Source organism: Hymenobacter bucti (genome assembly GCF_042681145.1).
In the GTDB taxonomy this organism is placed as follows: Bacteria; Bacteroidota; Bacteroidia; order Cytophagales; family Hymenobacteraceae; genus Hymenobacter; species Hymenobacter bucti.
The window spans coordinates 219859-277529 of the sequence record NZ_JBHUFD010000018.1 but is presented as its reverse complement, the minus strand read 5'-3'; the positions used below and the strand labels follow the sequence as shown (position 1 = coordinate 277529).

The 57671-nt window shown below is 64.1% G+C and carries 44 protein-coding genes and 2 tRNA genes; 19 read left to right on the top strand and 27 right to left on the bottom strand.

Annotated elements, in window-relative coordinates; genetic code table 11:
* Positions 1 to 267: 267 nt before the first annotated feature.
* The 7 genes from ACFSDX_RS20275 to ACFSDX_RS20245 form a co-directional block, all read right to left on the bottom strand.
* Entirely contained in the window at positions 268 to 1344 is a 1077-nt protein-coding gene (locus ACFSDX_RS20275) for a hypothetical protein (RefSeq protein ID WP_382316890.1), read from the bottom strand.
* Positions 1345 to 1538: 194 nt separating this feature from the next.
* On the bottom strand, positions 1539 to 4184 hold the full coding sequence (locus ACFSDX_RS20270) for a PEP/pyruvate-binding domain-containing protein (RefSeq protein ID WP_382316889.1): 2646 nt from the start codon (positions 4182 to 4184) through the stop codon (positions 1539 to 1541).
* Positions 4168 to 5076 carry a UbiA prenyltransferase family protein gene (locus ACFSDX_RS20265; RefSeq protein ID WP_382316888.1) on the bottom strand — a complete coding sequence of 303 codons (909 nt, stop codon included), beginning with the start codon at positions 5074 to 5076 and terminating at the stop codon, positions 4168 to 4170. The genes ACFSDX_RS20270 and ACFSDX_RS20265 overlap by 17 nt, the downstream gene beginning before the upstream one ends.
* Positions 5077 to 5452: 376 nt before the next feature.
* Positions 5453 to 5863, bottom strand: a complete 411-nt coding sequence (locus ACFSDX_RS20260) for a DUF6691 family protein (protein ID WP_382316886.1) — start codon at positions 5861 to 5863, stop codon at positions 5453 to 5455.
* Positions 5864 to 5872: 9 nt separating this feature from the next.
* Complete coding sequence (locus tag ACFSDX_RS20255) at positions 5873 to 6433, bottom strand: YeeE/YedE family protein (RefSeq protein WP_382316884.1); 561 nt, start codon at positions 6431 to 6433, stop codon at positions 5873 to 5875.
* A 285-nt stretch (positions 6434 to 6718) separates the two neighbouring features.
* Complete coding sequence (locus tag ACFSDX_RS20250; RefSeq protein WP_382316882.1) at positions 6719 to 6964, bottom strand: hypothetical protein; 246 nt, start codon at positions 6962 to 6964, stop codon at positions 6719 to 6721.
* A 162-nt stretch (positions 6965 to 7126) separates the two neighbouring features.
* The gene (locus ACFSDX_RS20245; RefSeq protein WP_382316880.1) at positions 7127 to 7543 is read right to left on the bottom strand and encodes a DUF6960 family protein; all 417 of its coding nucleotides are present in this window, start codon (positions 7541 to 7543) and stop codon (positions 7127 to 7129) included.
* A gap of 318 nt (positions 7544 to 7861) precedes the next feature.
* Here ACFSDX_RS20245 and ACFSDX_RS20240 point away from each other — a divergent pair, with 318 nt between their 5' ends.
* Positions 7862 to 9757 (top strand): alpha-amylase family glycosyl hydrolase, encoded by a 1896-nt coding sequence (locus ACFSDX_RS20240; protein ID WP_382316878.1) that lies wholly within the window; start codon positions 7862 to 7864, stop codon positions 9755 to 9757.
* Positions 9758 to 9847: 90 nt separating this feature from the next.
* On the opposite strand, the gene ACFSDX_RS20235 is transcribed toward ACFSDX_RS20240, so the two are convergent.
* A complete protein-coding gene (locus ACFSDX_RS20235; protein WP_382316876.1) occupies positions 9848 to 10507 on the bottom strand; it encodes a nitroreductase family protein in 660 nt (219 codons plus the stop codon).
* Between the two features lie 136 nt (positions 10508 to 10643).
* On the opposite strand from ACFSDX_RS20235, the gene ACFSDX_RS20230 reads away from it, so the two are divergent.
* The 7 genes from ACFSDX_RS20230 (at position 10644) to trpS (ending at position 17727) form a co-directional block, all read left to right on the top strand.
* Positions 10644 to 12482 (top strand): glycosyltransferase, encoded by a 1839-nt coding sequence (locus tag ACFSDX_RS20230; RefSeq protein ID WP_382316874.1) that lies wholly within the window; start codon positions 10644 to 10646, stop codon positions 12480 to 12482.
* Between the two features lie 136 nt (positions 12483 to 12618).
* Positions 12619 to 13536 (top strand): DUF4198 domain-containing protein, encoded by a 918-nt coding sequence (locus tag ACFSDX_RS20225; protein ID WP_382316872.1) that lies wholly within the window; start codon positions 12619 to 12621, stop codon positions 13534 to 13536.
* Positions 13537 to 13634: 98 nt separating this feature from the next.
* Positions 13635 to 14009: an STAS domain-containing protein gene (locus ACFSDX_RS20220; protein ID WP_144845077.1), complete on the top strand. Its 375-nt coding sequence runs from the start codon at positions 13635 to 13637 to the stop codon at positions 14007 to 14009.
* A gap of 192 nt (positions 14010 to 14201) precedes the next feature.
* On the top strand, positions 14202 to 15119 hold the full coding sequence (locus tag ACFSDX_RS20215) for a ribonuclease Z (RefSeq protein WP_382316870.1): 918 nt from the start codon (positions 14202 to 14204) through the stop codon (positions 15117 to 15119).
* A gap of 49 nt (positions 15120 to 15168) precedes the next feature.
* Positions 15169 to 15918, top strand: coding sequence for a queuosine precursor transporter (locus tag ACFSDX_RS20210; RefSeq protein ID WP_382316868.1), 750 nt, complete (start codon positions 15169 to 15171; stop codon positions 15916 to 15918).
* A 177-nt stretch (positions 15919 to 16095) separates the two neighbouring features.
* Positions 16096 to 16701 carry a hypothetical protein gene (locus ACFSDX_RS20205; RefSeq protein ID WP_382316866.1) on the top strand — a complete coding sequence of 202 codons (606 nt, stop codon included), beginning with the start codon at positions 16096 to 16098 and terminating at the stop codon, positions 16699 to 16701.
* A 45-nt stretch (positions 16702 to 16746) separates the two neighbouring features.
* Positions 16747 to 17727: a tryptophan--tRNA ligase gene (gene trpS, locus ACFSDX_RS20200; RefSeq protein ID WP_382316864.1), complete on the top strand. Its 981-nt coding sequence runs from the start codon at positions 16747 to 16749 to the stop codon at positions 17725 to 17727.
* A gap of 126 nt (positions 17728 to 17853) precedes the next feature.
* On the opposite strand, the gene ACFSDX_RS20195 is transcribed toward trpS, so the two are convergent.
* The 4 genes from ACFSDX_RS20195 to ACFSDX_RS20180 form a co-directional block, all read right to left on the bottom strand.
* A complete protein-coding gene (locus tag ACFSDX_RS20195) occupies positions 17854 to 18639 on the bottom strand; it encodes a hypothetical protein (RefSeq protein ID WP_382316862.1) in 786 nt (261 codons plus the stop codon).
* A gap of 104 nt (positions 18640 to 18743) precedes the next feature.
* The gene (locus tag ACFSDX_RS20190) at positions 18744 to 19175 is read right to left on the bottom strand and encodes a response regulator (protein ID WP_382316860.1); all 432 of its coding nucleotides are present in this window, start codon (positions 19173 to 19175) and stop codon (positions 18744 to 18746) included.
* Positions 19176 to 19225: 50 nt separating this feature from the next.
* Entirely contained in the window at positions 19226 to 21736 is a 2511-nt protein-coding gene (locus ACFSDX_RS20185) for a PAS domain-containing protein (RefSeq protein ID WP_382316858.1), read from the bottom strand.
* Between the two features lie 98 nt (positions 21737 to 21834).
* Complete coding sequence (locus tag ACFSDX_RS20180) at positions 21835 to 22275, bottom strand: hypothetical protein (protein WP_382316856.1); 441 nt, start codon at positions 22273 to 22275, stop codon at positions 21835 to 21837.
* A 580-nt stretch (positions 22276 to 22855) separates the two neighbouring features.
* On the opposite strand from ACFSDX_RS20180, the gene ACFSDX_RS20175 reads away from it, so the two are divergent.
* Positions 22856 to 24082, top strand: coding sequence for a glycosyltransferase family 4 protein (locus ACFSDX_RS20175; protein WP_382316854.1), 1227 nt, complete (start codon positions 22856 to 22858; stop codon positions 24080 to 24082).
* Positions 24079 to 25053 (top strand): glycosyltransferase family 2 protein, encoded by a 975-nt coding sequence (locus ACFSDX_RS20170; protein ID WP_382316852.1) that lies wholly within the window; start codon positions 24079 to 24081, stop codon positions 25051 to 25053. The genes ACFSDX_RS20175 and ACFSDX_RS20170 overlap by 4 nt, the downstream gene beginning before the upstream one ends.
* A 15-nt stretch (positions 25054 to 25068) precedes the next feature.
* Here the strand turns inward: ACFSDX_RS20170 and ACFSDX_RS20165 are convergent, their stop codons facing one another.
* Positions 25069 to 26115, bottom strand: a complete 1047-nt coding sequence (locus tag ACFSDX_RS20165; RefSeq protein WP_382316851.1) for a UbiA family prenyltransferase — start codon at positions 26113 to 26115, stop codon at positions 25069 to 25071.
* A gap of 56 nt (positions 26116 to 26171) precedes the next feature.
* Between ACFSDX_RS20165 and ACFSDX_RS20160 the strand changes: the two genes are divergently transcribed.
* From ACFSDX_RS20160 to ACFSDX_RS20150, 3 genes are all read left to right on the top strand, one after another.
* Entirely contained in the window at positions 26172 to 27005 is an 834-nt protein-coding gene (locus ACFSDX_RS20160) for an ABC transporter permease (RefSeq protein ID WP_382316849.1), read from the top strand.
* A 79-nt stretch (positions 27006 to 27084) separates the two neighbouring features.
* Positions 27085 to 28335, top strand: a complete 1251-nt coding sequence (locus ACFSDX_RS20155; RefSeq protein WP_382316847.1) for an ABC transporter ATP-binding protein — start codon at positions 27085 to 27087, stop codon at positions 28333 to 28335.
* Complete coding sequence (locus ACFSDX_RS20150) at positions 28323 to 29372, top strand: hypothetical protein (protein ID WP_382316844.1); 1050 nt, start codon at positions 28323 to 28325, stop codon at positions 29370 to 29372. Before ACFSDX_RS20155 ends, ACFSDX_RS20150 begins: the two co-directional genes overlap by 13 nt.
* On the opposite strand, the gene ACFSDX_RS20145 is transcribed toward ACFSDX_RS20150, so the two are convergent.
* Positions 29361 to 30362: a glycosyltransferase family 2 protein gene (locus tag ACFSDX_RS20145; RefSeq protein WP_382316842.1), complete on the bottom strand. Its 1002-nt coding sequence runs from the start codon at positions 30360 to 30362 to the stop codon at positions 29361 to 29363. The two genes, ACFSDX_RS20150 and ACFSDX_RS20145, sit on opposite strands and share 12 nt — an antisense overlap.
* Positions 30363 to 30618: 256 nt before the next feature.
* Here ACFSDX_RS20145 and ACFSDX_RS20140 point away from each other — a divergent pair, with 256 nt between their 5' ends.
* The gene (locus tag ACFSDX_RS20140; RefSeq protein WP_382316840.1) at positions 30619 to 31971 is read left to right on the top strand and encodes a family 43 glycosylhydrolase; all 1353 of its coding nucleotides are present in this window, start codon (positions 30619 to 30621) and stop codon (positions 31969 to 31971) included.
* 77 nt (positions 31972 to 32048) lie between these two features.
* Here the strand turns inward: ACFSDX_RS20140 and ACFSDX_RS20135 are convergent, their stop codons facing one another.
* On the bottom strand, positions 32049 to 35093 hold the full coding sequence (locus tag ACFSDX_RS20135; protein WP_382316838.1) for a GAF domain-containing protein: 3045 nt from the start codon (positions 35091 to 35093) through the stop codon (positions 32049 to 32051).
* Positions 35094 to 35442: 349 nt separating this feature from the next.
* Positions 35443 to 38397 (bottom strand): T9SS type B sorting domain-containing protein, encoded by a 2955-nt coding sequence (locus ACFSDX_RS20130; RefSeq protein WP_382316836.1) that lies wholly within the window; start codon positions 38395 to 38397, stop codon positions 35443 to 35445.
* A 702-nt stretch (positions 38398 to 39099) separates the two neighbouring features.
* On the opposite strand from ACFSDX_RS20130, the gene ACFSDX_RS20125 reads away from it, so the two are divergent.
* Positions 39100 to 42792 (top strand): T9SS type A sorting domain-containing protein, encoded by a 3693-nt coding sequence (locus ACFSDX_RS20125; protein WP_382316834.1) that lies wholly within the window; start codon positions 39100 to 39102, stop codon positions 42790 to 42792.
* Positions 42793 to 43041: 249 nt separating this feature from the next.
* Here the strand turns inward: ACFSDX_RS20125 and ACFSDX_RS20120 are convergent.
* From ACFSDX_RS20120 to ACFSDX_RS20080, 9 genes are all read right to left on the bottom strand, one after another.
* Positions 43042 to 43126: transfer RNA gene (locus tag ACFSDX_RS20120), tRNA-Ser, on the bottom strand.
* A 74-nt stretch (positions 43127 to 43200) separates the two neighbouring features.
* A tRNA-Ser gene (locus ACFSDX_RS20115) sits at positions 43201 to 43287 on the bottom strand.
* A gap of 116 nt (positions 43288 to 43403) precedes the next feature.
* Complete coding sequence (locus ACFSDX_RS20110) at positions 43404 to 44357, bottom strand: YihY/virulence factor BrkB family protein (RefSeq protein WP_382316832.1); 954 nt, start codon at positions 44355 to 44357, stop codon at positions 43404 to 43406.
* A gap of 92 nt (positions 44358 to 44449) precedes the next feature.
* Positions 44450 to 44938, bottom strand: coding sequence for an acyl-CoA thioesterase (locus ACFSDX_RS20105; protein WP_382316830.1), 489 nt, complete (start codon positions 44936 to 44938; stop codon positions 44450 to 44452).
* Between the two features lie 203 nt (positions 44939 to 45141).
* Positions 45142 to 47925 (bottom strand): S8 family serine peptidase, encoded by a 2784-nt coding sequence (locus ACFSDX_RS20100; RefSeq protein WP_382316828.1) that lies wholly within the window; start codon positions 47923 to 47925, stop codon positions 45142 to 45144.
* 157 nt (positions 47926 to 48082) lie between these two features.
* Entirely contained in the window at positions 48083 to 48640 is a 558-nt protein-coding gene (locus tag ACFSDX_RS20095) for a hypothetical protein (RefSeq protein WP_382316826.1), read from the bottom strand.
* Positions 48641 to 48829: 189 nt separating this feature from the next.
* Complete coding sequence (locus ACFSDX_RS20090) at positions 48830 to 51355, bottom strand: excinuclease ABC subunit UvrA (RefSeq protein ID WP_382316825.1); 2526 nt, start codon at positions 51353 to 51355, stop codon at positions 48830 to 48832.
* Between the two features lie 190 nt (positions 51356 to 51545).
* A complete protein-coding gene (locus ACFSDX_RS20085) occupies positions 51546 to 51902 on the bottom strand; it encodes a hypothetical protein (protein ID WP_382316823.1) in 357 nt (118 codons plus the stop codon).
* Positions 51903 to 51914: 12 nt separating this feature from the next.
* Positions 51915 to 52385: a hypothetical protein gene (locus tag ACFSDX_RS20080; RefSeq protein WP_382316821.1), complete on the bottom strand. Its 471-nt coding sequence runs from the start codon at positions 52383 to 52385 to the stop codon at positions 51915 to 51917.
* Between the two features lie 139 nt (positions 52386 to 52524).
* On the opposite strand from ACFSDX_RS20080, the gene ACFSDX_RS20075 reads away from it, so the two are divergent.
* A complete protein-coding gene (locus ACFSDX_RS20075) occupies positions 52525 to 52803 on the top strand; it encodes a GNAT family N-acetyltransferase (protein WP_382316819.1) in 279 nt (92 codons plus the stop codon).
* A gap of 64 nt (positions 52804 to 52867) precedes the next feature.
* On the opposite strand, the gene ACFSDX_RS20070 is transcribed toward ACFSDX_RS20075, so the two are convergent.
* Positions 52868 to 54271, bottom strand: a complete 1404-nt coding sequence (locus ACFSDX_RS20070; RefSeq protein WP_382316818.1) for a cytochrome P450 — start codon at positions 54269 to 54271, stop codon at positions 52868 to 52870.
* Positions 54272 to 54442: 171 nt separating this feature from the next.
* The gene (locus ACFSDX_RS20065; RefSeq protein WP_382316817.1) at positions 54443 to 55000 is read right to left on the bottom strand and encodes a hypothetical protein; all 558 of its coding nucleotides are present in this window, start codon (positions 54998 to 55000) and stop codon (positions 54443 to 54445) included.
* Positions 55001 to 55122: 122 nt separating this feature from the next.
* Here ACFSDX_RS20065 and ACFSDX_RS20060 point away from each other — a divergent pair, with 122 nt between their 5' ends.
* From ACFSDX_RS20060 to ACFSDX_RS20050, 3 genes are all read left to right on the top strand, one after another.
* The gene (locus ACFSDX_RS20060; protein ID WP_382316816.1) at positions 55123 to 55983 is read left to right on the top strand and encodes an aldo/keto reductase; all 861 of its coding nucleotides are present in this window, start codon (positions 55123 to 55125) and stop codon (positions 55981 to 55983) included.
* Between the two features lie 89 nt (positions 55984 to 56072).
* Positions 56073 to 57101, top strand: coding sequence for an aldo/keto reductase (locus ACFSDX_RS20055; RefSeq protein WP_382316814.1), 1029 nt, complete (start codon positions 56073 to 56075; stop codon positions 57099 to 57101).
* Between the two features lie 168 nt (positions 57102 to 57269).
* On the top strand, positions 57270 to 57560 hold the full coding sequence (locus ACFSDX_RS20050; RefSeq protein WP_382316812.1) for an ATP-dependent Clp protease adaptor ClpS: 291 nt from the start codon (positions 57270 to 57272) through the stop codon (positions 57558 to 57560).
* Positions 57561 to 57671 lie beyond the last annotated feature (111 nt).

The following is a 57671-nucleotide window of genomic DNA, read 5'->3' as shown; positions in this document are numbered from 1 at the left end:
TGCAAGTGGAGCATCAGGCGTTCTGAAGCTCGACAGTAGTGGCGGCGGCCGCTACTTCATCGGGCGTTAAATTCTGTAAGGAATTATGTAGTCGAAAGCCAGCCCGCTCGCTACGAGCACATTAAACGCCTGGGCGAGCACCCTTTTTCCAGCCCGGTGGAAGTACAGCCCAATGGGCCACGCAGCCTGCGAAAGCCGCTGAAAACGGCTTAGCACACTTTTATACCCCTGCTGCTACAAGAAAGCCGCTATGAACAGATTTAGTCACTACTCACTACTGACCTCGCGCTCGAACAGCGCGTAGTGGGCTACCTCGGTGGGCAGGTTTTTGAGGAAGCGCAGCGAGCGATTGTCGCGGCGCATGAGGCAGAAAATTACGTCGTCGTAGTGGGCGCGAAACTCCTGCATGGCGTAGGCCGCCAGCAGGGCTTGCAGGCCCTGGCCCTGAAAATCGGGGTGCACGCCCACGGTTTTGGCCAGCAAGGTGCGGGTAGTGAGGCGCGGGTAGTCGCGGGCGTACACGGGGTGCTCGCTGATGGCCCGGCCCAGCGCGTGGTAGTTGGGCTGGCACAGGCTGAGGGCCGCCAGCCGCCCGCTCGGCTGGTGCCGAAACAGCACCGAGGCGTGCGGGCACAGCCCCTCGGCGTAGGCGTGGTTGTAGAGCACCCGAAACTGCGCCTTGCTTACGGCGCGGTAGGCGGGGTTTTGGCCAAAAATCTGCTGGATGAGCTCGAAAATCTCGTCCTCTAGCTCGTCCCACACGGGCGGCGTGAGGGCGATAAACTCGAACGGCAGCTGGTGCAACTGCTCCTGCACGGTGCGCTGCTGCTCGTACACGAGCGGCACATCCTGGGCCAGCAGGTGGTGGCTTTCGAAGGTGAGGGCCGGCTGAAAGCCGAGCTCTTCGAGCATGCCGGGGTAGTAGGGCGGGTTCACGGGCTCGCGGTTGAACTGCCGCCACGAGGGCACCGCGCCCAGGCGCAGCCGGTAGCGGAAGTAGGTGCTGAAGTGCAGCGGCCCCTGCACCACCCGAAACCCCCGCGCCGCGGCATCCTGGTAGAGCTGGTCGAAGGCGACCTGATTGAGCAGTAGCGCGCCCGAGGTTTCCCAAAACCCAAAGTACGCGACCTCGCCCCCGGCCTTGGGAAACAAGCCCGCGAGCCGCATATTCCAGTGGTCGGTGTAAAAAACGATGTCGTGGGTGGCCGCCAGCTGGGCGCAGAGCTCGGCGGCGGACTCATCGTCGGGGGCGTAGCCCAGGCCGGCATAGGGCTGCCGGCCCACAGTATCGAAGCTCGCGGGCAGCTCGCCGGTGTAGGGCAAGCGGTCTAAAAAAACGGACATGAGGGGGCTAGGAGAAGTAGTTTTCAAAAGCGAAAGGCAGGCAATAGAAGAGCGGCCGTAGCAGCCGGCTGGGGTTGCCAGCCGGCCGCTACACGGTAAGGATAAGTACTAAATAATCAGGGCAAACCTAGCGCCAGCCAACGGCGCCGCGGCCCCTAATGTAGTAGCGCTATACGCATATTCCTAGGCGGAGATTATTCGGCGGTTACTTCCACCTCGCCGGTGCGCCCGTCGAGACGCACGCGCTGCCCGCTGCGCAGGTGCTGGGTGAGGCCGGGCACGTTGATGATGGTGGGAATGCCGAGCTCGCGCAGCAAAATGACGGAGTGTGACAGCGCCGAGCCACGCTCGATGAGCACCGCCCGGCACCCCGGGAACAGCGCCGCCCAGCCGGGGTCGGTGCGCAGGGCCGCCACGATGCGCCCGCGCACGGCCCCTAGGTCGGCCTGCGCAGGGTCGGTGATGACGACCACCTCGCCGCTCACCTGGCCGGGGTAGCAGCCGGTGCCGCGCAGGCGGCCATCGGCGGGCGCCGCGGCCTCGGGGGCGGCTACCGGGCGGGCGGGCACCACCAGCCGGCCCGCCGGGGCCAGGGCGGCCCGGTAGGCGGCCAGCTCGGCCTGGCGCTGGGCCGCCAGCGCGGCCCACTGCGGCCCGCCGGCCCGGGCGGCGCTGGCCAGCTCAGCTTCGGTTAGCAGAAAAACATCGAGCGGCGCGCCTAGGGTGCCCGCCGCGGCCAGGCGCTGCCCCAAGGCCCGGTAGGCCGCCCGGTACATGCCAAAGAGGCGGGTGCGCTCGAGGCGCAGGGCCTCGCGGCGGGCCACGGCTTGGCGCAGTGCGGCTAGGCTGCCGCGTACCTGCCGCGCGCGCCACCAGCCCCGGCCGCTGAGCCGCGCCGTGAGCTCGGCCGCCGCCTGGGCAGGCAGCGACGCGGGCGCCGTGGCGGGCGCCGCCGGGGGCGCCAAGTAGGCTACCAGGTAGCGATAAAAAAGCGCCTCGCTGGTGCGCATGGTTTCGGTTTCGAGCTTGAGCTCGCCCATGGTGCGGTCGCCGTAGTGGGCCACGTAGTGCCGCACCCGCTCGTGAAAGGCCGGTGCCAACCGCGCCACCTGGGCCGGCAGCTCGGGGCCAGGGTTTTCGAGCAGGGGCAGCAGTGCCGGAAACTCCTGCCGGGCCAGCTCGCCCAGCTCGCGCAGGGCCAGGGCGGGCAGCAGGCTGGCCAGGGGCTCGGCGGCCGCGCCGGGCCCGGCCGGACTACCGGCCAGGTAGCGGCTCAGAAACTCGTCCGGGTCGGCCACGCCTAGGTGGGTTAGGTGGCGGGTGGCCGCGCCGTGGGCCATCATCACCCGAAAGTCGTTGATAATGGGCGTAGTCCAGCGCGTGAGCAGGGCCTCGTTGAGGTGCTCGATTTCGCGCAGCAGCTCGGCCGCGCCCAGGGTGGCCAGCGGCAGCTGGTAGAAGCGCTGGTACTCGGCCTCGCAGCGCGCCTGAAACGCCCGCACCTGCCCCGGCAGGCGCGCAAACTCGCCCAGCAGGCGGCCTAGGGTCAGGGCCAGGCGGGGCAGCAGGGCTAGGCGCTGAGCCAGCGTCTTGCGCTGGTCGCGCACGAAGTCCACGGGTTCGAGCACGCCCATCATGCGCTCCATATCGGCCTTGCTCTGCCGGAAATTGGGCAGCAGCAGCAGGCCGCGGTACCAGTTATTGAGATTATAGTAAATGCGCCCTTGCTGCAAAGCCAGCAGGTTGGTAATCACGGGCTCGTGGGCGGCCACCACGGCGGCGGGCAGCCCCAAAGTGCGCATGGTTTGGCGGTACACGGTGGCGTAGGCGCGCTGCGCAAAGCTGAAGGTGAGCGGCGTCGTCACGCCGCAGTAGCTTTCCTGAATGTTGGCGTTGTCGTACGCCACCACTTCGGGCACGGGCTGGGTCAACGGCCGGGCCTGCACCAGCCAGAGCCGGCCAGCTTCGTCCTGGGCAAACTCGATGTCCTGCGGGCCACCTAGGGCCGCTTCGAGGCGCTGGCCGAGGTGGTAGAGTTCGGCCAGGGTGATGGTAGAGAGCAACGTAGCGGTGGCTACGGCGGCTGGGCTGGCAACCGCATAAGGGGCACTTTTCGCTGGCAATAAATCTAAAGCTGCTACCTCCACCACTTCGCTGGCCACCTGCGCCACCAGCTGCCCATCGGCTTTGCCCAGGTAATATTCTTCCGGCACCAGCTGCCCGTTTACCAGGCCCTCGGCCAGCCCGGCCACGGCGTGGATAGCCATTTCCTGCGGGTATTCGGGGAAGGTGGTGAAAAGCACGCCCGCCGCCCGCGCGGCCACCTGGCGCTGCACCACCACGGCGGGCCGGGCGGCCAGCGGCAGGCCGCGCTGACGGCGGTAGGCCAGGGCCCGCTCGGAGTAGGCGCTGGCCGCCACCCGCGCCACGGCCGCCAGCAGCGCCGGCCAGTCGGCCACGTGCAGCACGCTGTCCATCAGGCCGGGGAAGGCCGCGGCGCCGCCGTCCTCATCGGCCACTGACGAGCGCACCGCCACCGGCTGCCCGGCGCCAAAGCCCCAGCCGGCCAGCACCGCCCGCAGCGCGGCCTGGGTAGCAGTTGGCACCTCGAAGCTACCCAGGCGCGCCCGGCGCTCGGCCAGGCCGGCCGCGGTGGTGGGCAGGCCCGCCAGCCCGGGCTCGAATAAAGCCGTGGGCAGCACCACAAACGCGGGCACCGGCGCGCCCAGCGCCCGTAGGCGCAGCATACCGGCGCCCTTGCCGCCTAGGTGCGCCGCGGCGTGGGCGGGCGGCATCAACTGGCTTTCGGGAATGAATAACCCGTTATTTTCCAAGGCCATAGACTTCGGCCAGCACGGCCAGGTAAGAGGTGAGCATGACGAGCGACACTATTTTTTCGGCCTGGCGCAGGCGCGCCTCGCGGGGGCGGCGGGCGGCCGTGCTATAGAGTGCCAGGCCCGCCGCCAGCAGCAGCCACAGCGCGGCGTAGGCGGCCGGGCGGGCGTGCAGCCCGCGCAGCAGCAGCGCCTGCACGGCCCCGCCGGCCAGCACTACCGCCACCGTGAGGGTGAGGGCCGGCCCGTAGCCCAGCGCTTTCGAATAGGAATCGACGCCCGCCCGCTCGGCGGCCGGGGCGTGCAGCTTGCGCGCCAGCTCAAAGCCAAAGCCCCCCAGCAAGCTCAGCAGCAACAGCAACAACAGGTGCTCTGCGCCGAAGGCCAGGCGCGGCACGTAGGCCGAAAACAACCACAGTATCACCAGCGGCATGATGAGCAGGTGCAACGCGGCGTAGAGCACCAGCCGCCCGCGCAGCCAGGCGCCCACCCCAAACTCCACCCGCATGAGCAGGCTGTAGCCTAGGGCCGCGGCCCAAAGCAGGAGCGTGTCCGCGCCCTGCGCGGCCGACCAGCCCAGCTCCAGCACCGCGCCGGCCCAGGCCAGGGCGCGCAGCTGCGGCAGCGTTACGCGGCCGGTTTGCAGCACGCGCTGCGGGTGGTTGCGGGCATCCTGGGCGAAGTCTTTTTCCTCATCAAACACCCGCAGGCGGAAGAAAAACGACACGGTGGCCAGCGCGCCCAGCGCCGCCAAGGCCAGCCCGCCCGCGGGCCGGGGCGAGTGCTGAGCGACCGCGCCGGCCACGGCCCGCACGGTGCAAAACAGCACCACAAATAGCCCCATGTTGACGGGGGCAAACCGCTCGTGCAGGTAGGCGCCTAGGTTGCGAAGCTTCATGGGCCGAAGTAACGGCGCGCACCCCCGGCAAAAACAGGAGATTTGTGCGGAAGCGGGAGTTCACACACCAATTAGTCTTGCGTGCAAAATACTGTTATTTAGCATCTTGCATGACCAACAATTAGACTTTAGATAATTACTACTGAGGCGCCGCGGCGGTTCACCTAGGCTCTTTGGCCGGCAGTTGGGCAAGGCCAACCCCGGCGCCCGCCGGGCCAGTTGGCACGGGCATTTGCCGGCGTCAGTAAAACCGTGCTGCCGCCGGTTGGCGCGCAAACCGGGTTAGGGCATCGGCAAGGATTTTAGGTGACCTAGGTGGCTGGCTAGGCGGCGCCGGGCTTGAAGGAGGCGCCCGGGCGGGTACCGCCGCCGGCCGCTAGTGGGGCAGCTTTTCGCGCAGGGCGCTGTAGGTCCAGGTACCAGCCAGGGCGGCCAAAATCAGCACCACCGCTGCGCCGCTGCCGCTGCCCAGCTGCGCGAATATCGGGCCGGGACAGGCCCCGGTGAGCGCCCAGCCCAGGCCGAAAAGAAAGCCCCCAATCCAGACGCCGTGGCTGAATTTCTTGTCGGCAATGACGATGGGCTCCCCATTAATTGTTCGGAGGTGGAAGCGTTTGATGAGCTGAATGGACACCAGGCCCACCAAAATAGCCGAGCCGATGACGCCGTATAGGTGGAAGCTCTGGAAGCGGAACATTTCCTGAATCCGAAACCAGCTGATGACTTCGCTTTTGGTGAGAATAATGCCGAAGAGCGTGCCCAGCACCAAGTATTTAAAATATTGCACAGCAAGTAATTAGAACAGCAGTGGATAAATCAGCCAGGTCATGACCAGGCCGCCGGCAAAGAAGCCGACCACGGCCACCAGCGACACCCATTGCAGGTTGGACAAGCCCGAAATGGCGTGGCCCGAGGTGCAGCCGCCTGCGTAGCGCGTGCCGAAACCCACCAGAAAGCCGCCCAGCACCAGAAATACCCAGCCCCGCCAGTTGGCCAGGTTGCGGAGGGCAAACAGCTCCTGGGGCAGCAGACCCGAGAAATCGGTGAGGTGCATTTCGGCCCGTAGGTCGCGCACCGTGGCGGGCGAGATGGCCACCGCGGCGGGGTGGCCCAGCAGCCGGTAGCCGATAAAACCGCCCAGCGCGATGCCCAGCACAAACACCAGGTTCCAGGTTTCAGCCCGCCAGTTGTAGCGCAAAAACGGGATGCCCGCCGGCACGCAGGCCGCGCACACGTGGCGCAGCGCGCTACTGATACCTAGGGCCTTATTGCCCACGAGCAGCAGCGCCGGCACCGTGAGGCCAATGAGGGGCCCGGCCACGTACCAGGGCCAGGGCTGTTTGAGAAGGTCGAGCATAACTTATTAAACAAGAGGGCGAAATAGCCGCAGCACTCGCGGACTTTTAGTCCGCGAGTGCTGCGCGCTGGCCGGTCGAGAGTACTTTACAGTTCACGGCCTCGCCCAAATTCAGCACCTAGGTATCGTATCAGGTGGGGCGGTGGCTACCGGCTACTGAGCGGTAGCTGCCAGCGCAGCGCAACACCACCGGCTTAGCGGTCGAAGCCGCTGCACGAACCCGCTCGCGCAGCAGCATACTGAGCAAACTTTATTATTCCCAACTGACCAACTCAGCGCGACCACCTAGAGGCCAGCCGGCAGCCGCACCAGGGCTAGGTAGTCGCTGAGGCCGCTGGGCTGCTCGAAGACGTGGATGAAAAGGATGGCCTCCTCGCCCGCGCTGCGCCACACCTCGGCGTAGAAATTACCGATGGCGTAGAGACTCAGGCGGAAGCTGTCTTCGGAGCGCTCGGCCAGGGCGTGGCCGTACTGGGCCAGGTGCTCGGCCTGGCGGCGCTGGTGCAGGGTTTTGAAAGTGGCGCAGGTCATGGCTTAGGTTACCGAAGTTACGACGGGGCGCGAAAACCCGCCGGGCTACCTTCGCGGCCGTCGGCGACGTTTTTTACTATTCGTTTTTAGTCATTCGTTGCGAGCTGTTTGTTAGTTATTTACAACACAAAAAACGAAAAACTAACAACGCAAAACGAAACGCTACTTCTCGACTTTGCGCAGCGCGTCGCCCTCAAATACCTGGGCCACTTTGCGCTTGCGCTCGACCAGCTGGAAGGTGGCGCGGTCCTCGCTTTCGCTCCAGAAAATATCGGACACTAGGCCGCGATGGGCGGGGCGGCCGGCGGGCGGGGCCACCTCCTCCACGAGGTCGCCGAAGCCGAAGGGCGGCTTGTTGTAAATCTCTTTGAACAGCTCGCCGCGCACCAAGAACTGCTGCTCGTCGTAGCGCAGCGTTATCCAGTCGCTGTCGTCATCGAGGTCGCTCACTTTCTCAAACACCTTGCCCACCGGGTGCAGCCACTCGAAAGTGCGGCGGTTGGCGGGGTGCAAATAACTATAGCCGTAGTCGGGCGACCAGGCATACAAACCAAAAACAACGGGGCGCGGGCGGGGCATAACTCGATAAAACAGAAAATTCAGGACCTAGGAATAGGTCAAACCGGAAAGTCGGCGCCCTGGTTGCCGGCCGAGGCCGCGGCGGCGCCCCTAAAGGCCCCCGGCGCCCCCGCACTGGCCTGCTAGCGCGGGTGGCACGGCCGGCGCCGGGCGGGCCTACCCAGGGCCAGAAGTAAGCGCCGCTCAAGGTATTAGCCAAAGCGGCACCGTAGCCGGCGCTTCTTTTATATCCTAACAAGATTAGATTGCGTATAAGAAGGACTTTAACTGGCCGCGCCAGGAGGCTTCATTGGGAAGCCGACGGTGCGGCTTTTTTTTATGCCTACTCCTACCTTGTCTAAGCCCACTCCTTCCCGGGCATCTACTGCTTCGAAATCGACGAAAGCCACTACTACCAAGCCGAAGACCGCGGCCCCTACCACTCCCAGCCAGGCGCCGGTGCGCGACGGTTTCGGGGCACTGGTCCATCCCGAGGGCACCACGTTTCGGGTCTGGGCCCCGGCCGCCAGCGCCGTGTCGGTTATCGGCACTTTTAATAATTGGGATAGCAAAGCCAACCCTTTGCAGGCCGAAGACGGTGGCAACTGGGCCGCCGACCTGCCCGGCGTGCAAGCCGGCGCGGGCTACAAGTATGTGCTGACCACGCCGGCCGGCGAGCTCACCCGCAACGACCCCTACGCCCGCGCCGTCACCAACTCGGCGGGCCATTCGCTGGTGTTCGACCCCCTGGATTTTGACTGGGAAGGCGACCGCTTTCAGATGCCGGCCTGGAACGACCTTGTTATTTACGAGTTGCACATCGGCACCTTCAACGTGAAAGAAGAAGGCCATCCCGGCACGTTCCGCGACGTGATTGAGCGCCTAGGGTACTTGCAGGAGCTGGGCGTGAACTGCATCGAGATTATGCCGGCCACCGAGTTTCCGGGCGCGTACTCGTGGGGCTACAACCCCTCGAACCCCTTCGCGCTGGAAAGCGAGTACGGCGGTGCCGAAGTCTTCCGCGAGCTCGTGAAAGCCGCCCACCAGCACGGCATAGCCGTGATTCTGGACGTGGTGTACAACCACTTTGGCCCCGGCGACCTCGATTTGTGGCAGTTTGACGGCTGGCAGGAGGGCGACGGTGGTGGCATCTACTTCTACAACGACTGGCGCGGCGAAACGCCCTGGGGCCACAACCGCCCCGACTACGGCCGCCCCGAGGTGCGCCGCTACATCCGCGATAATGCCCTGATGTGGCTGGAAGACTACCACTGCGACGGCCTGCGCATGGATGCCATTGCCTTCATTCGCAATGTAAAAGGCGAGGAAGACCCCGGCGCCGACCTGCCCGACGGCTGGAGCCTGATGCGCTGGGTGAACGAGGAAATTAAGAGCCGCCAGCCCTGGAAAATCACGATTGCGGAGGACCTGCGCGGCAACCCCGCCATTACGGCGCCCACCGAGCACGGCGGCGAGGGATTCTCGGCCCAGTGGTCGGCCTCGTTTATCTACCCCATCCACCAGGCCCTGACGGCTATAGAGGACCGCGACCGCGATATGCACGCCGTAAGCCGCGCCGTGTGCACGCACTACAATGGTGATGCCTTCCAGCGCGTTATCTACACCGAAAGCCACGACGAAGTAGCCAACGGCAAAAGCCGCCTGCCCGAGGAAATCGTGCCCGGCAACGTGGAGGACTATTACGCTAAGAAGCGCATGGTGCTCGGCGCCAGCCTAGTATTCACCGCGCCCGGCATCCCGATGCTGTTCCAGGGCCAGGAGTTTCTGGCCCCCGGCTCGTTCAACGACACCGAGCCGCTGGAGTGGGACTGGGCCGGCCGGCACGGCGGCATCACGCAGCTCTACCGCGACCTCATCGCGCTGCGGCGCAACCAGCGCGGCACCACGGCCGGCCTGCGCGGCCAGGGCTGCCAGGTGTTCCACGTCAACAACGACGCCAAGGTCATCGCCTTTGCCCGCTGGGAAGACAGCCCCGAAAATGCCACGGTCGTTATTGCCAACTTTGCCAACGTAGCCCACGAAGGCTACACCATTGGCCTGCCCGGCGCCGGCGAGTGGAATATCCGCTTCAACTCGGACTGGGCCGGCTACGATGCTGATTTCCTGAACTTCCCGTGCTTCGGCACCCAGGCCCAGGGCGGCGACTACGATGGCTTGCCGCAGCACGGCAGCTTCGCGCTCGGCCCGTATGCCGTGGTGGTGCTGTCGCGCTAACAACCAATGCGTGAATGAGTGAGGGGGTGAATGAGTGAATGACCAACGTCCATTCACTTATTCACCCCCTCACTCATTCACGCATTAAATTTAAACCGGCGCTTGGTCGTAGCGCTCTTCTTCGGGCTGGGGCCAGCCGCCTTCGAACATGAACTCAGCCAGCGGCTTGCGGGTGCGGGGCGCTAGCTCGCGCTGTTGCAATGGCTCGGGCAGGGCCTCTACCTCGCCGGGGTAGCCGATGGTAAACACCGACACCACCTCGTACTCGGCAGGCACCTGGAAGGCGGCGCAGGCGGCCTCGGCCGAGAAGCCCGCCATCTGGTGCACCTGCACGCCCAGCTCGGCGGCCTGGATGGCCAGCGTGGCCACGGCCTGGCCCACGTCGTGCCGGCCCCAGCTGTTGGGATTGCCATCGTGCGAGAACGTGGTTTTGGCGAGGCTCAGGGCCAGCACGGGCGCCTTTTTCACCCACGCCTGGTTGAACTCGGCTAGGGTACCCAGGATTTTCTGGTACGCCTCGGGGCTGCTGGCCTGGCTACCCACGATGAAGCGCCAGGGCTGCTCGCCAAAGCACGAAGCGGCCGAGCCGGCGGCCGTAAACAGCTGCTGCAAGGTCTCGGCACTCACGGGCTGGCTAGTGTAGGCGCGGGGGCTGCGGCGCTGCGTGAGCTGAGGCAAAATAGGAAACTCGGTCGGGAGAACGTTGGTGGTGTCGGACATGACGAAGAAAAAAATGAGGGTCGGGGGCATAACAGACAATTACTAGGTAGATGTTTTGGCAACCACCCAGGGCCAGCCTAGGTAAAGAAATTTATCGCTTACTTGCCCGCGCGCTTCGCCGGGCGGCTTACCTTTCGCCCGGCTTTTTTGTCTATCCCACCCGCCTATGCAGCCCCACCCCCACGCCCCCGACGTTCTCTTCCCCAATTCTCTCCTGATTGAAGTCGCCTGGGAGGTCTGCAACCAGGTGGGCGGCATCTACACCGTTATCCGGTCCAAGGTGCCCGCCACCGTGCCCGCCTGGGGCGACCGCTACTGCCTGCTGGGGCCCTATTTTCCGCAGCAAGCCCAGGGCGAGTTTGAGAGCTACGACGACGACCAGCTCGCCACCATGGACGACCCCTATGCCCGCGCCGTGCGCACGCTGCACGAGCAGGGCTACGATATCTGCCTGGGTGCGTGGCTGATAACTGGCCGCCCTAGGGCCGTGCTCATCAACCCGTTTCAGAATTACAACCGCCTAGGTGAGTTGAAAGCCGACCTCTGGCGCGACCACCAGGTGCCCATGCCCGACAACGACGACCTGCTGCACCAAGTGGTGGCTTTCGGCGACCTGGCGCGGGTGTTTATCGAAGAAGTAGCCCGCCAGACCGTGGGCCAGTACCAGGTCATCGGCCACTTTCACGAGTGGATGACGGGCGTGGCCATTCCCGAATTGCGCCGCCGCCAGGTGCCGGTGCACCTCGTGTTTACGACGCACGCCACGCTGCTGGGCCGCTACCTGGCCATGAACGACCCCAATTTCTACGACCACCTGATGCTCGTGGATTGGCGCACCCAGGCGCGGCACTTCAACATCGAGCCCGCCGTGAGCATGGAGCGCGCCGCTGCCCATGGCAGCCACGTCTTCACCACCGTGAGCGAGCTCACGGTGCGAGAGTGCATTTATCTGCTGGATAGAATCCCGGACGCGGTGCTGCCGAATGGCCTAAATATCGAGCGCTTTGTGGCTTTGCACGAGTTTCAGAACCTGCACAAGACGTACAAGGATAAGATTCACGAGTTCGTGATGGCGCACTTTTTCCAGAGCTATTCCTTCGACCTCGACCAGACAATTTACCTCTTCACCTCAGGCCGCTACGAGTACCACAACAAAGGCTTCGACCTGACCCTGGAGGCCCTGGCTCGCCTCAACCACCGCCTCCAGCAGAGCGGTTTGGAAGGCCAGGTAGTGATGTTTTTCATCACCAAGCGACCTTACACCAGCATTAATCCGCTGGTGCTGCAAAGCCGCGCCCAGCTCGACGAGGTGCGCGAAACCTGCCGCGCCATCGAGGAGCAGGTGGGTGAGCGCCTCTTCTATGCCGCCGCTGCCAGCCAAGACCACCGCCTGCCCGACCTTGACAGCATGGTGGACGACTACTGGAAGCTGCGCTACCGCCGCGGCCTGCAAAGCTGGAAAACCTCCCAGCTGCCGTCCGTCATCACCCACAACCTGGTAAACGACCAGGACGATGATATCCTGAACTTCGTGCGGCAGGCTAACCTGGTGAACAACAAGCACGACCGGGTTAAAATCGTGTACCATCCTGACTTCGTGAGCACCACTTCGCCGCTGTTTGGTATGGATTACGGGCAGTTTGTGCGGGGCTGCCACATGGGCGTGTTTCCGAGCTACTACGAGCCCTGGGGCTACACCCCGCTCGAGTGCGTCGCCCGTGGCGTGCCAGCCATCACCTCCGACCTCTCGGGCTTTGGCGACTACGTGCAGAAAAACGTGACCGAGCACGAGGACAAGGGCATTTTTGTGGTGCGCCGCCAGGAGCGCAGCTTCGACCAGGCCGCCGAGGAGCTCACCGAAATGCTCTGGAACTTCGTGCTCCTGAGCCGCCGCGAGCGCATCAGCCAGCGCAATCGCGTTGAGAGCTCGGCCGACATTTTCGACTGGAAAAACCTGCGCGTGTACTACGACCGGGCCTACGCCCTGGCCCTGGAGCGGCAGTAGATATGCAGCGGCGCCCTAGGTAATAGTCTACCCACGTTTGTCATTGCGAGGAGGAACGACGAAGCAACCTTTCCTTTTACGTTAGCAGACGTTCGCTAAGTAGAAAGGATGAGTTGCTTCGTCGTTCCTCCTCGCAATGACAAGCGGCACTATTCCATTCAAACTTATCCTAGGTGGCCTTTTGCTCGCCACCACCGCCGCCCTCGCCAACGAATTCTGGTTGCAACCCGCCAGTTACCGGGTGGCCGTGGGTGCGCCGGTGCCGCTGCGGCTGCTGGTGGGCGCTGACTTTGCGGGTGCCGCGTGGGCCCGGCCCACGCGGCGCGTGCGGCGTTTTGTGCACCTAGGGCCCACCAGCCTGGCCGACTCGGCCGACCTGCGGCCGGCGCTGCTGGCCGACTCGGTGGCGCCGACCCTGACGTGCCGCACGCCGGGCACGCACGTGGTAGTACTCACCAGCGCGCTGACTTTTAGCGAGTTGCCGGCCAATAAGTTCACTGCCTACCTGCGGGCTCAGGGCCTAGATAAGGCTCTGCTCTACCGCCAGCAGCAGGGCCAAACTACTAAACCCGGCCGCGAAGCCTACCGCCGCTGTGCCAAAGCGCTGGTGCTGGCCACCGCCAGCCCTAGGGCCCCCGGCAGCCCTGCCGACACCACCTACCGCCGCCCTCTCAACCTGCCCCTAGAGCTGGTGCCCGAGCAAAACCCCTACTACCTGCGGCCGGGCGCGGCCCTCACGCTGCGCGTGCTGCAACACGGCCAGCCCGTGCCCGGCGCGCTGGTGCACTTTTGGGATGCCAGCCCGGTAGCCGCCGGTGGCCGGGGCCCAACTGTAGCGGCCCGAACACACTATTTTTCAACCCGTGCCAACAATAACGGCCGCGTGTTGTTACGCTTGTCCGGTAGTGGACCTTACCTGGCGGCGGCTACCTATTTGGAAGCCGCGCCAGCCGAGCTAACCTCCCAGGCCGATTGGCTAAGCACTTGGGCTACGCTCACCTTTGGCGGGCCCGGCGCCCCTACGGACGGGCCTACTAGCCTCTTCCGTAAATAGCTACTACTGAATATCTTAAAATTGACTGCCCGGCAATTTCTAATTTCTTCCTACCTTCGTCTCTCGCATCCTAATTTTTGCTCCCCCGCTGGTTCTTTATGAAGTACTCCATTGATAAAAAAGAGAGCTACACCGTCATCACCATTGATGAAAAAAAGCTTGATACGACCGTGGCTCCTGACCTCAAGTCGGAGTTCGTGAAGCTAAACGCCGAAGGTACCAACAACCTGATTCTGGACCTGCAAAACGTAAAATACACCGACTCGTCGGGACTCAGCAGCATTCTGATTGCCAATCGCCTCTGCAACTCGACCGGCGGCCTGCTGGTGCTCACCGGCCTGCAAGACCACGTGCTGAAGCTCATCACCATCAGCAAGTTGGAATCGGTACTGCACATTCTGCCCACCGTGGAAGAAGGCATCGACCGTATTTTTCTGCACTCCATCGAGCGCGACCTCACCGATAAAGAATAGCTTTTCGTAAGCTGCTAGCAGGTGTCTTTAGTTGTCACTTGGCTGTTAGCTATTGGCTCCCGCCCGGGAGCTGATGTCTGGCAGCCAGTGGCTTTTTTTATTTAAAGTTGTTAGCTGATGGCTGTTAGCTGTTAGCGCTCGTCAAACGAAAGAGCTAACAGCTAGTCGCTAACAGCCAGCAGCTTTTTAGCAATGCAGTTTGAGCTTCAAATACTGGGCAGCGCCTCGGCCACGCCCATGGTTGGGCGCCACCCCACGGCCCAACTGCTGGCCGTAGGCGAAGGCCGCTACCTCATCGACTGCGGCGAGGGCACCCAGTGGCGGCTGCTGGAGCACCGGCGGCGCCTGAGCTCGCTGCGCGTTATTTTTATCTCGCACCTGCACGGTGACCACTATTTTGGGCTGTTTGGCCTGCTGGGTACGCTGCACTTGCAGGGCCGCCAAGAGCCACTGCTGATAGTGGGCCCGCCCGGCCTCGACTTTGTGCTCAGCACGCAGGCCTTGCATTCGGGTATTCAGTACGGGTTCAATATCACGTTTGTGGCCGTCGACACCGAGGCCCACGCTGTGGTGTATGAGGATGCTCTGGTGCGCGTGTCTACGCTGCCCATGCGCCACCGCATTCCGTGCTGCGGCTACCTGTTTGAGGAGCAGCCGCGCCGCGACCGCCTGGTGAAGGAAAGCCTGCCACCCGGCCTCAGCCCGGCCGAGCTGGCGCAGCTCGCCCAGGGCCACGACCTGCCCGCCGACCCCGCTACCGGCCGCCCGGCCCTGGCCCACGCCGCGGTGTCGACGCCCGCCGCGCCGCCCAGGCGCTACGCCTTCTGCTCCGATACGCTCTATACGCCCGCGCTCGCCGAGCTGGTACGCGGCGCCGACCTGCTCTACCACGAAGCCACCTTTTTGGAAGAGCTGCGCGAGCGCGCCGCCCACACCCACCACAGCACCGCCCGCCAGGCCGCCGAGCTGGCCCGCGCCGCGGGCGTCGGGCAGCTGCTCATCGGTCATTTCTCGTCGCGCTACAAGCAACTGGCAGCGCATTTACAGGAGGCGCAGGCCGTTTTCCCAAATTCCGAGCTTGCGACCGAGGGCTTGGTTGTGGCGCTGTAAGCACCCTAGGGCGCCTGTTGTGTCTCCCCGCAATGCCAAAAGATTAGTGATGCCCGCTTCCTACGCTCACAAGAAACAGCAACTCTACCTGGTGCTCAGCGGCATCTTTTTGGTGAATGCGCTGCTGGCCGAGGTTATCGGCGTCAAAATCTTCTCGGTCGAAAAAACGTTTGGCCTCACGGGCAGCTTGTCGGCAGGCGTGCTGGTCTGGCCGGTGGTGTTCATCGGCACCGACGTCATCAACGAGTATTTTGGACGCAAGGGCGTGCTGCGCATCACCTTCCTCACGGTGGGGCTTATTCTGTACGCGTTTTTGGTTATTTTGGGCACTACCCGGCTGGCACCGGCCGATTTCTGGCTCGACCTCAACAAGACCGATGGCCAGGGCCGGCCCTTTGATATTGAGTTTGCTTACCAGAGCATTTTTCGGCAGGGCCTAGGTATCATCGTGGGCTCGCTCACGGCCTTTGTCATTGGGCAGGTGCTCGATGCCAGCGTGTTTCAGGCGTTTCGGCGCGTCACGGGCAGCCGCTTTATCTGGCTGCGGGCCACGGGCTCCACCCTCATTTCGCAGCTCGTCGACAGCTTTGTGGTGCTGTACGTGGCGTTTTATGTATTTGGCAACTGGCCGCTGAAGCAGGTGGTGGAGGTAGCTACCTTCAACTACTGGTATAAAGTGGCCGCGGCCATATTGCTGACGCCGCTGCTGTACCTGGCGCACTACCTCATCGACCGCTACCTAGGGCCCCAGGAAACGACGGAGCTGCAAGCGGAGGCGCTGGTTGATGAGGGTGTGTAGGCGCCAAAGCCATTGGCCAGGGTCGAACTAAAAAACCAGGGCGCCGGTACCTTTGCAGCGGCCTACTTCGGCGCCAGCTTGGTGTTGCGGCGTCCGTGGGCCGTCAAGGCCCAGCTACCCAACCTAGTGCGAGCCTCTACCCAAGGCCCGCGCCTTAGTCTGCTTATGCGCTTTCTTTTGCTTTCTGCTTTTTTTGCTGGTGCCAGCGGAGCGGCGCAGGCCCAAGTGAGCCTGCGCCTGGGCGGGCCCGAAGGGGCGCCGGGCAGCTACGTGTTGCTAAACGACCCGCAAGTGCGCCACACCGGCCTGCTGAAAGTATCGGCCAAGCAGCTGTCGGGCAAGGACTCGGATGGCCAAAAGATAGTGCGCCACCCCGGCGAGATTGCTAGCCTGCGCGTACGCCAGCAGCGCTACACCACGGCCCAGGGCTTCACAGTCCGCAATGGCTTGTTTGAGCACGTCGAAAACGATAAAGTCTTCGTGGAACTGCTCGACAGCGGGCGGGTATCGCTGTTGCGCTACACCTCGCGCCTGCGCACCGGGCAGCTCGGCTCGGCCAGCGATTTTACGGCCTACCTCGTGCGGCAGAGCGGGCAACCAATGGTCATCACGCTCTACACCGACACTGGCAGCTACCTGAAGAATAACAAAGAGCTTAGCGCCGAGCTGCGCCCCTACGCCCTCAACCGGCCCGATTTGCTGAAGCTGCTCGACGCCAACCAGGTGGGCCCGACCCAGCTCACCCGGTTTTTTCACGCCCTCAATACCAACTCCGACTTCTAACGTCGCTTACCCGCGGCCCCCGGTGGGCTGCCCATCCTAGGTTCCATGTCCCGCATCCTCACCGGCATCCAGAGCACCGGCCGCCCCCACCTGGGCAACTTGCTCGGCGCGATTCTGCCCGCCATCGAGCTCTCGAAAAACCCGGTCAACGATTCGCTCTACTTCATCGCCGACCTGCACTCGCTCACCACCGTGCGCGACCCTGCGCTGCTGCGCCAGAACACCTACGCCGTAGCGGCGGCCTGGCTGGCCTGCGGCTTCGACACCGAGAAAAACCTATTTTACCGGCAGTCTGATGTGCCGCAGGTCACCGAGCTCACGTGGTATTTGTCGTGTTTCACGCCCTACCCCATGCTAGCCAATGCGCACAGCTTCAAGGATAAGTCGGACCGGCTGTCGGACGTGAACGCGGGCCTCTTCACCTACCCTGTGCTGATGGCGGCCGATATTCTGCTCTACGATGCCGAGGTAGTGCCCGTGGGCAAGGACCAGGTGCAGCACCTCGAAATAGCTCGCGACATTGCCGCCGCCTTCAACAGCCGCTACGGCGAAACGCTGGTGCTACCCCGCCCTAGGGTGGATGAGCAGGTGATGCTGGTGCCCGGCATCGATGGGCAGAAGATGAGCAAAAGCTACGGCAACACCATCGACATTTTCGTGCCCGAAAAGGAGCTGCTCAAAACCATCAAGAGCATCATCTCGGACAGCACGCCGCTCGAAATACCTAAGAGCCCCGACACGGATGTGACCTTTAAGCTATATTCGCTACTGGCCTCGCCGGAGCAAACGGCCACGATGCGCGCCAGCTACGAAGCCGGCGGCTACGGCTACGGCCACGCCAAAAAAGAGCTGTACGAGCTTATTCTCCAGCGCTTTGGCGAAGAGCGGCGCCTGTTCAACTACTACATGGATAACCTGCCCGAGCTCGACGCCCGCCTCGCCGAAGGTGCCCGCAAAGCCCAAGCCTACGGTGCCGGCGTGCTGGCCAAAGTGCGCGAGAAAGTAGGCTACGGCGCGGCTAGCTAAAACGGCACTCCAGCCATAAAACGGCTGTCATGCTGCCGAAGGAAGCATCTTGTCTAGTTAGGATTACTACCCTAGCAAGATGCTTCCTTCGGCAGCGGCAGCCGTTTTTATTATCTAAATTCCTACCTAAAACTGCTGCTCGTGCGAGAAACTGAAGCCGACTTTGCTGGCGCGGCTCACCTGCTGGTTTTCAAGCTTTTGCTTGACGGTAATCTTCTGAATATCATTCATCGGCGGGGCTATGAGGTCGTTGTTGACGGCCGCAATCATGGCGCTTTCCACGAATAGGCGCATGGCATCGGTCGTGACGGGGCTGGCGCTCATGTCGTGGTCGGGCAGCTCAAGCTGCTGCACGCCTTCGAGGAAATAATGGCTGTCGATATTCACCAGCAGGCGGCCCACTAGGTAGCCGGGGTCGCTCAGGCGCTGATACTTAATGCTGTCGGCCATGAAGTTATAGGCCATGATGTGACCGAAGAAGCGCCGCCGAAAATCGTCCTGCACGTAGGGCGTGGTCATGGGCCCGAAGGTGTCGGGGAAGGTCACGATGTTGGAGTGCATGACAAACACCAGCAAGTCGCCGGAGAAGCGGATATGAAACTCCATGCCATTGACCGGGTAGTACTCGATGCGCACGCTCGGGTCGAGGGTGGTCGTTATTTTTTGGGTCAGCTCAAGGCACAGCTCCTGCGAAGCCTGGCGCAGCACGTCGAAGGCCGCCTGCGTGGCCCGGAAAATCGCCTGCTTGACGCTGGCCTTGCCGCTCAGGCCCTGGGCAATGAGGTCGAGGCGGTCGGCGGGCTGCTCAGCCGCCTCGGCCGGGGCCAGCGCGGCAGCCTTCTTACGGGGTTTGCGGCTGGGCTTGGGGGCAGCCGGCGAGGGGTTAGCGGAAGCGGAGGAGGTGGCAGCCATAAGCAAACGGTATCAAGAATAACGGGATAGTTGCTGGCGCAACTTACGCATCCGCCCGATTTTATTCTGCCGGCCAGTGCCGCGCTTAAGCGCCGGGCCGGCACCTAGGCGCGTGCGCTGGTCGGCGGCGGCTCCGCAAAATATTTTTCGATAATAAGGTCTACTTTTTCCTGCGTCAGCGGCTTGCTCAAACACTCGGCAATGGGGAGCTGCTCCAGGCGCTGCATGTCAAGCGGATGCAGCGAAGTAGTGAGCATGACGATGACATTGGCGCGCTGCTGGGCCGGCGGCAGCTGCTGGTAAGCCTCCAAAAACCCGAAACCATCGAGCACGGGCATCTTGATGTCGAGCAGCAGCAGTGCCGGGCTAGCGGCGGTAGCGTGCTGGCCGTGCGTGGCCAGCCGGTTCAGCGCTTCTTGCCCATTGAGGGCCACTAGCACCTGGCTGGCTACTTCCATTCTTTCCAACAGCCTCTCATTAAGATAATTGACTGTTTGGTCATCATCGACCAGCAAAATGCTCGTAATCTTTGCCATGAGCGTAAACGGAGCCGCTACTGCCTCTTACCCTAGGTCGGTAGCCGCATTTAGCGGGGGAAATAAACAAAAAAAGTGGAGCCGCGCCCCAGCTGGCTTTCGACTTCGATGTGGCCCCCGGCATTCTCCACTATTTTCTTGACCATGTAGAGGCCAATGCCCGAGCCCTCGACGTGGGTGTGGTAGCGCTGAAACATGGTAAATAGCTCGTTGCCGCGCGCTAGGTCAAGCCCCAGGCCATTGTCCTGCACCTCCAGTACTAGGTGGGGGCCCTGCGGCCGGCTGAGCAGGCGCACCCGGGGCCGGCGGCCGGGCTGGCGGTACTTGAGGGCGTTGCTGAGCAGGTTGTACACCACCGAGCGCAGGTTTTTTTCGGAGAACGCGAGCGTGACGAAGTCGGGCACGTCGAGGACAATCTGCGCGTTGCCTTCCTGGATGAGCGGGGCCAGGTCAAGGCACACGCGCTGGATAACCTCGGCCAGCCGCACGGCGGTGGTATCTCCTTGCCCGTACTCTTTTTGCAGCTTCGACACCTCAGTGAGGTGCTCGATGGTGCGCTTGAAACGGTCGACCGAATCCTGCATCAGGCGCAGAATGTAGCCCACATCGCCCGCCTGGCTGGCGGCGGGCAGCTCGTGTTGCAGCGCCAGCAGCAAGCCTTCGATATTGATAATGGGCGCCCGCAGGTCGTGCGAAGCCGTGTAGATAAAGTTATCCAGGTCTACGTTGGTGCGGGTGAGCTGGCGATTGATGGCACCGAGCTCATCGTTGGCCGCTTGCAGCTCCTCGTTCACCACGGTCAGCTCCTCATTCACCTCCTGCTCGCGCTGGCGGGCCCGCAACTGGGCACTCACGTCAGTCGAGACCAGAATGAGCCCCACCACCTGGCCGGGCTCGTTGCGCAGGGGGTAGATGCTGAGGTTGACGTAGGTGGCTACCAGCTGGCCCGCCCGCCAGAAGCGGGCTTCTACTTCCTGGGCTACGTAGGGCTGCCCAGTGCGGCACACCTCGGCCAGCAGCCCTTCGAAACCCTGCTCCCGCAGCTCGGGCAGCGCCTCAAAAAACGGCTGGTTGAGCACTTCTTCGGCGGGGCGCCCCCACATGTCGATGACAAAGGGGTTGGCCACTTCTATCTGATACGTGGGCCCTTGCAGGATGCTGATGGCCACCGGGGCCTGCTCGAACACGGCCCGCAGCTGCTGGTAGGCGGCGTGCTGCCGGCGCGCGTGCACGCGCTCGGTAACGTCGAAGGCAAATACGAAGATGCCCTCGGGCACCGGGGCGCCGTAGGCCTCGTAGGTAAAATCGAGGTACACCAGCCGCTCGCCGCCATCCGCGGTGGGCAGGGTTAGCGGCCGCTCGCTGCCCACGCACGTTTTGCCGGTGGTGTACGCGCTGTGCAGCCACGCGCCGTGGCCCTGGGCATACACGGCGGGTAGAGCCACCGCGTAGGCCCGGCCAAGCAGTGGCACATCGCCAAAAAAATGCTGAAACGCCGGGTTAGCGTAGGTCACGGTGTGGTGGGGGCCGTGCAGGAACGCAATCAGGGCCGGGGTTTTGGCAAACACCTGCGCCAGCCGCTCGCGCTCGGTGGCCAGCTGCTGCTGGGTTTGGGTGAGCTCGGTATTGGCGCGCAGCAACTCCTCATTCAGCGTTTGCAGCTCCTCATTGGTAGCGCTGAGCTCCTCGTTGAGGGCCTGCGCCTGCTGGCGGTCCAGCACCTGGGCCGTCACATCGGTGGCAATGTCGAGCACGCCCAGCAAGTTGCCGGCCGCGTCATAGAGCGGCTGGTACACAAAGTTGAAGAAGCGCAGGCTGAGCTGCCCATCCCGGCGCAGCCACGCCGGCACTTTGGTACCCACAAACGGCTCGCGGGTGCGGGCCACGTCGGCAATAAGCTCGGCAAAGCCCTGGCCTTGCAGCTCGGGCACGGCGGCCAGCAGCGGGCGGTGCTGCACCTGCTCGGCGGGATAGCCCCACATGGCGCACAGCTGCTCGTTGGCCATGGCTATCACCAGGTCGGGGCCTTGAAACAAGCCAATGGCGACCGGCGCCTGGGTTAGCAGGGCTTGCAGCAGGTTGTGCTCGCGCTCGGCGGCCAGCCGCGCCTGCTGCTCGCGCGCCTGGCTCAGGCGCAGGGCCGCTTCCACGGCGGGGCGGGCCTCGTCGGTAGCCACGGCGGTGAAGTTTACCAGCAGCTCCTCGCCCACCCGCTGGGCCGCTACCTGGCAATGGTGGGCTGAGTCCCCGGTGTGGTAGGTGACCTCGAAGTGCGCAACCTGGCCCGAGGCAAACGCCGCCTGGTGCAGCGCCAACCCGCCATCGGCGGGGCTGCGCGCAAAATGATGCTGGTAGGTGACGCTCGCCGGGTGGGCCGGCAGCGCCAGCAGGCGCTGCGCAGCCGGATTCACGTACGCGAACGCAAAATCGACTACTTCGCCGCCCGCACCGTGCACGGGAGTATAAAGCACAACACTCGTGAGCGACAACCCCAACAATGCCTGAAGCAAATCGGTCGGGTTGGCAAAATCAGCGGCGAGTGGGGTCTCGGTAGCAGGCATGGCAAGAGCAGGTGGGCCGCCGCTAAGGTAGGGCTTTCACCTTATTGCACAGGCACCTTCTCAGCAGAGCCGTAGGTACCGGGCCCCCGGTGCCCTAGCTAGTCGACCACGGGCGCTGGCACGACCCGGGCTTGCTGAATAGCAGCTTCCAGGGTATCGTGCCGCGTCAGGCCGAGCGCGGGGTCGGTGGCCGGCTGCACCAGGGCACCTAGTAGCTGCCGGGCAATGGATTCCTCCCTGCTATCGGCCTCCACCAGGCGCAGGTGGCGCAGCCCGGCCGCGTGCGCCCGCGGGTGCCAGTCGTGGGCCATCCAGTGGTGGGCGCCGGGGTGCAGGGTGCTCAGCTGGCGCAGGTCTACTATCCAGTGGGCCACGGCTTCGGGCTGGCGGTGGCCGGTGTACATCTGCAGGCCGTGGTTGAGCAGCAGCTGGTATTGGTCGAGGCTGACGTGGCCTTGCAGGCGCATCATAAGCCCCGGAATTTCGGGCGCCCACAGCGCCGAGCCCGCAGTAGTCGTGAAGAGACGAGATTGTAGCATAACAACGAGAATTAAAGGATGAAGGCGGCACACGCCGGCCGCCTGGCGGCCCCCGGCAGCGCCTCAACGGCTGGCCCGCCGGCGTAGTACGCACGAGGCACCTAAGGCGGGCTACGCGGGCCAATAACCCGGCCGCCGACCCGCGCCAGCCCCTGCTCGCGTCCATAACCAGTAGTGTTTCAACTTGTTTGCAGCCCGGCCGAATACCTCGGCAGTAGCCGCCGGCTGGCTACCGCTGCCCTAAGGCGCTACCAATACTGGTGCGCAGCGCGCCCTAGGTAGCGAAACAGGTACCCGTAAAGAGCTAAGCTTCTTGCCCGTCGCCCGGTGGGACGGCCGCCCCACCGGGCGCATTTTGTACGCCAAACGCAGCGCCGGGCGGCCCTTGGCCACGAGCCAGCCGCAGTGCGGCGCCTAGGCTAGTGCCTTTAAGGATAGTGAAGCGCCCGCCCACCATTATAATATGAACTGCAGTGCTTAATTTCGCTGCAATATTTGCATATAAAGCATTTACTACTAAGCTATTTATCAGGTAGTGCTTTTGCTTATTCTTAGTAGTGTACTAGTAAATAATTAGTAAATGTCATTATCAGCAGCTGCGCCTGCTTCCGAGCCCGCCGATACCCTGTGTTTTGTTATTGTTAGCACTTGCCCCGATGCCTGGGGAGGCAGCGAAGAGCTATGGCGGGGCGCCGCCCTGCACCTGGCGCAGGCCGGCCACGCGGTCCATATTTTTAAGACCCACGTGCAAGCCACGCACCCGCGCATCCAGGAGCTGCGGGCGGCGGGCTGCACCCTCACCGATTTGCTGGCCTGGCCCCGGCCAACGGTGCTGGCCCGGCTCAGCCACCGGGTGCTGCCGGCGCGCTGGTGGCCCCAGCCGCTGGAAACTGAGCAGCTGCTGAGCAGCGCCCTGCAGCAGCTGCAGCCGCACCTCACTCTCTTCTCGCAGGGCGGCAACCTCGATGGCGTGGCGCTGGCCCAGCCGTGCGCGCAGCAGGGCCACCCCTACGCGCTGGTGGTGCAAAAAGCCACCGAGATATTTTTGGTTTACGACGAAGGCCGGCAGGCCATGCAGCAGGTGTACCAGGCGGCGCAGCACTGCTTTTTTGTGTCGCGCCACAACCTCGAGCTTACCCAGTGCCAACTGGGGCAGCGCCTACCTAGGGCCAGCGTCGTGAGCAATCCCTTCAACGTGCCCTTTGCGGGCGAGCTGCCGGCGCCCCCCGCCGAGGCTGGGTACCAGCTGGCCTGCGTGGCGCGGCTCGACATTCTGGACAAGGGCCAGGACCTGCTGCTGCACGTGCTGGCGCGGCCCCACTGGCGGGAGCGGCCGCTGCACATCACCTTTTTTGGGTCGGGGCCGCAGCGCCAAGGCCTAGTTGAAATGGCTGATTTTCTGGAAGTGAGCGGGCAGGTCAGCTTTGCCGGGCAGGTGGCCGACGTGCCCGGCATCTGGCGCACGCACCACGCGCTGGTGCTGGCTTCGCGCTACGAAGGCCTGCCCCTGGCCATGGTGGAGGCCATGCTGTGCGGCCGCCCGACCATTGCGGCGCCGGCCGGGGGCATCGCCGAGCTGCTGATTGATGACGTGACGGGCTTTCTGGCGGCCGCGCCCACCGTCGATGCCCTCGACGAAGCCCTGGAGCGGGCCTGGGCACGCCGAGCCGACTGGCCCCAGCTGGGGGCCCAGGCGGCGCACCACGCCCGGGCGTCGGTGCCGCCCGACCCCGCCCTCGACTTCGGGCGGCAGCTCTTGCAGCTGGCCCATTCGCTTACTTCTATTTCTCAGGCCATTAGCGCATGAATCAGCCTTTAGTTTCCGTTATTATCCCTACCTACAACCGGGCGTCGCTTATCGAAAATGCGATTGGCAGCGTGCTGCGCCAAACGTATACGCACTGGCAGCTGGTGATAATAGACGATGGCTCGGCCGACGATACGCCGGCCCGGGTGCAACCTTTTTGCGAGGCCTACCCCGGCAAGATAACCTACCACTACCAGCCCAACCAGGGGCAGGCCGCCGCCCGCAATGCCGGCCTGCGCCGCTGCCAGGGCGAGTACATCGCCTCGCTCGACTCGGACGATGAGTGGCACGCCGACTTTTTGGCCGCCAGCGTAGAGCAGCTTACCACGCGCAACCTAGACCTGGTTTTCCTGAACTGGGTGGGCACCTACGACACCGAGGGCTTCACCAATTTTTACCAGCAGCCCGCTCAGCAAAAGGCCTACTGCACCACCCCGGCCGGCGACTGGTGGCTGCTGGCGCCCGCGCAGATGCGCCAGTTGGCCATCGAAACGTGTCCCTCGCCGTCGTCGGCCCTCATAATACGGCGCACGGCCCTGGCCGGCACCTGGAACGAGCAGATGCGCATTGCCGACGACTGGTGCCTGCTGCTGGACACGGTGCTGAGCCGGCCGTGCCAGGCCGCCTTCACCCTCAAGCCCCACTGGCTCAAGCACGTGCACGACACCAACATCTACGACGGCCGGTTTGACACCGCGCTCATTCGGGATATCGGGCTGCACGACGAGCCCCTGATGCTGGAGCGGTTTGGCGACCGGCTGCTGCCCGGCGAAAAGCGGCTGTTTCGCGAGCGCATTGCCACGCACCACTTCAATTTTATGTGCCTCAACTGGGCCAACCGGCCGGGCCTGGCCAGCATGCTGGGGCACGCCGCCCAGGCCATGCGGCTGGCGCCCTGGCTCACGACCCAGGCCTTTTGGGAGCGCGGCATGAGGCAGCTCAAGAAGCACACCTCCCAGGCGCAGCCCTAGGGTTGCTTATTGGGCTTAGGCGCGGCCGGGCCGCAGCTTGTGCAGCAGCACCCGGCCGTAGAGGTTGCCCTCTTGCACAAACTGCCAGGCGTAGCCCCCAAACAACAGCAGGTGCAGCACCAGCACCACGCCGTCGGCGGGGTAGCGCAGGCTCTGGGCCAGCAGGAACGCTAGGGGGTAAAAGAGCTTGTAATAATCGCTCAGCACAATGCGGCTATCGAGCGCCAGCACCTGGGGCCGGTGGCCAAACACGCGCAGCCGGCACCACTCCAGCCCCGCATACACCCCGAGCAGCCCGAGCGCCCAGCCGTTATAATTACTGATTAACATTCCGCCAAATGCCACTACCTCTACCGGAAACACCACCCACAGCCCTAGGTGCCGGGCCCGGCGCACGCCCTGCCGCAGCACAAACGTATCAACCTGGGCTTGGGCGTCGGCATCGGCATCGCTCAGCTGGTGCCACAAGATGTTGTGCACGCCGCAGGCCAGCACCCATGCGCCCACGGCCAGCCACCATGCGGTGGGCACGGCCTGCCCCGTCCACTGCCCCACCACTGACACGGTGAGCAGCTGCGGAAACACGTGCGCCCCGCAGGCATCGGCCAGCACGCCCGCCAAGCCCCGCACTTTCAGGCGCGCGGGTGGCAGCGAATACAGCGAGTACACCACCCAGGCCCCTAGGTACAGCAGCGCGCTTTGCGGGCTAAGCTGCCAGTAATAATAACCAAACCCGCAGCCCAGCAGCACGCAGCCCCCAATTACCAACCCCACGAACCTAGGCGAGCGGCCCGCCAGCCGGTTAGTTTTGCCCGCCGCGGCGTCGTCGGCCAGGTCGGTCCAGTCATTAAGCACACTCACGTAAATAGCGCCCACCAACAGCGACAGCAGCAGCACGACCAGGTGCCCCAGCAGCGGCAGCAAGGGCCGCCCCACCAGGCTGGCCGTGGCATAAAAAACGGCCAAAATCGGCGAAAACTTATCTACCCACCAATCGCTGGCCCGCGCCACGGCCAGCACCCCCGGCTGATTACCAGACTTTTCTACAATAACTTGACCCATAAACCTTACCTATAGTTAGTGTTCTACTTATATAAAGGTATTGGCCTTTTTGCAAAATGAAAGAAACAATTTATACGCCGCACTCGCCGCTGCACACGCCGCGCCTATTCGTGCGCGAGGTAGCCCATGATATGCGCCTGGTACATCACATTGGCTGGCAGCTGTTTCGGCGCAATTTGCGGGTGCAAATCCGCCAAAACCTGCTGGGCTACTTCTGGATGCTGCTGCCCCCCATCCTCACGGGCCTCACCTGGACCTACCTCGGCAAAAACAACATCATCCGGGGCTACGACAGCGCGGCGGCGCCCTACCCGGCCTTCGTGCTCACCGGCTTGTTTATCTGGCAGGGCTTTGTGGAAGCTCTCAACTGCCCGCTGCAACAGCTACAGGGCGCGCGCGGCACCATTGCCAAGGTGAAGGTGCCGCACGAGGCGTTTATCGTGGCGGGCATGGGCATGGTGTTGTTCAATCAGGCCATTCGACTGGTTATTTTGGCGGTGGTGCTGGTTTGGTTTCAGTTGCCGTGGCACGCCAGCCTGCTGCTGGTGCCGGTGGGCCTGGGCCTGCTGCTGGTGCTGGGCCTGGCCCTAGGGTGGCTGCTAACGCCGGTGAGCATGCTCTACGCCGACGTTTCCAACGTGCTGTCGATGGTGCTGGGGTTCTGGTTTTTGATTACGCCCATCGTCTACACGGCGCCCAAGTCGGCGGCGTGGCTGGCGGTGATTAACCCCGTGACGCCCCTGCTCACCACCATTCGCAACTGGGTGCTTACCGGCGAGGTGACCCCAGCACCGGGCTTTGGGCTGGTGGCCACGCTGGCCGTGGTGCTGCTGGCCGCCAGCTGGCTGGGCTACCGCCTGGCCAAGCCCCACCTCACGGCGCGCCTCTAGGGCGCGCCACGGGGTTTATTTTTTATTTTGTGGAGGCGCGCTTGGCCGCCGCCCACGTTCCAGCTTTTGCCACCGTCTTATGTCAACTACTTCTGAGCCAGTAGTCCAGGTCACCAACGTATCCAAGAAGTTTTGCAGCCACCTGCGTACGTCGCTCTGGTACGGGCTGCGCGACATTGCGGCCGAAACCTGGCCCCGGCGGCACCGCCCCGCCGCCGCCCTGCGCCGCGCCGAGTTCTGGAGCGTGCGGGACGTGTCGTTTGAGCTGCACCGCGGCGAGGCGCTGGCCATTATCGGCTCCAACGGGGCCGGCAAAAGCACGCTGCTCAAGCTGCTCAACGGCCTCATTAAGCCCGATACGGGCTCCATCCGGCTGCTGGGGCAGGTGGGCGCGCTCATCGAGCTGGGCGTGGGGCTCGACCCCGTGCTCACGGGCCGCGAAAACGTGTTTGTGCGGGCCGCGCTCATGGGCTTTTCGCGGGCGGGCATCACGCCGCTGCTGCCCGCTATCATCGAGTTTACGGGCCTGGGCGAGGCCATCGACATGCCCGTGCAGTTCTACAGCTCGGGCATGGTCTCGCGCCTGGCCTACGCGGTGGCGGCGCACCTGCACCCCGACATCCTGCTCGTGGATGAGGTTCTGGCCGTGGGTGATTTCGACTTTCAGCGCAAGTGCATCAACCACATGATGGGCTACCTGGCGGCCGGCGGCTCGCTAATTCTGGTCTCGCACCAGCCGCACCACATTCAGTCGATATGCCGGCGGGGCATCGTGCTCGACAAGGGCCGCGTCACGTTTTCGGGCACCGCCACGGAGGCGCTCGACTACTACTTTTCGCAGCAGCTAGCGGCCCTAGCGGCCGACGCACCCGCGGGTGCAGGCGCGCAGCTGAGCGCCGAGCGGCCGGTGGCCATTGAGCACGTGGCCCTGGCCGACCCAGCGGCGGGGCCGGTGGTAACGGCCGGCGCCGAGGTAGAAATTGCGCTTACCTACCAAGCCTTTCAGACGCGGCAAGGCGTGGGCTGGGCCTTTTTTATTCATACTAGCGATGGCCACGTGTGCATCACGGGGGCCTACTGCCCCGAGCCGATAGTACTGCCCGCCGGCCAGCACACGCTGCGCTGCCGCCTGCCGCACCTGCCCCTCACGGCGGGCGACTACCTGGTCAAGACCGTCATCTTCGAGTTTGAGTCCTTGCAGCCCCTGGCCTTGTGGGGCTGGGAAAACTCGCCCACCCGGCTGCGGGTAGTGGAGGCCGCCAGCCTGGCAACCAATGCGCAAAAAATGGTGCAGCAGCTCATTACCATCCCTGTCGAATGGCCCCAGTAAGCACCGCCGCCCTCGACGACGCCCTGGCGCGGGGCGTAGCCTACCTGTACCAGCACCAGTACCCGAACGGCGAGTTTTGCGTCTACTGCTCGAGCGATGTCACCATGCAGGAGTGGTGCCTGCCCGATAGCTCAGTCTTCCCCACGGCGCTGATTGCGCACTGCCTGCTGCCCTTGGCCGAGCACCCGGCCGCGGAAGAGACCCTAGGGAAGGCCGCCGCTTTTTTGCGGTACCAGATGGGGGCCGGCGGCCTCTGGAACCACTTTACCGTGGTGCACCGCCTGCGCTACCTGTGCCCACTCGATGCGGATGACACGGCCTGCGTGTCGGATTTTTTGCGCACCCGGGGCTTCGACCACCCCTACCCCGCCAACGTGCCGCTGCTGCTGGCCAACCGTGACCGCAACGGACTGTTCTACAGCTGGTTCTTGCTACGGCTGCGCTGGCAAACCAACCGCACGTATTGGCGCGTGACCCTGCCCGAGCTGCGGCGGCCCATCCAAAGCGCGGCCTTTTGGTACGGAGTCGAGGCCAGCCGCAACGACGTGGATGGCGTGGTGAATGCCAACGTGCTCTACTACCTAGGTGACGTGCCGGAGACCCAGCCCATCATCGCCTGGCTACTGCGCATCATTGCCGAAGGCCGCGAGGCCGACTGCGACCTGTGGTACCGCGATGCGCACTTCGTGTACTACTTTATTTCGCGCAACTACTACCGGGGCATCACCCAGCTAGAGCCGGCCCGCCAGCCGGTTATCGACCGCATTCTGGCCGCCGCCAAGCCCGATGGCCGCCTCGGCGATACAGTAACTGACACCGCCTGGGCCGTGTGCTCGCTCCTCAACTGGCGCGCTACCCCACCCGAGCTGGAGCCGGCAATAGCGTTTTTGCTGCGCACGCAGGGCGCGCCCGGCGAGTGGCCGCGCTGGCTGGTGTACTACGGCGGCCCCAAGCGGGCGCTGGGCTGGGGCTCGGAGGAAATCACGACCGCGTTTTGCCTCGAAGCGCTGGCCCGCTACCGCGCCCTACAGCCCTAGGCGGCGCCAGCGCAGCAGCACTTTGGCGTAGAATTTCAGCACCTGGTAGTAGGTGGCAGGGTGCGGGCTGAGGCGCAGCGCCTGCGCCAGCACCCCGTGGGCCGCGGCCCAGCTTTTGGTATGGGCCAGGGCGTGGTAGGCCTCCCCGATACCCAGCTGCGCGCTGCGCTTGCGAGCCAGCCGCCCCACTTTTTGGCGCTGGTCGGGCGGCAGGTGCTCCTCGATGCGGGCAATAACCTGCGCCCAGTCGGCCAGCAGCTGGCCCTGCTGGGCTTTTTTCCAGGACACGGAGCCGGGGTGGCCGCGGTACTCGGCCAGCGTTTCGGGGCTGTAGGCCACGGGGTAGTGCCGGGCAATGCGCACCCACATCTCCCAGTCTTCGCCGCAGGTAGTGCCATAAAAGCTACCTAGGTGCTCGTATACCTCGCGCCGCACCACCATGCACGCGTACTGGATGTACTGCGTTTCGGCAAGGCGAACCAGCCAGTTGGGCAGGATGCCGGCCGCGGGCTGCACGGGCTCAAAATCGTGCACCACCGCCCCGTGCTCATCCACGGAGGCGTAGTGCGTGAACGCGGCGCCCGCCGCCGGGTACCGGGCCAGCAGCTGCCCCACCTGCGCGTAGAAGCCCGGCCGCACGCGGTCGTCGCCGTGCAGCAGGTGCACCAGGTGGCCGCGCGCCCGGTTGAGGCAGGTCTCGAAGTTGCGCAGGCTGCCCACGTTGGCGGGCTGGCGGTAGTACTGCACCCGGCCCGCGCCCAGGGCGGCTACTACGGCGGCCACGTCTTCATCGGTGCTGGCATCGTCCACTACTTCGATTTGCATGCGGGCCGCGCCGGGGTCCTGGGCCAGCACGCTGCGCAGCGCCTCGCGCAGAAAAGGCGTGCAGTTGTAAGTGGGTATCATCACCGACCACTGCGGGCGTTCGGTAGTCGAGGGCAGGGCCGCAATCTGGGGGGCGGTTTGCGGGATGCGCGGGGCGGCAATCAAAGCGGGCGCGGTATAATTTTTAGCAGAACAGATTGGCTTTGCTAATTAGCGCCAGCGTTCAATCCCTAAACTTACGACCATCAAGGGTATTACCCACCGGCTAGGCGCGGCGCCGGTGGGGCCCGCACCTATCGGTGCGCTTGCGCTGGCAAGGGCGCAGTAGCTTAGCGCAGCTCCCTTGAGGCACTGGCGCGCCAATGAATTTTTTGCCGGGCTCGAAGGAAAGGCTGTTTTGATATTTATGCAGATGCAGATAATGAACGCAAGAACCTTGCGCGGCGCCCTGGGCCTCGCGCTGCTGGCGAGCAGCTTCGGCCGGCCGGCCGCCGCCCAGAATCCGTTCATCACCAGCCAATTCACGGCCGACCCCACGGCCCGCGTGTTTGGCGACCGGGTGTACGTGTACCCTTCGCACGACATTCGGGGCAAGCCCGGGCAGGGCCGCCCCGGCTGGTTTTGCATGGAGGACTACCACGTTTTTTCCTCGGCCAACCTCACCAACTGGACCGACCACGGGGTCATCGTGACCCAGAACAAAGTGGCCTGGGTGAAGCCCGACAGCTACAGCATGTGGGCGCCCGAGTGCGTAGCCCGCAACGGCAAGTACTACTTCTACTTCCCGAGCACGCCCAAGGACAGCACGGCCGGCAAGGGCTTCACCGTCGGGGTGGCCGTGGCCGACGCGCCCACCGGGCCGTTTGTGCCGCAGCCCACTTCCATAAAGGGCGTGCGCGGCATCGACCCCAACGTGCTCATCGACAAGGATGGGCAGGCCTACCTCTACTGGTCGCAGGGCAACATCTACGCGGCCAAATTGCGGCCCGACATGCTAGAGCTGGCCTCCGAGCCCGTGACCCTGGGCGCGCTGCCTACCGCGGGTCTCAAGGAAGGACCATACGTGTTTGAGCGCCAAGGCACGTACTACCTCACTTACCCGCATGTGGCCAACAAAACCGAGCGGCTGGAGTACGCCACCAGCCGCAGCCCCCTAGGTCCGTTTGAGGTGAAGGGCGTGCTCATGGACGAGTCACCGACCGGGTGCTGGACCAACCACCACAGCATCACGCAGTTCAAGGGCCAATGGTACTTGTTCTACCACCACAACGACTTGTCGCCGAATTTCGATAAAAACCGGTCGGTGCGCGTGGACAGCCTGTTTTTCAACCCCGACGGCAGCATCCGCAAGGTGGCGCCCACCCTGCGCGGCGTGGGCCTGACGGATGCCCGCCAGAAAATTCAGGTGGACCGCTACAGCCGGCTGAGCACGCAGGGCGCGGCCATCGCTTTTCTGGACACGGCCAACAAGTTTCAGGGCTGGAAAACGCTGTTTACCGGCCGCCAAGGCTGGGTGCAGTACAACGGCGTGGACTTCGGCCCGCGGCCGCCTCGCGCACTAACGCTGCGCGTGGCCGCGGCCGCCGGCGCCACGCTGCAAGTCCGCCTCGACCAGCCCACCGGCCCCGTGCTGGCCCAGGTGGTAGTGCCCAAGAGCGGGCAGTGGCGCGAGCTACGAGTGCCAGTAGCAGCCGGCCGGCCCGGCCGCCACACCCTCTACATCGCCTCGCAGACCGACGCGCCCAGCGAGCTTGACTGGGTGAAGTTTGAATAACTCGCGCTTGTTTTAGCAAGGTTATTCATTCGCAGTGGGCTACGTAGCCGCCCTAGGGCGGCTACGTAGCCCACTGCTCATAGGGTATCAGAAGCGGGGTCGGGAATGCGAATGCGGACGTAGGCCCCGCCGGCCGGCACGGCGCCGGTTTCCAGCTGGCCCCCGAGCAGTGCCACCTGGTCGCGGATGCTGCGCAGGCCGAGGCCGGCCTCGGCGGGCGGCAGCGTGGCAAAGCCGGGGCCGTTGTCCTCCACCCGCAGCAGCGCCCAGCCGGGCGTGGTTTCGAGCTCCAGGCTGGCCTCGGTGGCACCTAGGGCGTGCTTCACAATGTTCTGGGCCAGCTCCTGGGCCATGCGGTAGATGGCCAGCTGCAGGGCCGAGGAGAGCGGCGTGGCTTCGGCGTCAAGCTGCACCTGGCAGTGCAGGCGCAGCTGCGGGCTGCTCAGCTTATCGCAGATGTCCTGCAGGGCCTCCGCCAGGCCAAACTCTTCGAGCACCAGCGGCACCAACTCGTGCGAGAGCACGCGGGTTTGGTGAATGGCCTCGCTCAGCAGCTGGTTGGCATCGCGGTGGGCGGCCTGCCACGCGGGGGGGGCATCGTCGGGGCGCGGGTGCAGCTGGTCGAGGCGCAGCTTGGTGGCGTAGAGCAGCTGCCCGATGCCGTTGTGCAGGCCTTCGGCAATGCGGCGGCGCTCGGCTTCCTGGGCGGCCTGCACGGCCTCGAACAGGGCCTGCTGCCGGCTCAGGCGCAGGCGCAGGATTTCAGCCTGGTCTTTTTTCCAGGCCGTAATATCCTTGGTGGAGGTCGCCACGCCGTCGCCCAGCTTCACGATGGACTGGAAAAACCAGCCGTCGAACTGCTCGTGCGCGTAGCGCCGCTCGGCTTGCTGCGGCTCGCCGGTTTCCACCACTTGCTTGAAAGCGGCAAATATGCCCTCCTTCACCACGCCGGGGTTGCGCTCGAGCAGGCTTTGCCCGCGCACCTCGCCGTAGCGGCTTTCGGAGGAGTGGTTGTTCAGCAGCCAGCGAAAATCGACAATCTGGCCGGCGTCGTCGCGCACTGCCTCAAACACCTGAATCATGTCCACGGTGCTGTCCATGGTGGCCTGCAGAAAGTCGCGGCTCTGCTTGAGCTCGGCCGTGCGCTCCTGCACCTGCCCTTCCAGGTCGGCGCGGTAGTGCGCCTGCTGCACGCGCAGGGCTTCTTCGGCCTTGGCGCGCTCCACGGCGACCCAAGTGCGCTCGGCCACCTCTTCGACCAGGCTCACCTCCTGGGCCGTCCAGCGGCGGAGCGTGCGCTGCGCTGCCACCAGCATGGCCACCAGACGCTTCTGCTTGAGCAGGGGCACCACCACGGCGGCGCGGCTGGCGCTGCTGCGCTGCGCCTCGGGCAGGTGGGGGTCGGTGTCGGCATCGCAGCAAACCCAGGTGCGGCCCTCCACCAGCAGGGGCATGGCCCAGGTGCTGAACGGGTAGCGGCGGGCGTGGCTGGGGGCGTCGGGCCGGTGCCAGTCGCGGGCCACTACAAACTCCTGGGCGGCTTCGTGCAGGTCCACGTAGTAAGCCCAGTCCACGCCGAGGTGCTGGCCCAGCTTTTGGGCTACCGTGGCCTGAATATCGACCGCGTCGGTGAGGGGGCGCAGGGCATCGCTGAGCTGCAGCAAAAAATCCTGGCGCTGCTCGCTCAGGCGCAGGGCCTGCTGGGCCTGGTTCTGGGCCACGGCCATCCAGGTGCGCTCGGCTACTTCCACGGCCAGCACCACCTCGGTGGTGAGCCACTCGCGGGGCACGCTCTGCACCAGGCACAGGCCGCCCACCAGCTGCCCGTTCTTGAAAACAGGAATGGCCAGGTAGGCAATCACCTGCTGCTGCACGCAACGCAGCAGCAGGTCCGCGTCCACTATATCGGCCTGGTGCACGTCGGCCACGCTCACTGGCCGGCCGGTGTCGATGGCGGCGTGCAGCAGTATCAAGTCAGAGAGCGGGTAGTTGCCGACCGCCGAAGGCAGGCCGGGCGACGCCGCATCGCAGCGCACAATGGCCCGGCCGGCTTCGATTTCGCAGTAGCAGCAGCGGTCGGCCCCGAAGTGCCGGCGGGCCAGGTGCGTCACGGCTTCCTGAATGGCCACCGGGTCGGTGAGCGGCCCTAGGGCATCGGCGAGCTGCAGCCGAAACGTGTCGGCGGCGGCGGCGAGGCGCAGGGTAGTTTCGGCGTTTTTGCGCGCCGTAATGTCGTTGAAGAGCACGGCCACCTGGTGGGCGGCGGGCGCCCCCACCCGAAAGGCGTGCACGTCGAACCAGCGGCTCACCTGCGGCACGTAGTGCTCCACGCGCACGGGCTCGCCGGTGCGGGCCACCCGGCCGTAGGTGTCAAACCAGAAGGACTCGAGGCCGGGCAGCACCTCGCGCACGGTTTTGCCCCGCGCATCGGCTGGCATGCCCGACTGCTGGGCAAACAAGGGGTTTAGCTCGAGGTAGCGAAAATCCACGGCTTGCTGCCCGGTGGCGTCAAACAGAATTTCGAGCACGCAAAACCCCTGCTCCATGGCGTAGAACAGGGCGCGGTACTTGTCGGTAGCGCCCAGCGCCAGCTCATCGTGCAGGCGCTGGGCGGCCCCGGGCGCGGGGCCGCCGCGGGCGATGTCGGGCAGCATGGCTAGGTCCCCGTTCCGCAGCTCAGCCACGAGGGGCGCGTAGGGTTGGGGCTGGGTGGGGGTTTCGTCTTCGGGCCGGCGCCCGGCCGGGGCCGGGCACGGCTGCCCGTACACCACCCACCCATCGCGGTGGCGGGTGGCCGACAGGGCAACCCACTGGTGGTGCTCGGGCAGCCATATCTCCCGGGTGGCGGGGGTGGCGGGCTCGCGCAGCATTTCCAGCAGCGCCACCCCCAGGGCCGGTGGCAGGTCGGCCTCGGCCAGGGGGCGACCTAGGAGCGCCGCGGGCGGGGCGCCGCACCAGCGGGCCATCTGCTGGTTGGCGCGCCGCACGATGCGCTGCTCATCCAGCACCAGCACGCCCCAGGGCAGCGCGTCCAGTAACCCATCGGCCGAATAATCGGAGGTTGGTGATGGGTACTGAAGTAGATTGGGCCGTTCGAAGGTGGCGTCAGCGGGGGTTTCCATACAAAAGCGGGCAGCGGGCAGGCGAGTTTGAGTAGCCTTTACGCTATACAGCCTTACGTGGATTCTATTCTGGCGGCCCAGCTTAGTTCAGGAACCCGCCCCCCGCGAAAGCGCCGCATCTGCATCGGCCGGCAGCGGCTTGCTGGCAAAGGCGCCTGGCTGCCAGCTCAGTTTTTAGGTCAGGGCGCAGGATGGGAAAACGCAACAACTGTCCGGCGAACTAGAATTTGCGGCACCGTCCCCGTTTACCCAGTATTTCTTAATTCATATGCAGCCCCAAAAAGCAAAACCCCCGTTTCCGAGCTGGAAACGGGGGTTGTAGTAGGTCATGGTTTTTCCGAAAGGAGCGTTAGCGCACGATTTCTACCCAGCCTTTATAGGTGCGCTTGGTACCGGCAAAATCAGCAAACTCGACCTCGGCCAGGTAGTAGTAAATGCCATCCGACACCTTGCCGCTGGTACCTACCTCATTGGGAGCGCCGCCCCCATCCCAGTTGATGTAGGGGTCTTTGTCGCTCTCATACACCTTGCGGCCCCAGCGGTTGAATATCTGGATGTGCGTGCGCCGGATAGCGCTCGCCGTCTTGGGCCGGAATCGCTCGTTGAGCCCATCCCCGTTGGGCGTGAAGATGTTGGGCAGCAGGAAGAACGCGCAGTTGTCCTGACAGGCCACGTTGCTGAGCGCGCTGCGCACCCGGGCCGCGTTCACGGCCTGCACCTGGTAGCAGCCCGCCCCGCCCGTGTTGCCCGCCGTGTTCAGGGGCACCTGGTGCAGGTAGGTGTACTGGGTGGTCGAGTCGATGAGCGTAAATGGCCCCTCGGCCGTGCTGCGGTAGAAGATGCGGAAGTACGCCACCTCGCCGCTGCAGCCGGCTGGCGTGTTGCCGAGGGTCCAGCGCAGGCGGTTCTGGTAGCGCAGAGCCGCAAAGTCAAGGTTCGAATCTTGTTGGTCGAGGTTGGCCAGGCTGTCGCAGTTGGTGGGCACCACGGTCAGCACCGGCGTGCAGGGCGTCGGGATGAGCAAAGCGCAAATCTCCTGGCTGCGGTTGAGCAGGTTGGTAAGAATGGGCTGATTGAGCGAGTTAGTCGGCGTGGTGTACTGCCCGTTCGTTTGCACGTAGTAGCAGTAGTTGGCGCCCCGCGTCAGGCCCCGGTCGACGTACGTGACGCTGCTGGCGCCCGCGGGGGGCGTCAGCGTAGCCACCTGCGCGTAGGGACCGGTAGCCCCGAGCCGGCGGAAGATGAGCGTGGGCCGCGTGCTGTTGTCCCACGGCACCTGGTAGGACCAGGTCAGCGTGTTCAGGTTGTTGTTGCCATCGGGCACCACCCCTAGGCGCACGCTGCTGGCCAGCGGTGAGGTCTCCGAGGTTTCGGCGCTGCCGGGCTGGGTGGTAGCGGCGCTGAAGAAGACGAGCTGATAGGTGTACTGCCCGTCCTGCGTGTTCAGGGCCGGGGCGCTATCCACGTAGGTGGTATCGGTCAGGCTGGTTTTGGTCGTCACCAGCGTGAAGGGTGCGGCGCCCGTGCTGCTGCGGCTCAGGCGGTACCCGAGGGGCGCGTTGAAGCTGCTCGCATTAGACTTTGGCTGCGTCCACTTGATGGCAATTTGCCCGTTGGTGGGGGCCGTCGTCAGCACGTCCACGTTGGTGAGCTGCGCTGAGCGGCCCGAAAGAGGCAGGCAGGCCTCATTGGAGGCCAGGCTGGCCCCGCCCGCCGGCAGCGGAAACGTGACGTAAATGCGGTACGAATACGTGCGGCCCCGCGGCAGGCCCCGGCCGCCGTTGTCATCAGTGTAGGCCGTGAGGTTGGCCGGAATACTAGCGATGCGCGTGTAGCCCGCCGCGGCCGGAATACCGGTTTCGCAGGCGCTGGGGGTGAACGGGTAGCAGTTTTCGCGGCGGTAAATCTGGATGGTCGGTAGCACGCCGGGCTGGCTGGAGGCCAGGCACGGGTAGCTGGTCCACGTTAGCAGCACCCGCTCGCCAGCCAGAGGTGCGGCCTGCAGGTTGGTCGGCGCGGGGCCTATTACCGTTACGCGCCACGTCTTCTCATCAATGAGCGGCGGGTCGGCCGAGGTAGCCGGCGGCGTATCCTGCGCCTTAAAAACCACGAGGTAGGGCTGCGCCGCGATATTCTCGCACTGGGTAGCCCACCGAAACCGCCCCACCGCCCGCGGCGGCCCTTGCGTGGACTGGGTAAAAGTGGCGGGGGGCAGCGGCCCCCCGTAGGCCGTGAGCTGCACGGCCGTCGCGGCCGAGTTGGGCCCGCTGCCATCTACCGCCGTCACGCTCTTGCTCAGCACCGTGCCCGCCACCACGCAGGTGTCTTGCGGAATGGTGATGGTGGGGCGCAGATTGACGGCCGCCACAACTATTATCTGCATGTCGCGCAGTACTTCGCCTATCTGGATGTACCCTAGGGCATTGCGCCGCCATTCTTCGACTGCGAAGGCTACATTATAGGTTCCCGTGCGCAAGGGGGCGTTCCAGACAATCTGGCCGGTGCGGGCATTCATTTGAAAGGTCGCCGTATCGCCGATTTGGGCCAGCTCGACCCCATTATTATCCTTGAAGGACACCTGCACCGGCCGCTGCGTGCCCACCCCGTAGGCCTGGTTGTTGGGGTACCGAAATCCGGCGCAAGGCACGTGGTCGGGGATGTAGGTAGCCGGCAGCGCGCTAAGCGTAGTGTAAGTGAGCGACCGCTGGCTGTTCATCCGCCGAAAAGCCAGGGAATCTCCATCCGCATCGTAAGCGGCCGGATTGTGCAGAAACACCTGCCCCGACGCGGCCCGGTCAATGGCCGGGGCCCGCAGCACGGGCAAGTGGTTGGCACCGAGGCCGGGGTCGATGGTGATGACGGTGCTGAGGTAAAAGGTTTGGGAGACGGAAGCGGTCATGTTGACCACGTCCGCCGAGCGGTTTGCCTCGATAAAACTAGCCGTGTACTTACCAGACCCCGGGTAGGTGTGCTCGAAGTAGAATATTAGCCGGGTTGTTTCAACCGCTACCGTGACTTCGCTGGTTTTCCGGATGGCGTCGCTCCGCTTGCCATCGCCAAAAAAAAGGGTTGCCTCTTCCTGCAACGCGCTCGTCGGCCGCGAGTCGCGGTACAGCGTCAGCTTAAAGAAAATCCGATTCGGATTGTGGGTCGGCGTCGTGTCAACCTTGGCTTGGATGTCGCCGGCCCGCAAATGGGTGGCGTGGGCGGCCCTGGGCGCGAGCCCGCTCAACCCAACCAACAGCACGACTAGGAGCCACGCCCACCGCCTGCCGGCCCACTGCACAGAGGAAAAAAGGAACATACAACGGGTTATAATTTTTTCTGTTTTCAGCTCATTACCGGCCCTACCCCACCCTCGACTACGTGTGCAGTGCCGAGGTACTATTCAGCGTCCGCTTCATCACCCTCCGCCTACTACGTGGCAGTCATTGCTTATAAATGCGCTCTTTACTTCAAAAAGCCCTTGTTACTCAGCGACGGGCCATCTTTCTATCCCAGCTTATCTGAGGCACCTCCTTTATTCCTTCTAAGTTAGGCGGCCGGCGGCCATTTTTGGCACGAACACCCGGATTATTGCCGGCCAAAACCTTAAACAGCTGTACGCTACGTTGGCCCCGCAACCCCTAGGTGCCCACTCACCCAAGTGGGCTTGCCTTGGTCGTGATTATGGCCGCCTAGGTACTAGCGTGAAGCCGTTAGCAGCGGGCAGAGCCTGGGGCGCCCTGGGCGCCGCTGAAGAGTAGCCGCTCGGCCGTCAAATTGGCGTTGGGATAGGCGCGCGGCATCAAAAATACGCATTGATTTCCGGCTGACAGCCTGCTAATAATAACTCAACCAAAGCGCAAAATCCTGCTGGATATCAGTTTATTAAAGTACTTAGGTACTTTTCCCAGGTACTGACATGCACATAAAATATCTCTCGAAAATACAATTTCAGCGCAAGCGTGGCAGCAATTCTTATATATTGCGTTGCCAAAGGCGATGTCCCCTCACTCAATCATTTATGAAGAAACACGTACTACGCATTGCTACGCTAGTAGCTGGTACCGGCCTGGTGTTCGGTACTATTAATGCCAGCTTTGCCCAAGGGGCGAAACGCGACGCCAAATTCAAGGCCGCCACGGAACTGCGCGAGCTGATAGGCAGCACGGCTGCTTCGCGGGCGGCGGTGGCGGCCAGCGCGGCCAAAACGACCGGGCCGCAGAAGGAAGACCTGCGGCAGATTCAGGGTGGCTACGTGGTCATCGATGCCGCTTCGACCGACGCCGACGGGCGCCCGCTGCTGCTCCAGCTCCAGAAGCTGGGCCTGAAGAACGGTGCGGTATACGGCCGGATGGTTTCGGGCCTGTTTCCCATCGACCAGGTCGGCCAGCTCGAGCGCGTGGAAACGCTGCGCTTTGCGGCCCCGGCCTACCAGCCCATGCGCAACGTGGGCCTCACCACTTCGCAGGGCGATGCGTCTATGCTGGCCGACAAGGCGCGCACCTCCTACGGGGTGTCGGGCGTGGGCTCCAAAGTCGGCATCTTGTCGGATAGCTACGGCGCGATAGCCGGGGGCCCGGCCGCCGGGGTAGCCTCCGGCGACCTCCCCGCCGGGGTAGAAGTACTGGAAGATGCGCCGGGCTACACCGACGAAGGCCGCGCCATGGCTGAAATCGTGCACGACGTGGCCCCCGGTGCTAAAATCGCTTTTCACACGGCTTTTACAGGCCAGGCAGGCTTTGCGAGCGGCATTGTTAAGCTAGCAGATGCGGGCTGCAACATCGTGGTGGACGACGTGGCTTACTTCGCGGAGCCGATGTTCCAGGACGGTGTCATTGCCCAGGCCGTGGACCAGGTCACGGCCCGCAACGTGTCGTACTTCAGCGCGGCGGCCAACCAGGCCCGGCAGTCGTACCAAGCCGGTTTTAAGGACTCGGGGCAAGACTATATTGTTGGTACCAACAACTACGGCCGGGCGCACGACTTTGGCAACGGCGACATCACGCAGAGCTACCGCATTCCGGCGGGTGGCACGCTGCGGCTCTCGTTTCAGTGGGCCGACCCGTTCTTCTCAGTTAGCGGCGGGGCGGGTGCCCGCACCGACCTAGACATCCTAGTGCTGGTGGGTGGAGTTGTGCAACAATCGCTATCGGGTTTGAGCGGCAATATTGGCGGCGACCCGGTAGAGATTATCAGCTTAACTGCCAGAACTGCGGTAACCGTTGAGCTGGTCATTGTAAAATACGAGGGCCCCACCCCGCAGCTGATGAAGTACATCAACTACGGCAGCTCAACGGCGGTACCGACCGAGTATGCTACGAACAGCTCGACGGTAACGGGCCACTCCAACGCCACCAGCGCGATAGCGATAGCCGCCGCCGCCTGGTACAACACCCCGGTGTTCAACACCAACATTACCCGGCCGGTAGTGGAAGCCTTCTCGTCGCAGGGGGGCACGCCGGTGTTCATCACCAAAGAAGGCGTGGACACGGGCTACGATGACAGCAAAATCCGCCGCAAGCCGGTCGTGACCGGTCCTGATGGTGGCAACACCACGTTTTTCGGCTCCGATACGTCGCTCGACCCCGACACCTACCCCAACTTCTTCGGCACCTCGGCCGCGGCGCCGCACGTAGCGGCCGTGGCCGCGCTGATGCAGGAATTTGCCGGCACTGCCCTGACCCCCACCAACATCGCGGAAGGCCTAGTGTACACGGCGCAGGACATGGATGACCCCTTCACGCCTGGGTTCGACGTGGGCTTTGACTTCCGCACGGGCTTCGGCTTTGTGCAGGCCGACAAGGCCGTGCTGGCCGTTAATGGCTCGCTGACTACCTGGACGGGCAGGGTCAGCACCAACTGGTTTACGGAGGGCAACTGGAGCGCGGGCCTCCCCACCGCCACCCGGGATGCCCTCATCGCGGTGGCCCCCAACCAGCCCCGCCTGGGCGCGGGCACGGCTGCGGTACGGAACTTGATTTTGAGCACCGGCACGACCCTCACCCAGAGCGGCGGCACCCTGAGCCTGACGGGCAACCTGACCAACAACGGCACCCTCGTTGCCACGGGCGGCACGGTGGCCACCACCGGCAGCACCAACCAGACGCTGGGCGGCACCAGCCCGTTGCCCTTCTACGACCTGAGCGTGGGCAGCGCCGGGGCCACGCAGGCCACTAGCGTGAGCTTGCAGGATGTGCTCACGCTCACGGGCAACCTAACGACCAGCGGCCAGCCGCTGACGCTGCTTTCCCGCGTGAGCGGGGGCGTGGCCCTCGACGCCCTGGTGGTGAACAGCAGCGGCGTAGTGGTGGGCAACGCCACGGTGCAGCGCGCCATCGACCCCAGCCTGAACTCCGGCCTGGGCTACCGCCACTACAGCTCGCCCGTGGCCAACACCACGGTGGCCGACCTAGCCACTACCGGCTTCACGCCCGTAGTGAACCCGGCCTACAACACCAGCCCGACGCCCAACGACGTAGTGCCCTTCCCCACGGTATTTGGCTACGACCAGGCCCTGGTAAACCGGACGAATGCCAGCCCGAACTTCGACAAGGGCTTTTTCTCGCCCAGCGCCCTCAGCGCCCCGCTGGTGCCGGGCCGCGGCTACAACGTGAACATCGGCGCCGCCGAGCTGGTCGATTTTGTGGGTACGCTCAACAATGGCGACCTAGGTATCGCCGTGGCCCGCAATGCCGCCAACACCCTGAACGCGGCCGATGCGGGCTGGCTGTTTTTGGGTAACCCCTACCCCGCCCCGCTCGACTACTCGCTGGTGAAGCCCGCCGACCGCACCGGCCTGGAAGACGCCATTTACGTGTTCAGCAGCACCAGCCAGTACGGCGGCCAATACCGCGCTTACGTCAACGGCGTTGGGGGCAACCCCGTTATTCCCATTGCCCAGGGCTTCTTTGCGCGCGTTGCCGCGCCTGGCACGACTGGCACCTTTACGTTCCGCAACAGCCAGCGCCTGACCAGCCCCAACGGAACCTCGTTTCAGCGCACCGCCGCCACCCCGCGCCCGCTGGTGCAGCTCGAGCTTGGCATGGCTAATGGCCCCGCCGACACCTTCTACGCCTACGCCGAAGCTGGGGCAACTCCCGCCTTCGACGCGGCCTTCGATGCGCCCAAGCTACCCAACCCCATGGGCCTGAACCTGGCTAGCCTAGTGGGCAGCGAGCGCCTGGCCATCGATGGGCGGGCGGCCTTCACGGCGGAAACCACCATTCCGCTGGCCCTGAGCGTACCAGCCGCGGGCACCTACTCGCTCCGCGCTGCGGCCCCCGCTACCCTACCGGCGGGCCTCACCGCTTACCTGTACGACCGCCAGCTAGGCCAGACTGTGCTGCTGACCGAGAATGCGCGCTACTCCTTCAGCGTGACGGCCGGCCAGGCCACCACGCCCATTGAGGGACGCTTCACGCTCCTTTTCGGCCCCATCGCCGCCAAGGCCAGCCTGAGCGCCGCCGAGGTGAACGTGTACCCCAACCCAGCGCACAAGCGCTTCACGGTGCAGGTGCCCGCTATAGCGGCCGCTACCAGCGTGCAAGCCGAGCTCCTGAACACCCTAGGGCAGAGCGTGAGCCGCCAAACCGCCGCCCAGCTAGCCACGGGTACTACCCTCACCGTGGAAACGGAGGGCCTGGCTACGGGCGTGTACACACTGCGCCTGCAAGCGGGCAGCAGCACGCTGACCAAGCGCGTGGTGGTTCAATAAGCTGCCTTAGCACCGCCAACCAAAACGCCCTAGCCAGTCAGGCTAGGGCGTTTTTTTGTGCCCGCGAGTCTGCGTACTTCCATTCAGCGGTTATCCGGGTGGGTAGGCTGAATGGCTACCAAAGCCTAGCCGCCGCCCGCAGGAGCGGCGCGCTTGCTCCAGCAGGCGCAAAAGCTCGGAAAGTAGCCCGCCGGACATGCCCCAGAAAAGAAAAACCCCCGTTTCCAAGCTGGAAACGGGGGGGGGTTGCAGAGAAGGAGGGATTCGAACCCCCGGACCTGTAACAGTCAGCGGTTTTCAAGACCGCCGCAATCGACCACTCTGCCACTTCTCTAAAAATAAAATGGTAAAACGGCAAATCGGCGAAGTATGGAAGCTACTTCACCAACTCACTACTTTACCATTTCGTAGAGAGGGGGGGATTCGAACCCCCGATACCCTTGCAGGTATAACGGATTTCGAATCCGTCGCATTCGACCACTCTGCCACCTCTCTAGGGTCCCAAACGAGTGGTTGGGGCTGCAAAAGTAGGAAGCAATGAGCAATGGGCAATGAGCAAGGAGCAGATAACTCGTAAAAATTCCGCTTCCGAGTCTGCTCCTTGCTCATTGTCAATTACTAATTTTTTTTAGGCGGCCGGTGGCGGCGTCCATGCTCACGTTGACTTCGAAGCCGATAATGAGCGTCATGCACACAAATTCGAGCCACACCATGAAGCCCACCAGCGCCCCAATGGAGCCGTAAAACGTGTTGTATGAGTTGAAAATGCGCACGTAGAGCGTGAACAGAAACGAGACCAGGAAGATGAGCAGCGTGGCCACCAGCGCCCCCACCGACAAAAACGGCCACTTGTCATGCACCGGCGGCACGAAGTAGTAAATGACGCAGGTGGTGGTGAGAAACAGCCCGATGAGTGAGCCGTAGCGCAGGGCCATCGTCATGAATTCGGACGAGCTTTCGGGCACAATTTCGTAGAACACCAGCCCGTCGATGATGAAGGTGCCGAAAAAGATGCCCGCGATAGCCACCACCAGCAGCAGCGCCAGCACAAAGGTGAGCCCGGTGGCAATCAGGCGCTTGTGCAGGTAGCCGCGGTGCTTGAACCACGGGTATTTTTTCTCAAACGCGTCGAGCAGGGCCATGATGCCGTTGCTGCTGAGCACCAGCGCCGTCACAAAGCCGAACGAGAGCAGCCCGCCGTGCGGAATGCGCACGATGTCTTCAATGGTGGTGGCGGTGGCCGCGTACAACTCGTGGGGCATGATGTCGGCCAGGAACTGGAGAATGTCCACGTCAAGGCTCGGCACCGGGATGTAGGGAATGAGCGTGAACAGGAAAATAATGGTCGGAAACAGGGCCAGCGTGAGGTTGAAGGCCATGTAGGCGGCGCGCTTTTCCAGGGAGTCGAGACGCAGCTCGTGCAGCACGCGCTCGCCCACGTCGTAGAGCGAGAGGCTGCCGCCGCGCAGGTGCTTGCGCTTGCCCCAGGCCATGAGGGTGCGGTAGGCGCGGTGGCGGCGCACATCGGGCACCAAAGCGCGGCGGCGGGTGGGAGGAGCGAGCATGCTTTGAATGAGTGAAGGAGTGAACTGGTGAATGAGTGAAGGAGTCTCTGAAATGAATCATTCACTCAATCACTCCTTTATCAATTCACTCACTATTTACCGAAGGAGGCTGGAGCGGGTGCCTCGCCGGGCGTGGCGCGGCCGGGGCCTAGGGGGCCCAGCGCCTCGGCTTCGGAAAAATACGGCGTTAGTTTTTCGCGCACGCTGTCGGGGATGGGCACGGGGCGGCCGTTGGTGGTGCTCACGAATACCATGAGGGTATAGCCTTCGGTGAGCAGGTCGTTGGCCTCATTGCGGATTTCGTACTCGAATTTCACCCGCGAGCCTTCGGCCAACTCCTTGAGCATAACCCGGATGGTGAGCAGGTCGTCGTAGCGGGCGGGTCGGCGGAAACGCGTGTGCAGCTCGCCCACCGGCATGCCCACGCCCTGGGCTTCCAGGTCCTTATAGCGAATGCCAAGCTGGCGAAACGACTCGGTGCGGGCGACTTCGAAGTAGGCGGCATAGTTGCCGTGGTAGACGTAGCCCATTTGGTCGGTTTCAGCATAGCGAACGCGGAGCTGGATGTCGGCAGCATACATAAGAGCAGGAGAAGGAAAAGGTCGGCGAAAGCCAAGCTGATTGGCCCGGCAAGATTAACACGGCCGACGCCAAATAGTGCGGATTAAGGATAGTAGCTTGGACTTTGTAGTCCGAGCTACTGCGCGCGCCGGCCTGCGCTCTAACGCAAAACCCCTCCGCCCGGTGGGGCGCAGGGGTTTGCATACCTAGGAAAAAATCCGGTCTACTCGCGCACCAGCCGGCGCACCAGCGTACCGCCCGCCCCCGAAATGCGCAGGGTGTACACGCCCACGGCCAGCGTAGGCAGCCGCAGCTCGCCGCCCGCGGCACCTAGGGCCTGGCGGGCCACTTCCTGACCTAGGGCATTGAGCACCTGCGCCGTGGCCACGCCAAAACCTACGGGCAGCACTATCTGCACCAAGCCGGTGCTCGGGTTAGGATACGCCTGCCAGGTGCCCGCGGCGGCGGCGGTCGTGGCCAGCGGCTGCGAGGGCACGTAGGCGGCCGTGGCAGCCGCGGCGGCGGCTTGCAGCTCGGCCAGCGTGGGGGCGGCCAGCACCGCGAAGGCCACCGTGGCCGAATCGCCGGGGGCCAGGCGGGGCACCAGCGTGCTCAGCACCTGCGACACGTCGGCCCCGGCGGGCTCGGCGCCCGCGGCCCGGTGCGCCCGGCCAAAGCCGCCGCTGAGCGCCAGGTACTTTTCGGTGGGGCTGAAGCCATCGCCGAAAAAGATAGGCGTGCCGGTGGCGGCGTTATTATCAATCGAATAGATGCCCACCGGGCCGCGGCCCAGCACTTGCACCCCGGCGTAGAGGCGCGGGGCCAGGGGGTCGTAGGAGTACCCTAGGTGCCGCACCGAGTCGTAGCGGGCCAGGTTACGGCCGGTTTCGCCGGGCAGGTCCCAGTCGGTGAACAGGCCCGCGTAGAGGGGCTTGAGGGTATCGGCGGTGATGTTTTTGAGTGAATATTCCAGCACAATAAAATTGCGGCGCGCGGCGGGCGCGGCCCAGGCTAGGCCCCGCTGGCGCACCCGCACGCCCACCGAGCGCGGCGCCGCCGCGGTGGGCAGCGAGTCGCGGAAGGTGCTGTAGGCTTCCTGGTCGGCGCGGGGGCCGGGCAGAACCCGCCGAATGGGCGACTCGGTGTAGAACGACTCGCGTAGGGTACCCGGCGCGGCGCGCAGGCGGTCAGAAACCCGCGTGGGCGAGGTGGCCAGCAGCAGGCCGCCTTCGCTCAGCAGCGGGCCCACGGTGCGGTAGCTCACGCCGAGGCCACCCTGGTCGTAGCCGCCATCGTAGCCCAGGCTGCCGCGGCTGCTGAGGCTGGCCACCAGGTCACCGGCGTCGAGCTGTGCAAAATCGGGGTTGAGGCGTATGTCTAGGTACTGGTCGGTTTGGTAGCCGCCGGCGGCCGTGAGCCGGTAGCGCAGAGTAGCGCTGGCGTTTGGTGGCACCGCGCTGGCCACGGTCAGCTGGAAGGGCTGGTCGGCGTTGGTACTCTGGGCCAGCGCATTGAGGTTACCCACTGCGAAGCTGCCCTGCTGCACCGTGAGGTAGGGCGAGAGCGACGTGACCGTAACCGTGAGCCCAGTCAAGGGCTGCAACAGGTTGCGCACCATAATCGCCAGTTGCACGCGCTCGCCGGGGGCGTAGCCGGCGGGCCGGGCCGGGGCCAGGGTACTGGTTACCACCCGCGCCTCGCGGTAGCTGAGCGCGGCCACGGCCCGGCCCACGTTGAGGCGGCCCGTACCGAGCTTGCCGCGGTAGGCAGCGTTGGCCGGCAGGCTGTACACCGCCGTATCGGCCGACTGCCGCAGTTGGGCCATCACCTGCTCGGCCCGCAGCTGCGGAAAGCGCCCGCGCACCAGCGCCGCCGCCCCCGCCACCTGCGGCGCCGCCAGCGATGTGCCCGAGCTGGCCCGGTAATCGGTATCAGCCCTATCGCCCTTCACCGACCAGATGTTGGTGGCGGGCGCGCTCAGGTCGATGCGGTAGCCGTAGGTGGCAAACTCCCACTTAGCATCGTTTTCGTCGGTGCCCGACACGGCCAGCACGTGGTCGTAGGAGGCGGGGTAGAAGCGCAGGTCGCCGTGGGTGTTGCCCGAGGCAGCTACCAGCACGGCATCCTTGTTTACGGCAGCGTAGGTGCACACATCCTGCTCGAAGCGCGAGTAGCCGCCCGCCCCGCCCCACGACATATTGATGACCCGGCAGCCGTGGTCGGCCGCGTACACAATGGCCTCGTAGCCCGAAAACGAGCCCGTGCTGGTGCCCGGAAACACCTGCACCGGTAAAAACTTGCAGTTGAACGCCACGCCCGCCACGCCGATACCGTTGTCGGCCTGGCCCGCCATCACGCCCGCCACCAAGGAGCCGTGGTAGGCGCCGTCGGCGTTGGTGGCGGGGTCGTTGTTGCCGTTGGCCACATCCCAGCCCCGAAAATTGTCGACGTAGCCGTCGAGGTCATCATCCACGCCGTTGATGGGGTCGGCGTAGTTATACTTGATTTTGCGCACCAAATCGGTGTGGCTCGGGCGCATGCCGGTATCGGTGAGGCCAATTACTACGGTCGTGTCGCCCTTGGTAAAATCCCAGGCCCGGTAGGCATTGATGCGCTTGAGGTAGTACTGCAAGCCGCTCACCGAGTCAGCGTACAAGTCGTTGGGCTGGTAGAGCGGCTCGCGCACGTAGAGCGGCTCCACGTACTCCACGGCCTCGGTTCCCAGCAACAGGGCCCGCGCTTTGGCCAGCGTAGCCCCGGCCGGCACCCGCACTTGGTAGATGCGGCGCAGGTCCACGCTGCCCGGTACTTCGGAATTGGGAGCCGTAGCCTGCGGAAATTTCTGGGTCAATTCCGTGGCCCCTAGGGCGCGGAGCGCGGCCGCCACGGCCGCCGGAGCGGCGGCTGGCTTTAGCTTCAGCACCAACCGTCCCGGCAGGGTAGGCGGCTCGGCCCAGGCACCCAGCCGCAACAGCACAAATAGAATGATAGTAAGAATATATTTCATAAAGCCTTAATAATTAAGCGCAGCCGTTGTAAAGATAAGAGTAGTTGCTGATGTACCGTGGACCCTGCGGGTCCGCGCGTGGATAGTAGCAGCCGGGCGATACCACGCGCGGACCCGCAGGGTCCACGGTACACCAGGTACGCCAGCAGCCCCGCCCCTACCCGGCCGGCCACTGCCGGGGCAGGCCGGCCTCGCGGGCCAGCGGCGCGGCGCCCGAGGCGTAGAGGCCGCCGAGCACGGCCGTGGCCGTTTCGGCCAGCTCGAGGTGGTAGTCGGCGTGCAGTTTGTTGGCTTGCTTGAGGGCTTCCTGGGTGCGGCGCACCAAATGCTGGAGCAGCGGCTGGGTGGGGCCGTGCAGCCGCGCCACCACGGCGGGCTGGTGCTGAAACACGTTGGCCAACAGACGCAAGCTCAGCTCGACCTCGCCAAAGGCATCGTCGGTGATGCGAGTGTGGTAGGCCAGGCGCGCTTGTAGCTGCCGCAGGATAACCAACAGGTCATTAGGCGTTTGGTGGTAGCCGCGCACGGGGTCATCGACCTGCTGGCGCAGCACGGCGCGGCGGTCGGCTACGCCGTCGGGGCCCTCGAGCAGGCGGTGGGCCAGTTGCTCGGTCAGCACGGCATCCTGGGCTACGAGGCGGGCCAGTAGCTGGTCTTTTTCCTTCGGCGGCAGGTCGAAGAGGGCGCGGCGCAGGTCGGGCGGCAGGGTGGGCATGGGTGAGGAGGATACTATTGGTTGATTAGAAGAAGCGTTGTCATTGCGAGGAGGCACGATATTCTGCGCATCAAGCAGAGACAATCGCACCTAGGGATTACCCAAATGGTTCGCCGAGCACTCGTCCTGATGCGATTGTCTCTGCTTGATGCGCAGAATGTCGTGCCTCCTCGCAATAACAAACGCTACCTACTCCCCCGCCAAAAACCGCTGCAAATACGGCGCAGTTTTGCTCTTTTTCACTTGCGCCACGGCGGCCGGCGGGCCGGCCGCCACCACCTGGCCGCCCTCGTCGCCAGCACCGGGGCCAATGTCAATAACCCAGTCGCTGGTGGCGACTACGTGCATGTCGTGCTCGACCACCACTACCGTGTTGCCGGCATCCACCAGGCCGTGGAGTTGCTTGAGGAGCTTCTCCACGTCGGCAGGGTGCAGGCCGGTGGTGGGCTCGTCGAGCACGTAGAGCGAGTGGCCCCTAGGGGGGCGCTGGAGCTCGGCGGCGAGCTTGATGCGCTGGGCCTCGCCGCCGCTGAGCTCGGTGGCGGGCTGCCCCAGGCGCAGGTAGCCCAGGCCCACTTCGCGCAGTACCGTGAGGGCGCGCTGCACGGCGGGCTCCTCGGCGAAGAACTCCCAGGCGGCATCCACGGTCAGGCCCAGCACATCGGCGATGTTCTTTTCGCGGTAGGTTATTTCCAGCGTTTTAGCGTTGTAGCGGGTGCCGTGGCACACCGGGCAGGGCGTGTACACGCTGGGCAGGAACAGCAGCTCAACCATCACAAAACCTTCGCCCTGGCAGTTTTCGCAGCGGCCCTTGGCCACGTTGAAAGAGAAGCGGCCCGCGTCGTAGCGGCGCTGGCGGGCCGCGGGCGTAGCCGCGAACAGCTTGCGCACGTGGTCAAACAGGCCGGTGTAGGTGGCCATATTGGAGCGCGGCGTGCGGCCGATGGGCTGCTGGTCCACGCGCACCAGGCGGCTTATCTGGGCGATGCCTTCGGTAATGCGGCCTTCGGTGGCGGCCTCGTCGGCGCGCTCCAGCGCGTCGCCTTCCGGCTCTTCGGGCGCGATTTCCTGCCCTAGGTGCCGGGCCACGAGCTCGACCAGCACCTGGCTGACCAAGGTCGATTTGCCCGAGCCCGACACGCCCGTGACGCTGGTGAAGACCCCCAGAGGAAAATCGGCGTCGAGCCGATTCAGGTTGTGCCGCGTGACGCCGCGCAGCCGCAGCCAGCCGCTGGGCTCGCGTGGTGCGCGGGGCGCCAAGGGCGCTTGGTCAAACAGATACGGGCGCGTTTGCGACTCTGCCACGTTGGCCAGGCCCGCCAGCGGGCCGCTGTAGAGGATGTGGCCGCCCTGCTCGCCGGCGCCCGGCCCCACGTCTATTATCCAGTCGGCCTGCTTGATTACTTCCAGCTCGTGCTCGACCACGAACAGCGAGTTGCCGGCTCGCCGCAGGCCACCTAGGGCCTTTAGCAGGGCCGCCGTGTCCACGGGGTGCAGGCCGGCCGAGGGCTCGTCGAGCACGTACACCACGCCGAACAGATTGGAGCGCACCTGGGTGGCCAGCCGCAGCCGTTGCAGCTCGCCGGGCGAGAGCGTGGGCGTGCTGCGCTCCAGCGTCAGGTAGCCGAGCCCTAGGTCGAGCAGCACGCCCAGGCGGCCGCAGAGGTCGTCGGCAATACGCTGCGTCACAATGACTTTCTCCGGAAATTGCGCGTCGTAGTCCGCCCCGCGGTTGACCTCACTTTCTGCATACGGCCGCAGCAGCGCCGCCAGTGCTTTGAGCGGCAGGCGTGAGATATCAGCGATATCGAGCCCCGCAAAGGTTACGCTCAGCGACTCGGGCCGCAGGCGCTTGCCGTGGCAGAGCGGGCACTCGGTGCTGAGCATAAATTGGAGCGCCCGCTTCTTCATTTGGGCGCTCTGGGTGTTGGCAAACGAGTGGAACACGTGCCGCCGGGCGCTACTGAACGTGCCCATGTAGTTGGGCTGCTCCTGGCGCCGCAGGGCGCGGCGCGTTTCCTCGGGCGAGTAGCCGGGGTACACGGGCACCACCGGCTGCTCGTCGGTGAAGAGTATCCAGTCGCGCTCCTTCTGGGGTAAGTCGCGCCAGGGCTTATCCACGTCGTAGCCCAGGCTCACCAATATATCGCGCTGGTTTTGGCCACCCCAGGCGGTGGGCCACGCCGCAATGGCCCGCTCCCGGATAGTGAGCGCGTCGTCGGGCACCATCGAGCGCTCGGTGGCTTCGTACACCCGCCCTAGGCCGTGGCAGGTGGGGCAGGCGCCTTCCGGCGTGTTGGGCGAAAAGCCTTCGGCGTAGATAATCGGCTGGTTTTTGGGGTAGTCGCCGGCCCGCGAGTACAGCATCCGCAAGAGGTTAGAAAGCGTTGTGACGCTGCCCACCGACGAGCGCGTGGTGCCGCCGCCGCGCTGCTGCTGCAAGGCCACGGCCGGCGGCAGCCCATCCACGCTGTCCACCTCGGGCACCAAGAGCTGGTGAAACAGCCGCCGCGCATACGGCGACACCGACTCTAGGTAGCGCCGCTGGGCCTCGGCATAGAGCGTACCAAACGCCAGCGACGACTTGCCCGACCCTGACACGCCCGTAAATACCACCAGCGCATCGCGCGGAATGTCCACGTCCACGTTTTGCAAATTGTGCTCGCGGGCGCCGCGCACCCGCACATAGCCGGGACGGTTAGTTGATTCTTCCATTCTGAATAAGCGTAAGGCTTGTCAGAACGGGCGCGGGGGGCGGCGGGTTAGCGAAATCATACTAGGAGCCAACTAAGCGGCAAGTCCTGGTATCCTGACTACATGCAAAAGCGCCTGCGGCCGGGTGGCCGCAGGCGCTTTTGTGGCTTGGGTGCAGAGATGCAATATCTCGCGTCTCTACGCCTAGCAACTACTCTTCCGGGTCGCTTTCGGCGGTCAGGTTTTTACCCTGGTGCTGCATTTCAGGCAGCGTGAAATTAGCGTCGCGGGCGTGCGTGAGCTCGTCGGGTAGGTTGTCGGCGCTGGCGGGCGATGGGCCGTCGGGGGCTTGGGTATCCGAGCGCAGCGAATCGTCCATCATGTCGGCCATTTGCTGGCCGCTGTTGTCGTCGAATACTTGGCCGGCCGTTTCGCGGTCGAGGAAGCTATCCGATTCTTTTTCGGTCTCCGTCCGCGCGTCGGGCGCGGCGTTGGCGGGGGCATCGCTGGGGGCACCGGCCTTGTCGTTCAGGTTGTTGGTGTCCGGCGTTTGAGGAATAGAGGCCATAAGAAGAAGTGCTTAGTCGTTAGAATGTTCCTCGTCGTTTTTTCCTTTAAACGAGGCTTGCTTGTGGCCGCCGGCGTAGCGTTCGTCGTCTTCGGCCCAGCCCACTTTTTGCGCGTCGGCGTCGGCATTTTGCACGGCACGCACGGCCTGCGGGTCCTGGTTTTGGGCTACGTGGCCGCGCTGCTGCTCGGGGTTGGCGTTTTGCGCGTCGGTCGAATAGTCTTCCGTAGCCGACGCGTCTTTATCGCGAAACTCGCTGAACTCGTCGGGGTTATCGTTGCTGCCGTCGTTGCGGGGCGAGCCGCCCTGGTTCTCCACGTTGTTGGGGTTGCCAAAGTCGCCGTAGCGGGGCGTGCCGGCCTGCGCTTCGGTAGCGGCGGTGTCTACCTGGGGGCGGGCTTCGTCGGCGCGCTTTTGCTGTTCGGCGGGCAGGGCGCCCTTGTCAGTCGCAGCCGGGTCGTCGGAGTTCGAGAAAATGCTCATGGGAGGGAAAAGAAAAGCTGATAGAAAACCATATCGGGCCACGCCCGTCTTGTGTTTACTCCCGTTTGCGGTTTCTGGTTTCTCGCGCCGGCTCGGTAGCCCCTAGGTAGGGGCATTGTCTCCACTTTTTCTTCTACACATGACTATTCAGCACCATCCCGAAGAGCAAACCTTTTTGGCGGGCCCCGCCAATGACCCCGCCGAACTGGCCTACACGCTACCCGCCCCCGGCGTCATCGACTTTACCCACACCTTCGTGCCCGAAGAAGCGCGCGGCCAGGGCCAGGCCGATGAGCTAGCCCGCACGGGCCTCGCCTACGCCCGCGAGCAGCACCTGAAGGTGCGCACCAGCTGCGAGTTTATGCAGGCCTTCGTGCAACGCCACAAGGCGGAATATCAGGATATTTTAGAAGGGTAAGAGGGTTTGGGGGTAGGAGGGTGTGGGTGGGAAGATTGAAATACCCTCCTACCCTCATACTCTCCTACCCCCGCCGCTCGAAGCGCAGGCGCAGCTCGCCGGCGGGCCGCAGCGTCACCAGCGGGTTCATGCCGGGGGGCGTGGCGGTGGTGGGCAGCACCCGGTAGCGGCGCAGGGTTTGGATAAGCACCAGCTGAAGCTCGGTGAGGGCAAAGTGGCTGCCCACGCACAACCTAGGGCCGCCGCCGAAGGGCAGGTAGCCGTAGGTGGGCAGCGCGGGCTGGGCGTCCGGGGCGAAGCGCTCGGGGCGGAATTCCTCGGCCGCGGGCCACAGGCCGGCGTGGTGGTGCACGCCGTACACGTAGAGCGAAAACACGCTGCCCTTCGGAATGCGCACGCCCTGAAACTCATCGTCTTCGGTAGCCACGCGGTCGATTATCCAGGCGGGCGGGTAGAGGCGCATGGCTTCCTGCACCACTTGCAGGGCGTAGGGCAGGCGCGGCAAATCGGCAAATTCCACGGCCTGGCCGGCTGGCAGCTCGCGCTCAATTTCGGCCACTAGCTGGTCCTGCGCCGCGGGGTGGCGGGCCAGCAGGTAGAAAGCCCAGGCCAGGGCGTTGGCCGAAGTTTCGTGGCCCGCCACCAACAGGATGTTGAGCTCGTCAACCAGCTGATGCTCAGTCATGGCCTCGCCGTTGTCTTCGTAGCGCGCATCGAGCAGCATTTGCAGCAGGTCGTCGGGCGGGGCGGCATCGGCGGGGGCGGCCGCCTGGGTGGCGCGGTGCCGGCCGATGGCCGCGCGCACCAGCTCGCGCAGGCGCTGGGCCAGGTCGTCGTGGTGGCGGTAGCGCCCGCGCAGGTGCTGCACGGGCAGCAGATAGGGCTGCCGAATGGTGGTGACATAGAACAGCTGAATGGCCGTGAGCCAGTCGCTGAGCTGCACCAGCTCGGCGTCGCCTAGGCTGTTGCCAAACACCGACCGCGCCACGATGCGAAACGCCACCCGCGTCATGGCGGCGTGGGCGTCTACTTCCACCGCGGCCCCGGTAGCGGCACCTAGGGCGTCGAGCTCGGCCACCCACTCATCGGCCGCGACCCGCATGAGGCGGGTGAGGCCCGCCAAGCGCTGCCGGTGAAAGCCGGGCTGAATGAGCCGGCGCTGGCGCAGCCAATCGGCGCCCTCGTTGGTGAGCAGGCCCTTGCCCAGGTAGCGCAGCAGCCCGTGCGTGAGGTCGGACTTGTGGTAGCGGCGGTGGTTTTTCTGCAGCACGTGCTGCACCAGCGCCGGGTCGCGCGTCACGATGGACGGCTTCACACCGCCCAGGTACAGGTGCACGGTGTCGCCGTAGGCCGCCAGCACCTTATTGAGGTTGCCCACCGGGTCGCGGGCCATGCGCAACGACTGGCGCAGCGTGAGCCAGCGCGGTACTTGCGGCCAGGTGGCGGGGGTAGTGGGGGGAGTAGACATTGCTGATAATCAAAACAGTAGTATTCGTCATGCTCATCTGGCGTCCGCGCAGCATAACGAAGTCGAAGCATCTCTACCGCTTCGTTGCTAGCGAAAGAGTTAGTTCATCGGTAGAGATGCTTCGGCTCCGCTCAGCATGATGGCCGTGCTTCATAATCTCATTCAACCTATTTACTCCGGTATCACCAGCTCCCTGGGGAGCTCAAATTTGAGCTCGCGGCTCTTGCTGCGGCCGTGCAGTTGGGTTAGAAAGCCATCGAGCTCCGTCTTGTATTCCAGCCACAGGTCCTCGTGCAGGCTCTTCGGGATGAGCTGCGTGAGGCGGGCCGCCAGCCGGGCCGTGCCCACGAAGAAGCCCTGGTACTCGCTGCTGAACTGCCCGGTGTAGTTGTCAAAAATCAGCCGCAGAATGTACATGCTCAGGTCAATTTCGAGCTGCTTGTGCTTGGTGATGCGCCGGGCGCGGGCCGCTTCCTGCAAAGCAGCGCGCAGGGCTTTCACGAGGCTGCGGTTGAGCAAGCGCCCCGTCACGGCCACGTTGAAGAGCTCGTGGATGCGGTCGGCGCTCGTGTCATACACGCTTTCGAGGGTCGCGTCGGGCAGCAGCTCAAAGCCGAAGGTGTCGTAGAGTTCGGCGTCGCGGCGCACGGCGCGCAGCACCAGCGCCTCCTTTTCCTTATCGGAAAGGCGACCTAGAGCTTTTTTGAAATCGGAGGAGGGAACTGGCATAATACAGACCGCGAAGCTAACCCCCGGCCCCGAACACTTAGCGCGCTGCGTCGTTTACACCATCGCCGCGCCGCGGTACTACGCGCTGTTTTTCACTTCATTAAACGTACATCTTCCCTATCATGAGCTCCCCCACGCCCACCTACGCCAAGACTTTCACCATCGGCGGCGACCTCACCGTGAACCGCCTCGGCTACGGCGCCATGCGCATCACCGGGCCCGGCACCTGGGGCCCGCCCCAGGACCACGACGAGAGCGTCCGGGTGCTCAAACGCGCCGTGGAGCTAGGTATCAACTTCATCGACACCGCCGATAGCTACGGCCCCAACGTGTCGGAAGAGCTGATTGCCGAGGCCCTGCACCCCTACCCCGCCGGCCTGGTGGTGGCCACTAAGGGCGGCCTGCTACGCACCGGCCCCAACCAGTGGCCCATCGATGCCAGCCCCAAGCACCTAGAGGAAGTGCTGCACGGCAGCCTTCAGCGCCTCAAGGTCGAGCAAATTGACCTCTACCAGCTGCACCGCGTCGATGACAAAGTGCCGTTTGAGGACACGCTGCGCTTCCTGCAAAAAGCCCAGCAGGACGGTTTCATCAAGCACATCGGCCTGTCGGAAGTCAGTGTGGAGCAAATTAAGAAGGCCCAGGAGTTTGTCAATATCGTGTCGGTGCAGAATATGTACTCGGTCGATAACCGCAAGTGGGAGCCCGTGCTCGACTACACCCGTGCGCAGGGCATGGCCTTCATTCCGTGGTACCCGCTGGCCGGCGGCAACGCCGAGGCGTTGAAATCGCTCGACCAAATTGCCCAGCAGCACGGCGCCACCCCGCAGCAAATTGCCCTGAGCTGGCTGCTGCACCACTCGCCCAACATCCTGCTCATTCCCGGCACCTCGAAGGTCAACCACCTAGAGGAGAACGTAAAAACGGCGGACATTGCCCTGTCGGCCGAGGACATGGCCACGCTGGATAAGGTCGGGAAGTAATAGATTCTGTCATGCTTATCTGGCGTCAGCGCAGCGTAGCGGAGTCGAAGCATGACAGACGTTTTTAACATCAAAAGCCACTAAGTACTATGAAATACAATCTCTTAGGCAATACTGGCCTGAAAGTATCGGAGCTCTGCCTGGGCACCATGACCTTCGGCACCACGGGCGGCCGCTTCGGCGCCATCAGCGGTGTAGACCAGGCCGGGGCCGATGCCCTGACCAAGCGCGCCCTTGAGGCGGGCATCAACTTCATCGACACGGCCAACGTGTACAGCGAGGGCCACTCGGAGGAGATAACCGGCCAGGCCCTGCGCAACCTCGGCATCAACCGCTACGACGTGGTGCTGGCCACCAAGGTACGCGGCAAAATGGGCGACGGCCCCAACGATACCGGCCTCACCCGCAAGCACATCATCGCCCAAGCTGAGGCCAGCCTCAAGCGCCTAGGTACCGATTACATCGACCTCTACCAGACGCACAGCTTCGACCCGCTCACGCCCTGGGAGGAAACGCTGCGCGCCCTCGACGACCTCGTGCGCAGCGGCAAGGTGCGCTACATCGGGGCCAGCAACGTGGCCGCCTGGCAGCTCATGAAGGCCCTCGGGGTGTCGCAGTACCAGCACCTTGAAAAGTACGTGTCGCTGCAAGCCTACTACACCATTGCGGGGCGCGAGCTGGAGCGCGAAATCGTACCCCTGCTGCTCGACCAAAAGGTGGGCCTCATGGTGTGGAGCCCGCTGGCCGGCGGCTTCCTCAGCGGCAAGTACACCCGCGAAAACCAGCAGGCCGAAGGCCGGCGCGGCGGTAGTGGCTTCGACTTCCCGCCCGTTAACAAAGACCTGGCGTTCGATATTATCGACAAGCTAAAGCCGATGGCCGAGGCCAAGGGCAGCACCGTGGCCGCGCTGGCACTGGCCTGGCTGCTGCACCAAAAAGTAGTGAGCAGCGCCATCATCGGGGCCAAGAAAATGGAGCAGTTGGAAGACAACCTCACGGCGGTAGATGTGAAGTTTACGCCCGAGGAATTGCAGCAGCTCGATGAGGTCAGCAAGCTAGCCTCGGAGTACCCCGACTGGATGCTGGAATTCACGAGCGGCGACCGCAAGGTAGAGTAGTGGAATTAGGTAATGGGGTAATTGGCGTAATGGGTAATGAATGCTTAGCATTACCCATTACGCCAATTACCCCATTACCCATTTTTTCGGAAACGAAACCACGGTAGCAGGGGTTATAATCCGGTGCCACTACTCTACTGGCGGCCTTAGTCGTCGTATTTTTGCCTTATGGCTTTCCCCGCTACCCGCCCGCAGATTGATTATGACGAGGACGTCCTCACGCTCGAAGAAGAGCAGGAGCTGCGCACGCTTATTGTCTACAACGACGACGTGAACACGTTCGAGCACGTTATTCAGACCCTTATCGACGTGTGCGAGCACGAGCCCGAGCAGGCCGAGCAGTGCACGCTGCTTATCCACCACAAGGGCAAGTGCGCGGTTAAAAACGGCACCTACGAGGAGCTGGAACCGCGTTGCTCGGCCATCCACGACCGCGGCATTTCGGCCGACATTGTTTGATTTAGTTTTTAGCCGTCATGCAGAGCGCAGCGAAGCATCTCGCGTGGCGCAGTAAATCCTGACGTTTTGAGGTTAGTGCAGCACGCGAGATGCTTCGCTGTGCGCTGCATG

Coding starts and splice junctions, on each gene's coding strand:
- ACFSDX_RS20175 (WP_382316854.1), top strand. CDS start 22,856: ATGTCATTATCAGCAGCTGCGCCTGCTTCCGAGCCCGCCGATACCCTG.
- ACFSDX_RS20105 (WP_382316830.1), bottom strand. CDS start 44,938: ATGTATGCTGCCGACATCCAGCTCCGCGTTCGCTATGCTGAAACCGAC.
- ACFSDX_RS20190 (WP_382316860.1), bottom strand. CDS start 19,175: ATGGCAAAGATTACGAGCATTTTGCTGGTCGATGATGACCAAACAGTC.
- ACFSDX_RS20265 (WP_382316888.1), bottom strand. CDS start 5,076: ATGAAGCTTCGCAACCTAGGCGCCTACCTGCACGAGCGGTTTGCCCCC.
- ACFSDX_RS20095 (WP_382316826.1), bottom strand. CDS start 48,640: ATGCCCACCCTGCCGCCCGACCTGCGCCGCGCCCTCTTCGACCTGCCG.
- ACFSDX_RS20180 (WP_382316856.1), bottom strand. CDS start 22,275: ATGCTACAATCTCGTCTCTTCACGACTACTGCGGGCTCGGCGCTGTGG.
- ACFSDX_RS20185 (WP_382316858.1), bottom strand. CDS start 21,736: ATGCCTGCTACCGAGACCCCACTCGCCGCTGATTTTGCCAACCCGACC.
- ACFSDX_RS20270 (WP_382316889.1), bottom strand. CDS start 4,184: ATGGCCTTGGAAAATAACGGGTTATTCATTCCCGAAAGCCAGTTGATG.
- ACFSDX_RS20155 (WP_382316847.1), top strand. CDS start 27,085: ATGTCAACTACTTCTGAGCCAGTAGTCCAGGTCACCAACGTATCCAAG.
- ACFSDX_RS20225 (WP_382316872.1), top strand. CDS start 12,619: ATGACAAGCGGCACTATTCCATTCAAACTTATCCTAGGTGGCCTTTTG.
- ACFSDX_RS20125 (WP_382316834.1), top strand. CDS start 39,100: ATGAAGAAACACGTACTACGCATTGCTACGCTAGTAGCTGGTACCGGC.
- ACFSDX_RS20220 (WP_144845077.1), top strand. CDS start 13,635: ATGAAGTACTCCATTGATAAAAAAGAGAGCTACACCGTCATCACCATT.
- ACFSDX_RS20245 (WP_382316880.1), bottom strand. CDS start 7,543: ATGCCCCGCCCGCGCCCCGTTGTTTTTGGTTTGTATGCCTGGTCGCCC.
- ACFSDX_RS20210 (WP_382316868.1), top strand. CDS start 15,169: ATGCCCGCTTCCTACGCTCACAAGAAACAGCAACTCTACCTGGTGCTC.
- ACFSDX_RS20165 (WP_382316851.1), bottom strand. CDS start 26,115: ATGGGTCAAGTTATTGTAGAAAAGTCTGGTAATCAGCCGGGGGTGCTG.
- ACFSDX_RS20195 (WP_382316862.1), bottom strand. CDS start 18,639: ATGGCTGCCACCTCCTCCGCTTCCGCTAACCCCTCGCCGGCTGCCCCC.
- ACFSDX_RS20275 (WP_382316890.1), bottom strand. CDS start 1,344: ATGTCCGTTTTTTTAGACCGCTTGCCCTACACCGGCGAGCTGCCCGCG.
- ACFSDX_RS20170 (WP_382316852.1), top strand. CDS start 24,079: ATGAATCAGCCTTTAGTTTCCGTTATTATCCCTACCTACAACCGGGCG.
- ACFSDX_RS20100 (WP_382316828.1), bottom strand. CDS start 47,925: ATGAAATATATTCTTACTATCATTCTATTTGTGCTGTTGCGGCTGGGT.
- ACFSDX_RS20060 (WP_382316816.1), top strand. CDS start 55,123: ATGAGCTCCCCCACGCCCACCTACGCCAAGACTTTCACCATCGGCGGC.
- ACFSDX_RS20050 (WP_382316812.1), top strand. CDS start 57,270: ATGGCTTTCCCCGCTACCCGCCCGCAGATTGATTATGACGAGGACGTC.
- ACFSDX_RS20140 (WP_382316840.1), top strand. CDS start 30,619: ATGAACGCAAGAACCTTGCGCGGCGCCCTGGGCCTCGCGCTGCTGGCG.
- ACFSDX_RS20075 (WP_382316819.1), top strand. CDS start 52,525: ATGACTATTCAGCACCATCCCGAAGAGCAAACCTTTTTGGCGGGCCCC.
- ACFSDX_RS20070 (WP_382316818.1), bottom strand. CDS start 54,271: ATGTCTACTCCCCCCACTACCCCCGCCACCTGGCCGCAAGTACCGCGC.
- ACFSDX_RS20130 (WP_382316836.1), bottom strand. CDS start 38,397: ATGTTCCTTTTTTCCTCTGTGCAGTGGGCCGGCAGGCGGTGGGCGTGG.
- ACFSDX_RS20065 (WP_382316817.1), bottom strand. CDS start 55,000: ATGCCAGTTCCCTCCTCCGATTTCAAAAAAGCTCTAGGTCGCCTTTCC.
- ACFSDX_RS20085 (WP_382316823.1), bottom strand. CDS start 51,902: ATGGCCTCTATTCCTCAAACGCCGGACACCAACAACCTGAACGACAAG.
- trpS (WP_382316864.1), top strand. CDS start 16,747: ATGTCCCGCATCCTCACCGGCATCCAGAGCACCGGCCGCCCCCACCTG.
- ACFSDX_RS20150 (WP_382316844.1), top strand. CDS start 28,323: ATGGCCCCAGTAAGCACCGCCGCCCTCGACGACGCCCTGGCGCGGGGC.
- ACFSDX_RS20240 (WP_382316878.1), top strand. CDS start 7,862: ATGCCTACTCCTACCTTGTCTAAGCCCACTCCTTCCCGGGCATCTACT.
- ACFSDX_RS20215 (WP_382316870.1), top strand. CDS start 14,202: ATGCAGTTTGAGCTTCAAATACTGGGCAGCGCCTCGGCCACGCCCATG.
- ACFSDX_RS20235 (WP_382316876.1), bottom strand. CDS start 10,507: ATGCCCCCGACCCTCATTTTTTTCTTCGTCATGTCCGACACCACCAAC.
- ACFSDX_RS20080 (WP_382316821.1), bottom strand. CDS start 52,385: ATGAGCATTTTCTCGAACTCCGACGACCCGGCTGCGACTGACAAGGGC.
- ACFSDX_RS20135 (WP_382316838.1), bottom strand. CDS start 35,093: ATGGAAACCCCCGCTGACGCCACCTTCGAACGGCCCAATCTACTTCAG.
- ACFSDX_RS20255 (WP_382316884.1), bottom strand. CDS start 6,433: ATGCTCGACCTTCTCAAACAGCCCTGGCCCTGGTACGTGGCCGGGCCC.
- ACFSDX_RS20160 (WP_382316849.1), top strand. CDS start 26,172: ATGAAAGAAACAATTTATACGCCGCACTCGCCGCTGCACACGCCGCGC.
- ACFSDX_RS20110 (WP_382316832.1), bottom strand. CDS start 44,357: ATGCTCGCTCCTCCCACCCGCCGCCGCGCTTTGGTGCCCGATGTGCGC.
- ACFSDX_RS20055 (WP_382316814.1), top strand. CDS start 56,073: ATGAAATACAATCTCTTAGGCAATACTGGCCTGAAAGTATCGGAGCTC.
- ACFSDX_RS20250 (WP_382316882.1), bottom strand. CDS start 6,964: ATGACCTGCGCCACTTTCAAAACCCTGCACCAGCGCCGCCAGGCCGAG.
- ACFSDX_RS20230 (WP_382316874.1), top strand. CDS start 10,644: ATGCAGCCCCACCCCCACGCCCCCGACGTTCTCTTCCCCAATTCTCTC.
- ACFSDX_RS20090 (WP_382316825.1), bottom strand. CDS start 51,355: ATGGAAGAATCAACTAACCGTCCCGGCTATGTGCGGGTGCGCGGCGCC.